This is a genomic window from Mesorhizobium sp. B2-5-13 (assembly GCF_006440535.1).
Taxonomy (GTDB): domain Bacteria; phylum Pseudomonadota; class Alphaproteobacteria; order Rhizobiales; family Rhizobiaceae; genus Mesorhizobium; species Mesorhizobium salmacidum.
Genome location: NZ_VFUI01000005.1, coordinates 222,144 through 277,601, shown reverse-complemented (window position 1 = coordinate 277,601; position 55,458 = coordinate 222,144). Strand labels below are relative to the sequence as shown.

Sequence of the window (55,458 nt, the reverse complement as noted above, 5' to 3'; positions counted from 1 at the left end):
TTCCACGTTGTCACCGTTGCGGCGAGGTGCATCCTGGCCGCGGGGGGCGGATTCATTAGATAAACAACATTTGCAAACCGCTGGGGTGGGAGTGGCAATGTGAGCGTGCAGGCATCAAGAAAGCAATTAGATCGCCGACAAGTTCTCAATTCCTTGAAAGCATTCAGACGGGGAGACTTCTCGGTCCGCATCGATAATGTTTATGAGGGTATAGACCCGACATCGCCGAGACCTTCAACCAGATCGTCGAACTGAACGATCAGGTGACACGCGAGTTCGAACGCCTGAGCAGGGTGGTGGGCAAGGATGGCCGGATCGGCGAGCGCGGCCATGTTCGCAATGCTACTGGCAGTTGGGAATCCAGCGTCCGGTCAGTCAACGACCTCATCGAAGACATGGTCCAGCCCACGGCGGAAGTGGCCCGCGTCATCGGCGCCGTTGCGAAGGGCGACCTGTCTCAAACGATGATGGTCGAAATCGATGGCCGACCGCTGCGTGGCGAGTTCCTGCGCATTGGCAAGATTGTCAACACTATGGTCGGGCAACTGGCCTCTTTTGCATCGGAGGTGACGCGTGTCGCGCGCGAGGTAGGCACTGAGGGAAAGTTGGGTGGACAGGCCCGTGTGAAGGGCGTGGCTGGCACATGGAAGGACCTGACCGACAACGTCAACGCTATGGCCACCAATCTCACTGGGCAGGTGCGCAACATTGCCGAAGTGACCACAGCAGTCGCCTCCGGTGATTTGTCAAAGAAGATCACGGTCGATGTCAAAGGCGAAATCCTCGAACTCAAGAAAACCATCAACACGATGGCGCCCAGTTTGTGGGGTTCTAGAAGCTTTTCGAACTTTCTGCCTCGCGTATTCCCGCGAAGCTTTGGCATGGAGGCCCTAACCCGCTGCGACGACTTTCTCTACGTCGCGTTGTTGCAACGGTCATCAGCAGCGAGCTTTCGGAAAATCGGCATGGGCGCAGAAACCAGCCCACGCAACGTACACCGATAACATGCGTTCTATTGGCAGAGCAGTCGCCGATCTGAGGATCAGCTTCATGCGCAGACAAAGCCGGAGGCGATTGGGATGACTAAGTTCAGAGAAGCCCTCGAGCGCGGCAAGACAGCCTACCACCAGCAAGAGCAGGATGCGAATGTCCCAGTGACGGACTTTGCCACCAAAGCCAGTGCTTGGCTAAACGATGTCGTTGTTGCCTCGTTAGAAGCGGCCAAGGCCGAGGTGGCGGGCGAGATGACGATCGATATAGACACGGCACCGCGGCGCCGTGGCAGAGTGTTAACGCCCGCTGTTCGGTTCCAAATCTTCCGAAAACCAGGATTGAAAAAGACGGCCAGAAGGGCATTCACCGTCAACGTTCAGCTAAGTGGAGAGGTGTCGGTTTCTTCACCGGGTATGGTGGCCGAGGCTGTTGGAAATCTGGGGGATAGGTCTGGGGAGAGGTTTCGCAATCTCGTCGTCAAGCTGATCGAAGACGTCGCTAGGGGCGTGTGACGGGGGAATACCCATGAAGGGCGTGCCGCTGCAGTGAGAACCATTAGCCCCGAGTTCGTCGCAGATTCGTTCCCTGGCGACCGGAGCCGATTTGGAAAGCTTTGAGGTAGTACGTACCCGGCGCATTGGGTCACGATTTCGAAGGAATGTCCGCCTCACCGTAGCGGCAGTTCGCGCCGCCTCAGAGACCAAGGCTCGGTAGGCGCCGTTCGAGAGTTTCATCAATCCGGCGCGGTCACAGATCTAAAGCGCGCCCGCTGAGGGAACCGTTTCTAGAGGCGCTCCACATTCAGAATAAATTCGTACTGTCTAGGGCGCTGTCGATTAAGGACACTGCGGATCGGTTGTGGCCTCCCGACCGAAGCCGACCGCGACGATCTCCGGCTCTACCTCCTCTTCCAAAAATTCTCCATGGACAGGTAGGTGAATGACGCTGTCCAGCTCAACAGCACCAGGCCGGTGAGTGCCTCTGAAGAGGCAATCAGTCGCATCGGTCCCTCGGCCCTGATGTCACCGACTCCCAGCGTTGTATAGTTGGTGATGGAGAAATACAGGAAGTCGATCCAGCCATCGGAGATTTTTCCGACGATTTCGCCTAACAGGCCGCAGCTATGAAGGCCCCAGAAGACGAAACCGTAGAACGTAATCTCGACAGTATGCGCGGCAAGCGCTCCAAAAATAACGATCAGCAATCGTCCTCGGCTCGGAAATCCGCCGATCTCGGCTGACCGGGCCGAGCTCGCGACCATTTTGAAAGCCTCATAGTGGACGAGAACGCACGCGATTGCCAGAACGAGCGATACGAGACTGACTGCGATGACGTTCATTATGGGTGCACCGTTTGAGGAAGGCTTCGTGTTGATCGCCCAAATCGGTGCCTGTGTGAAGGTCTGGTTTTCTGCGGCGCGGCTGATTGGCTCGTCCGGCTCGCCCCCAGGCCGCGGACAAGCGTTTGCCCGCAACGGTATTTCTTGCCGGCGTCGATACGATCGAGATCCATGGCAACGAATTCGCTTCAATGGAATTGACGCGCCAGAGAGCGCTCAACTTTGGCCTGGACGGCAGGCAGAGGAAGGATAAGTAGCGCAATGTCGTGTAGGGAATGAAGACAGATCCTCAAAGTGAACTTCAGCGGCATGAGATGCCTTGGCAGCTGCTTCGGCAGGTGTTGGTGGGTTGCCGAGCTTCATGCCGGTGGTCTTGCGCGAGGCTAGGGCGGCCTTGGTCCCGAGATCAGCCGCCGCTCCTTCTCGGCAAGCGCTGCGTAGAGGTGCCGCATGAACGGGTCGGCATCTGCGCCAAGTTCAGCCACGATGAACGGAACACGTTGCACCCTAAGCCCAGGGATGAAGGCAACGTTGCGCGACAATCGATCGAGCTTAGCAACAATGACCGGGCATTTGGCCCGGCGCGCGAGGGCGAGGGCCGCTGCCAGTTGAGGCCGGTGGTCGAGAGCATCCGAGCCTTTGCCCGTTTCGATCTCGGTAAACTCATCGACGATCGCAATGCCGTCGGCTTCCGTGCAGCGAGCCACGGCGGCACGCTGCGCCTCGATGCTAAGGCCTGACCGGCCCTGCCTATGAGTTGACAACCGATAGTACGCGACGGCGCTCGACATGGCTCAAACGTCCTGGGTGCCCTCGACAGCATGCGAGGCCATTGCCGGTGATGCTTTTCTGCTCGGTCAGTCCGATCGCCCACCGCTGCGCGCAGCTGGACAGTGTCTCGATAGGAGCGTGGGTCATTGCGGTCCTGGCATTCGGGTGGGCAGGTGGACCCTAACTTGGTCAAGCGATCTCTCTCAAGCGCACTTTGACGGTAGCTCAGGTGGATTGGCTCGGAAGCATTCTTTCTCACAAGGAACTTTCGGCCAACTCTCCCCGCGTTGCTCTTGGACCCAAAAAGCTCTTGGCCGACGGAACATCGCAGGTTCCATGAAGTTGGAGCAGCACGGAGGAACGTGCCATGAACAGTGTCATCTATCTTATCGGCCTCGTCGTTGTCGTGCTCGCGGTCCTCTCCTTCCTCGGTTTTCACTAGGTGACCCATGCAACGTAATGACGGCCAGGGCCGTAACCCCGCTGATTTCGACAAGGCGACAAGTGACGTTTCCGACAGACTTGCCCGGGAAAAAGAGCGCGCAAGCGAGTTGCTTCACGATGCCCGCGACGAACTGACCCGCAAGGCTGGCGACTACGCGACAGAAGCAACGCAGGTTGTTTCGGACAAGGCGCAGGAGACGCAGCGCGACATTGCATCGAGCTTGGCGGCGTTGGGCGGCGCGCTACGCGCGGCCAGCGATCACCTGGCCAACAATGATGAAAGGACTGCATCGAAATTTGCCTTGGACGCCGCCGGCGGCCTGGAGCGGCTTTCCTCCTCATTGAAACAAAAACCGTTCGGCCAGGTGCTTGAGGATGTGCAGTCCTTCGGCCGGCAAAACCCCGGTGCCCTGCTCGCTGGCTCCGTATTGGCTGGATTGGCGCTTGGACGGTTCATCAAAGCTTCCCCACCGACGAGCCCCGAAGCACCTCGGAGTGCCCCGCGAGAAGCCAACTCGCAGACCGTTCGAGCTGCTGATTGGTCGGCTGACAGGTCCCGAGCCTCCCGAGGCTATGGCAATGCCGATGACGCCCTGACTACGCAGGATGCGGAGCAAGACAGATGAACACTCAGGACAATCCCAGCCTCGCGACCCTAGTGACCGACTTGGCCCAGAACGTCACCACGCTGGTGCAAACCGAAGCCAGGCTTCTGCGGGCGGAGCTTTCAGAAAAGCTTACCAAAACGGGCGCTGGCGCCGCTGAGGTGCTGGGCGGAGCAATCTGCCTGCTCGCGGCTCTGATCGTACTGCTGCAAGCACTGGTCATCGCATTGACTCGGGCAGGGTTGGGCGCCGGGTGGTCCTCCCTGTTGGTCGGCGCGGTGGTAGCAATTCTTGGCGTCATCCTGCTGCGCACCGGGATGGCAAGCATGGCGCCTTCCGAACTGACTCCTGACCGGACGCAGGAACAGCTCAGGCGCGACGCGAATGTAATCAAGGAACAAGTGAGATGACCGACAAATCCGCAGCCGAACTTGAACGCGAGGCGGAGGCCGCGCGCGCCAGGGTAGTGGAAACCGCCGAATCCATTCGAGGCAAGATGACACCGGGGCAATTGCTGGACGAATTCACCGGCATCTTCTCCGGGGGAGAAAGTTCGGCCATGCTCGACAACCTGAGAACACAGGTCAGGGACAATCCCTTGCCCGTGACTATGGTGGGCGCAGGTCTGGCTTGGCTGATGCTGGGCAGCGGTCCGTCGAACGGCAGGCGCGACCCCCCGGCCGCGTATGCGGCGCCTACTCCCCCCAGCGGGCGTGACGAGGCGGAGGGCGGCGGCCTGGGCAGCACGCTCTCCGAAACCGCTGAAGCGCTCTCGTCGGCCGCAAGCAGCGTTGGCGCCACAATATCAGGAGCAGCAAGCGGGGCCGCCGAAGGACTGGCGAGCAACGCTGCCAGTGCAGGATCGACGGCTGGCGGGATGGCTGCGAAAGCCAGCCGCTCGGCACAGGAGCTATTGAATGATCAGCCCTTGGCTGTTGCGGCGGTCGGTCTCGCCATCGGCGCCGCGATAGGCGCCATGCTGCCCCATACCGCGATGGAGGATGAGCAACTGGGCGGATATCGCGAGAAGCTTCGCCAGACCTCGGAGAGCATACTCGAGCAAGGCGTCGATCAGGCCAAGCAGGTTGCCGCAGACGCCTATGAGACGATCAAGCAGGAAGCTGGACGGCAGGACACACAAGCAGGCACGGTGGCCGACCAGATTGGTGAAATCGTCAAGTCTGCGGCTGACACGACAGAGCAGTCCGTACGCGAAAGGGTCTCTCGTCCTCCAGAGCAAAAATCCTAGGTGTGTAGTCCCCAACTGTGATGGTGTAAAAACAGAGCTGGAGCCATCGGCGGTATTCTGGTCGGCGAACGTTAGGACAGCTTTTTCAACATTGGCCGATAGCTGCCCAACTAACCTTCGCCTGGGGTCGAGCCGGTTGCACAGCCTGCTCCAAGGGAGCAGCAAATTCGGCGCATAGCGGAGCACGCTGTGCAGCGGATCGGCAACGGTGGACCGAAGCGAAGCGGCAAGTCTCAACCTCCTTGTAAATCCTAGGGCCTGCCATTCAGTCCGCCCATTTCCGGATGTTTCACCCTTCAGAATAACCCGGACGTAGTTAGCACCGAGTAGTTGGCAATACTTGACCGAAACAGCGGCGGCAGTCTGGCGGCGCCAACCACCACTTCATCGCGGGCAGACGGGCTCACGGCAAGGTCCGTACGTGCTCGATGGCCTGGCGTAGACGTCGCATTCCCGCCTCGCTCTCGGCCTTGTTGCAGGCGGCATAGCCAAGCACCAGGCCATTGCCGGAGGATGACCAGTAATATTTCGACAGCGGCGATGCGTTGACACCGAGTTTGTCGGCACAATGCACGACCGCCCGGTCGTCACAACGTTCGTGAAGCGAGGCAACGACCTGGATACCGGCTTCCGCCGCCGAAAGAGTGATGTGATCGGCCAGTTCGGTCTCGCACAATTCGTAGAAAAACTTGCGTCGCTCGGCGTAAATGCGGCGCATGCGCTTGAGGTGGCGGCTCATGTGACCTTCATCGATGAAATCGGCTAGCGCCGCCTGAAGCACCAGGGGTGCGAATTGCCCGGTGGTGCTCAGCGCATGCGGAATGCCCTTGCACAAGGCGGCGGGCAAGACCATGAACCCCAGCCTGAGCGCCGGAAACAGCAACTTGGCAAAGGTGCCGACATAGATGACCCGGTCAGCGTAATCCATGCTCTGTATGGCGGGGACCGGCCTTCCCTGAAATCTGTACTCGCCGTCGAAATCATCTTCGATGATCCAGGAATTGTTGCGCTCGGCGATTTCGAATAGCCGCAGCCGCTGGTCCATGCGCATCGTGATCCCCAGAGGATGCTGGCAGGCGGGCGTCACGTAGATCAGGCGCGGTGAAACCTCGGGCTGGTTCATCTGCCAGCCGTCGCGGTCAACGACAAGCGGCACAATATTGGCGCCGGCGACCGTGAAAGTCGCCTTGGCCGCGTAATAGCCCGGTTCCTCCAGCCAGACCGTGTCGCCCGGATCGAGCAGCAGACGCGCCAGCAGATCGAACGCCGCCTGCGCTCCCGTCGTCACGACGATCTGTTCGGGAGAACACCGCACCCCCCTGGCCGAGATCAGATAGCCGGCAATCGCTTCCTTGAGCGCCGGCAGGCCGGTCACATGATAGGTACCGAACAACATGTCGGCGCCAAACGTTGCCCGGCGTGCGAGCAGCCTGCCCCAGACGCCAAACGGGAAGTTTTGCGGGTCCGGCATGCCCGGATGAAAGGCAAAGCGTCCCGGCGATCCGTGATGGAAGGGTTGCTGCATCAGGCTCTCGCCGCGCCTGGAAAGCGGGCGCTGGATTGCCGTGGCCATGGGTTTGCTGCCTAGATCGGTCGAGTTCACGGGCAGGTCGATGACCACCGGGCGCGCGCCCTGCCGGCTTGCGAGATAGCCTTCCGTCGCCAACTGGTCATACGCACCGACGATAGTGTTGCGGGCGAGGCCCAGATCCTCAGCCAGAGCCCGCGTCGATGGCAATTCCGATCCCGGCGCCAGACGACGCCCACGGATCATGGCGGCAATCTGCCGATAGAGCTGGCGATGGATCGGTTCATCGATTGTCCGATCGATAATCAGCGCGTCCATCGGAAAGGCTTGGCGCCTTCGCCTTGATATCTGCATCGGAAAGGCCTCGCGGCAAGAGAGCTGATCGAGCTTAAGCGAGCGCCGCGCCAATTGAAACTGGCACCTTCACTTCCCGTCAAACTGGCTCTCGCGATGGAGACAGATCGGCGCTTAGATGAAAAGAGACAGGAAGCGACGGGCCGGACAGACCACACGCGGAACGCCTTCACCGACCTGATTGGGTTCAGATGAGGCGCCGCCAGCAACGGCATGGCCTGTCCGATGAGGAGCGATGATGGCTGTCCGCATAGGCATAAATCCGATCACATGGAGCAACGACGACGTGCCCGAGCTGGGCGGGGATACACCACTCGAGGTCTGCCTTTCCGAAACGGCCGAAGCCGGCTATGCGGGAACGGAGCTCGGCGGCAAGTTCCCGCGTGCCAGCAAGGCGCTGGCTGCAGTTCTCGCGGCCTATGATCTTAAGCTGGTCTCCGGCTGGTACGATGGCCGGATCTGCGAAAAGGAGGTCGAAGAGGAGTTCGACGCCATCCTGCCGCATCTGACGCTGCTGCGCGACCTCGGCGCCAAGCACGTCGTCTACGCCGATACCTCGCGCGGCCGCCATGGCGCCATTCACGATCCGATCTCGCAGCGTCCCAAGCTTGCCGACGGCGAGTGGAAGTCCTACGGCAACAAGATCACGCGACTGGCCGAACGGTTCGCGGATTTCGGCATCGGCATGGCCTTTCACCACCACATGGGAACCATCATCGAGACCGATCACGAGATCGGCAGGCTGATGGCCAGTTCAGGGCAAGCCGTTGGCCTCCTCTATGACACCGGCCATTGCCTGTTTTCCGGCGGAGATCCCGAGACGTTGCTGCGGCGGCATGTGGGCCGCGTCGTCCACGTGCACTGCAAGGATGTGCGCCCGGATGTGCTGAAGCGCGCTCGCGCCCTGGATATGAGCTTCATGGGCGCGGTGATGGAAGGCATCTTCACCGTGCCGGGAGATGGGTCCATTGACTATTTGACGCTTTTGCGGCTGCTCGCCGACAATGGCTATGCCGGCTGGCTGGTGGTCGAGGCCGAACAGGATCCTGGCAAGGCTCATCCGCTTACCTATGCGACGATGGGCTATCGCAACCTGCGCGACCTGGCCCTCGAGGCCGGTTTCGAGGTCAAGGAACGGGAGAACTGATACCCTTCGGGGCGCTAGGGAGCGGCAATGAGTTCTGTCCTGTACCAAGGTGTGGTCAAGAACTACGGCGCGCTGAACGTCTTGCGCTCGCTTGACCTTGCCGTCCCCGACCACATGTTCCTGGCCCTGCTCGGTCCTTCGGGTTGCGGTAAGACGACGGCGTTGCGCATCCTTGCCGGTCTCGACATGCCGAGCGCCGGCAAACTTTTCATCGGCGAGCGCGAGGTCACCCGGCTGCAGCCGCGCGACCGCGACATCGCCATGGTGTTCCAGAGCTATGCGCTCTATCCTCAGATGACGGTTGGCGAGAACATCGGCTATCCCTTGTGGATCCGCAGCATGCCGGACGGCGAGCGTCGCGCCAAGATCGGCGAGGTCGCAGCGGTTCTCGAGATCGGCCACCTGCTCGATCGCCGGCCGCGCCAGCTCTCGGGCGGCCAGAGGCAACGGGTGGCGCTTGCGCGTGCCATCGTCCGCGATCCGGCGGCCTTCCTCATGGACGAGCCGCTGTCGAACCTGGACGCAAGGTTGCGCCTGACCATGCGCGGCGAGATCAAGCGGCTTTGTCAGCGGCTCGGCGCAACCACCCTCTATGTCACCCACGACCAGGTCGAGGCTTTGACCATGGCGGACTTCGTCGCGGTGATGCACGCCGGTGAGCTGCAGCAGATGGCGCCGCCGGGAGATATCTACGATCGCCCAGCCAACCGTTTCGTGGCCACCTTCGTCGGCAATCCGCCGATGAACATCCTTCCGGTCGCGCTTGCCGAACAAGGCATCGCGATCGGTGGAACGCTGGTTCCGATCCCCGCTGCCCGACTGGCGGCATGCCGTGTGGCGCAAGTGGTCGAGATCGGGCTGCGGCCGGAAGACATGAGCGTTTCGGCACCGGGCGCGCCCAACGCGCTGCCTGGTGAAATTTATGTTGTCGAACCCATGGGCAACGAGACGTTGGTCAATGTTCGCATCGGCGGCGGCAATGTCTCGGTCCGCGCTGGCCGCGACTTCAGGGGCGCGGTGGGCGCCAATATCGCGGTCACTTTTGATGTGTCGAACGCATGCTTCTTCAATTCGGCCGGCCTCACGGCCGTCCACAGGGTCAACAGTGATGGAGAGTGAAATGACGCAGTCCAGCAGAAGCAGACTTACTCGCCGCTCCGTACTCAAGGGAGGACTTGGCTTGGCGCTTGCCAGCACCGCCCTTACCGTACTCGGCCTGCCTGTCCCGGCCAGGGCGGCCGGCAAGAAGGTGATCATCGGCGCTTTCGCCGATGGCGGCCTGACGCCGTTCAAACAGAAGATCATCCCGCTGGCCAAGGATGCCGGCTTCGACATCGAATTCCTCGAGGATGAATATGGCGTGACGCTGGAGAAGTGGTTCGCCGACGCCAAGAACAGCGCCGGCCAGTACGACCTCTATCTTCTCGACGATCCATGGGTGCCGCAGTTCGGCGCCGCCAATGTGCTCGAGGATCTTGGAGCGGCCGGCATCGACGGCGGCGACAAGGACTGGATTGGCTCGATGATCGACATGGGCTACTGGCCGCCGCAGAAGGGCGCACGCGTGAAAGGCTTCGAAACCGCCACGCCGACGCTGATCTGCGTGCCGTTCGTCGGCGATCTGCAGACCCTGACTTACCGCAACGACGTCTACACGAGCGGTGCGCCGAAAACCTGGGACGAGGTCATCGCCAAGGGCAAGGAAGGCGTGGCGGCGGGCAAGATCAAATATCCGGTCGTGTTCCGCGGCGTTTCCGGCAATCCGATCGTGACCAGCTGGTACCCGGTCTTCCTGTCATTTGGTGGCTCCTTCTTCGACGACAAGTGGAACCCGGTCTTCAACTCCGCCGAAGGCAAGGCCTCGGCAGAATTCTTCGTCGGCACCATGAAGCAAAACGCGCCGAGCGGCGTCGTCGAGTTCGACTCGGACCAGGAAGGTGCGGCGATCCTCGGCGGCGAAGCAGGCGCGATCATCCAGTATTCCGGCAATGCGCTGAAGGCCGACGATCCGACACAGACCAAGGTGGCTGGCAAGCTCGATTTCGGCGTCGTGCCGAAGCACACTGCGGCGATCGCCCAGATGGGCATCTTCATCGCCGGCATTCCGAAATCGGCGCCCAACAAGGCCAATTCGGTCGAATTCCTGAAGTGGTATGTCAGCGCCGACATCCAGGCCAAGCTGTCGGAAGCAGGTTCCATTCCGGTCAAGCGCAGCGCCTTCGGCATTGCCAAGCCCGGCAACCGGCTGATCCCGGTCGCTCTGCAGCAGCTCGACGCCGGCGCCCTGCCGAGGCCGCGCACGCCAGACTGGGCCAAGGTCGAGGAACTGCTCGGCATCGAACTCAACAAGGCGCTGCAGGCTGGCTCGGGTGGCGGGGCCGCATTGGACAATGCCGCCAAGCAGGTCAAGGACTACCTGTCTTCGGTCGGCTACTATTGATGGGAAACGGCGGGACGCAGAGCCGCAAATATCGTCTGCAGGGGGCGGGGCTCGACCTCGCCCTCCCTTATCTCATGCTGGCGCCAGGCCTGCTGATCGTGCTTGGCGTGCTCGTCTATCCCTTGTGGGACGGTCTGCGCGCCAGCACCAAGGTCTATCGCTACGGCTCGGTCGTCGCCGATGTCGGCACGCATAACTACATCCAGCTGTGGAGCGACCCGCAGTTTTTGAACTCGCTCTGGGTGACGGTCGAATTCGTCGCCCTGTCGGTCACCTTCGAGGCGATCCTGGGCTTTGCCCTGGCGCTATTTTGCCTGCGGGAATTTCGCGGCATCCGCTTGCTCAGAACCATTCTGATCATCCCGATGGTGATCACGCCGGTCGTCGTCGCCATCGTCTTCCGGCTGATCTACGCCAGCGACGCCGGTATGCTGACGGCAATCTCCGAGTGGACGGGCGGCGGCCAGGTGCAGATCCTCGGCAGCCCCGTCAAGGCCTTCATCGGCCTCGTCGTTCTCGATGTCTGGGAATGGACGCCGCTGATGTTCCTGATCCTGCTGGCCGGCCTGCAGTCGCTACCGCACGAACCCTTCGAGGCCGCCCGGGTCGACGGCGCCGGCAACTGGCGCGTGTTTGCCGACCTGACCTTTCCGATGATGCGGCCCGTGCTGGCGATCGCCATCGTGCTTCGAACGATCGACGCCTTCGGCACGTTCGACCAGGTATTCGTGCTCACCCGGGGCGGACCGGGCGAGGCGACGCGGTTGGTCTCGATCTACGGCTATGACACCGCCTTCAAATTCCAGCAGACGGGCTATGCGGCGGCACTGTTCGTCACCATCGGTCTCGTCGTGCTTGCCCTGGCCTTCAGCGCCGTGCGGCTTTTGCGCAGGGTCGACGCATCATGAACAGTCGTCTGGCCCGCATCGGAGTAATGAGCGCGGTGCTGACTATCGTGCTCTTGCCCATCTACTGGCTCGTCTCGACCTCGCTGAAGTCCAATCGCGAGATCACCCAGGAAGGCACGCTCTATCCGCATGTTCCGACTCTGGACAATTACATTAGGCTGTTCACGGAGAAGCAGTTTGGCGCCTATCTGACCAACTCGCTGGTGGTGACATTCTTCTCCGTGGCGATCGCCCTGGTCGCCGGCGCCATGGGGGCCTATGCGATCGCCCGCTTTCGCCTGCCTTTCGCCATGGAGCGCAAGGTCGGATTGTTCCTGCTGACGCTGCGCATCGTGCCGCCGGTCGTCATCCTGATCCCGGTCTATCTGCTGATGCTCAAGCTCGGCCTGCTCGACAGCTGGTTGGGTTTGATCGCCACCTACACCGCCTTCAACATCACCTTCTGCGTCTGGATGATGGAGAGCTTCTTTCGCGAAATCCCCGTGGATCTCGAGGAAGCCGCCATGGTCGATGGCGATTCCCGTTTCGGTGCGTTCCGGCGCATCACCCTGCCGCTGGCAGCACCCGGCCTCGCGGCGACCGCCATCTTTGCCGTGCTTGTCACTTTCAACGAATTCCTGTTCGCGCTGGCGCTGACGGCCACGCCCCGGGCGATGACGATGCCGCGCGGCACCGCCACGCTGATCGGCCGCATCGACACCGACTGGGCCTCAATGTCGGCGGCCGGCGTCATCGGCGCGCTGCCGATCGTCTTCTTCGCGCTTCTGGTGCAGCGCCATCTGGTTCGCGGGCTGACCATGGGAGCCGTGAAATGACGACCCGGCTGGGCAGCCACTCACCTCAATCAAGTCGCCGTCCCGGCCACGTTCAAGGCCGCGCGACACCACGCGGCCTTTCAGGGAAATCAAACCCATGATCGATGTCTGTCTATTCGGAGCGGGCCTTATCGGCCAGGTGCATGCAGCCAACCTGGCGCGCCATCCCCGGGTGCGCCTGCGCTACATCGTCGATCCGAACACCGAGGCCGCTGCGAAGGTCTCTGCCCTGACAGGAGCTGAAATCGCCGACACCCAGACCGTGATGAATGACCCATCGGTTCGCATGGTGTTCATTGCTTCGGCAACGAGAACGCATGCGGACCTGGCCATGGCCGCGGCCGCCAGAGGCAAGGCGATCTTCTGTGAAAAGCCAATCGATCTTGATCTCAAGCGCACGGATCAATGTCTGGCGGCTGTCGAGAAGGCAGGTGTGCCCTTTCAGATCGGATTCAACCGTCGGTTCGACCCGAGTTTTCGGGCGCTGAAGGCCCGCCTTGCGCAAGGCGAGATCGGCGCCATTGAACAGGTCATCATCACCAGCCGGGATCCGGAACCGGAAACCGAGGAAGCGCTGGCAGGGGGAGGGGGCGTCTTCCGGGAAATGACCATCCACGACTTCGACATGGCACGAAACCTGTTGGGCGAGGAGCCGGTGGAGCTCTTCGCGACCGGGTCGTCACTTGTCGCGCCGCAATATGCCAAGCTGGGGGACTACGATACCGCGATGTTCGTGCTGCGCACGGCGTCCGGCCGGCAATGTCACATCAACAACAGCGTCAGGGCCGCCTACGGCTATGACCAGCGCATCGAGGTGCATGGCGCGGATGGGATGCTGCGGGCCGGCAACAGGGAGCCGACATCGGTCGAAATATCAGGCGCAAAGGCGATATCGCGCGACAAACCATATTACTTTTTCGTTGAGCGCTATGCCGAGTCCTATGCCGCCGAGATCGATCATTTCATTATCTGCGTCGAAACAGGGCGACGGCCCGACGTCTCGGCAAGCGACGGCCGGAAAGCGATGATCCTGTGCGAGGCCGCGCTTGCCTCCGCTAGGTCGGGCAGGTTCGAGACCGTCAGGTTTTAGTGCAATCGAACGAGGAGCTTCCAGATGAAGATCGGGATGATTACGGACAGTCTCGGCGACCTCTCATTCGACGAGATGTTGCGCGCTTCGGCCGAGCTTGGACTGCAGACATTGGAGTTCGCCTGCGGCAACTGGTCGTCCGCGCCCCATATCGACCTGCAGGCCATGCTGGCGAGCGCTGCCACGCGCAAGGACTTCGTTGCCAAGGTCCAGGATCACGGGCTGACGATTGCGGCGCTCAATTGCTCGGGCAATCCACTGCACCCGGGGCCGCAGGGCAAGGTCCACCATAGCGTGACACAGGACACCATCCGGCTGGCCGGCCTGATGGAGATTGATCGTGTAGTCATGATGTCGGGCCTGCCGGGCGGGCCGGGTGACGCCAACCCGAACTGGATCATCACCGATTGGCCGCCGGAATGCCTCAAGATCCAGCGCTATCAGTGGGAAGAGCGGATAATTCCCTACTGGCGCGACCTCGTCGCGTTTTCAAACAACCTCGGCATCCACAAACTATGCCTGGAACTGCATGGCCATCAGTCCGTGTACAATGTCCAGACATTGTTCAAGCTGCGTGACGCTGTCGGAGAAACGGTCGGCGCCAACTATGACCCTAGTCATCCGCTGTGGATGGGGGCGGACCCGATTGCCGCCATCCGCACGCTCGGCTCGGCCATCTACTATGTCCACGCCAAGGATACCCGAATCGAGCCAATCACCGCGGCCATCGACGGCACGCTCGATCCGCGCCCACCAAACCTCTATGCCGAACGGGCCTGGAATTACATCACACTCGGATACGGTCACGGTGAGACCTGGTGGCGGCAGTTCTGTACCGCGCTCAAGCAGGTTGGCTACGACGATGTCTTGTCAATCGAGCACGAGGACATGATGCTGACCCCGATGGAAGGTATGCGAAAATCGGTTGCGCTCCTGCGCAATGTCGCAATCAACCTTTCATAAAGCGGGAACTTGCCTATGTTCGGGCACGGAAGCGGCCTCCTACTGACTAGTTCTCGGCGTGGCTGAAGACGACAGTACCGCTGTCCTTGCGAACTTCAACGCATATGACGCCGTCGTCAACCCTTCGGTCTGGAACATGGCGATTGCGTGATCTTTGGCCGTCTTTTCAGCGTCAAAGGTCACCTTGTCAAAAACGCCCTGCCGTCCGTACCAGATCACTGTGAACGCCATTTCCGGCTCCTCGGAATGAAGCGCCTGCCACAGAGGTCAACACGGTGTGTAGCAATGGCCTAGTCGCCGTCGCAGCTTGGAGGCTTGGCGCCGTCCAACCAACATTGTCAACCAGCGCGTTACTCGCGCTGGCGCTCATTTGGAAGTGGACCCGACATCATGCGTAGGGCGGCGCGATCGTCCTTTGGGCCGCGCTGGCCAGATTGATACGGCCCTGACGCAGCCCTGGAGCAAGATCCTGCAGAAGGGTCGCGGGACACAATCGAGCGCGAACTCGACCGGACAGAGGTCAGGGATGGCTCCGATTGGGCAGAGCGCTCCCGAAGATGTCTGCAAAGACAGGTAGCGGAAGCGGCGGAGTTGCCCAAGCGAGGCTCGCCCTGACGGGTTTCCAGAACCTGGCCTAGGCAGGAAACACGTCGCGCGATCCTGATGGACCTCGCACGCGGCCATCCGGCTCGCGTCGCCTGGCGCCGCGACCTGTTCAGGCGGCCCCGGCTGCTGAAGTACGACCCGCGCGGGCCGCTTGCCGGGCGGCGGCGAGGCCGCCCGGGAAGCCGGTGCGATCGCTGTAATCGCGCGGTTTGACGTGGCCGCGAGAATGACGTGTGGTTACGCCTTGCGCGCCGACGAGGTCGAGCAATGCCACGCCGCCGACTATGGCAAGTGCAAGGCCCACATTGCCGCGCTTCGGATTTTCATGCCGAAACGCGGGCAATAGCGTTGCGATGTCCAGTACATCACCCGCTACCCGGCTCCACATCCCCGCCGGCTTGTCCACCGAAAGCGAGAGTATGCCGCTGCTGATTTCCCGAGTCCCATAAGCCCGAATCAGGCTTTCCTTCCCACTCATACCGAGCGCGCCGGCAACCCTGTCTGCCGCTACGAGTTCGAAGACGCCCAGCGCTATACTGAGCCAGCCTAGCTTGCGCGCGAGGCTGTCGGCCGCGCCGATCACGCTCGGGCCGATCTTCAGCACTTTGGGATCGCCAGGCAATCTGCTGATGTTGGTGAGTTTTGCAACCAAGTTCATGACGTTTTTCCTACGGTTTCAGTACCACCTTGATGCAACTGTCCTGCTTGTTGCGGAACACCCGGTACATGTCGGGCCCCTGGTCGAGCCCCACGGTGTGGGTAATGACGAAAGACGGGTCGATTTGACCCTCCTCGATGCGGCGCAGCAGATCGTCCGTCCAGCGGTTCACATGCGTCTGTCCCATGCGGAAGGTGAGCCCCTTGTTCATTGCCTGCCCCATCGGAATTTTGTCCAGCAGACCGCTATAGACACCCGGGATCGAGATCACGCCGGCCGGCCGGCAGACGTAGATCATTTCGCGCAGAACGTGCGGCCGGTCGTTTTCACTCAGCACCATCTGCTTTGCGCGGTCGTAAACGGTGTCCGGCTGGGCGAGCGAAACGTGGCTTTCCATGCCAATGCAGTCGATGCACTTCTCCGGACCCTTGCCGCTGGTGAGCTCGTTCAGCCGTTCGACGACACTCTCCTCAGCGAAGTTGACGGGTATGGCGCCGCCTGCCGCGGCCATCGAAAGCCGTTCCGGCAGGTAATCTATGGCTACGACCTGCCCCGCACCGAGCAGTAGCGCGCTGCGGATCGCCATCTGCCCGACAGGGCCGCAGCCCCACACGGCAACCGTATCGGTGGGCTCTATGTCGCACTGGGCAGCTGCCTGCCATCCCGTGGGGAGGATATCCCCGAGGAAAAGCGCCTGCTCGTCGGTCAGAGTGTCGGGCACCTTGATGTGCGTCGTGTCGGCAAACGGCACCCGCACATACTCGGCCTGTCCGCCGGGATAGCCGCCGGTCAGATGGGTGTAGCCGAACAATCCCGCCGTCGCGTGCCCGAACACCTTCTCGGCAAGGTTCTTCTTGCGATTCGTGCGTTCGCAAACGGAGAAATTCTGCCGCTTGCACTGGTCGCACTGACCGCAAATGATGGTGAAGGGTACGACGATGCGGTCCCCCTTTTTGAGAGCGCCGTTGACCCCCGAGCCTATCTCGACGACTTCTCCCATCATCTCGTGACCCATGATGTCGCCGGGCAGCATGGCCGGCACAAAGTTGTGGTACAGATGGAGATCGGAGCCGCAGATCGCACAACTCGTCACCTTGACGATCGCGTCGCGTTCATCCTCAATCTCGGGATCGGAAACCTCGTCGCAGCGTATGTCTTCCTTGCCGTGCCAGACCAACGCTCGCATAGGTCGCTCCTCTATTCGCCAGGTCCTTATGGCGGCCTCACGCCTCTCCGAAGCGAGCCGCTGCAGTTCGGTTGGTCGACTGTGCCCGCTGCCGTCCAACCTCGACGGTCGTTCTATGTTCCGGGACAAGGACGAATCTTTCGCTTGTGCCGGCCGGAGACCGGCGCCTGCGCCAAATCATCGCCTAGTGTTCCCGTTGGGCCGCTTGCAGTCAGCTGGCAGGCTCATGGCGGCTTTAGACTGCGGTGGCGAAGCCTGGGATAATAATCTGGATTTCCACCGGGGAGCCCAGCTTCGGCCCGACCATGATCAATTCAATTGTCCAGAAGCAGCTTCAGGGTGTGATCCTGCGGGAGTGGAGGGTTTAAAGTTCAACAAAAGCGTTCCCGGCACACCTGACCTCCCGACGCCAAGGATGCCTAAAGTCGCGCGTTACTGTAACGGTCCCGTTTTCGAATAGGGAGCCTCGGGGGCTGGCCTGAAACAAAAGTTGTGCCGATTGAAGTATGGCCGTTACTCTATTTCATTAAGCCGGCAGCGCGAAGAGCGTCTTCGATAATCTGACCAGGGCCGGCGTCCGGGCCGCTCGGCGGCTGGAACGGCGGGTGCGCGACCGCCAAAGGGGAGTGTCGCGCCGATCTCGTCGATGGATGGGCGTCTGGCGACTGGCCCTCAGTGCCGGCTAGTCCCCAAAACCGGGAGATAAGCGAAGTGGATGATATGCCGGTGTCGATCATAAAAGGTCCGCCGTCACTCAAGCCGTCTGCCGAGTCCACAGGTGTCCCGTGCGCCATACCTGGGATGAGGTAGGATTCGATGACTTCCTGATTCGTAGCATCCCTCCAAACGTCGCGGCGATAGCCCTGCCGCTCCGCGGTGTCGGCTTGAGCTTCGCTTTGTCCATGAAGTGCAAGCCATTGCCGGACGAGTTGGTCGGAATTGACGGGACTGACCGTCGTGTCGGCGCTTCCATGCCAGACGGAGAGCTTCGGCCACGGTCCGGAGTGACCGGACGCCTGCTTGACTGCCGACGCCAACTGCTTCGCGGTTGGGCCGCCATGACCTCGCATACGGTCGAATGCCTGCGGCAAGGTAGTGGCGCTGCCATAGGGTAGACCAGCTATGATGGCCCCGCCCGCAAAGACTTCCGGATAAGTGGCCAGCATCGCGGCGGCCATTGCCCCGCCAGCGGAAAGTCCGGTGACGAAGATCCCAGTCCGGTCCACATCGTTTGCGATGACTACGGCCTCTATCATTTGCCGGATCGAAAGTGCCTCACCCGAGCCTCTTCGGGTGTCGTCTGGGGCGAACCAGTTGAAACAAAGATTGGCATTGTTGCTACGCTGCTGTTCTGGATAGAGCACGGCAAAGCCCTTGCGATCTGCCATCCTCGACCAGCCCGCGCCGCGGTCATAGGACACAGCCGACTGCGTGCAGCCATGGAGAGCAACGACCAGAGGTGCATCCGCTGCCAGGTCCTTGGGGCGGTATGTCCAGCCCCGCAACCGTCCTGGGTTGGACCCGAACGCCTGAAGTTCGGAAAATCGATCCCTTCCGACGTCACCGGCCACGAACGAGTTGCTTTGCTTTCGCCGAGCAGCCAAGCGTGCGACGGTATCGGTGAGACTTCTCATGTCGGCATCCTTTTGCGTGAAATCCAAAGCAGATCAAACACCGGAACGCCGCCTTTCCAAGTTGGTTGCTGCGCTGCAGCATAAATACCTGCCTCTGCGAACAGGTTTTCTCCTGCGCATCCATTCTGGCGAACACACCTCGCCTTGGGGCCGGAGCGGGCGGGGTAATGACGGCACATTCAGGTCATGTGCAACCATCCTCGGCTCGCCGCATGCGAAGAGAGCGGTCCGGGGGGCTGGTGACCTTGTCCTCTGAGGCGCTGCGAACGGATCGCGGCTACTACTCTGCCAACGAGAAGATGCATCACTATCCGGCGAGGCAGCGCGACTATCGGATTTCCTCGCGCTTCGACCAGTCGCTGCCGATCCTGGTGTCGGCCCGGGCGCCATCCCAATCGAGGATCAGCTGGGTGCGGAACCCGTCATACTTGATCGCGTGGATCCAGTCGTCGCCCGATCAAGAGCACGGCGGAACAAACGACAATCGGCCCTCGCCGGCATGCTGAGAGCCGCTTCCGTTCCGTTAGCGCGCGCTGAAATACTTCGGGAACCTTCCGCACGGTCCGCTGTTCGTCGGCAAGGAGGTCCATGAAGTGCGAAACCTGACGGCAGAGCAGTCGCGAGCAGCAAGAGCGCTATTGAACTGGTCGCGAGTGCGGCTTGGCGCCAAGTGCAATCTTAGCGAAGCGACGATCAGCGAATTTGAGAACGGGGTAAGGAAACCGCATCCCCGCACTGTCGCCGCCTTGCTCCTGGCTTTCGAAGGAGCCGGAATTGTCTTTCCCGCCGAAGGGGGCCCATTACTAGCGCGCTCTGAAGGGCAGACTAGTCGCCGGACCGGCAATAGAACGTGGCGCCGCCGGCAGACAAATCGCGCGGCGGAATGAAGAAAACTCCACATATCGATGAGGGAAAAGTGAGGGTGAACCTTGGCATTTTTAAAGGAAGGGACCGCCACGGAAGCGCTCATGCCGTCCGACAAACGTAAGCGAAGGTTCGCTTTTCGCCCTTGGTCTCCGTGACACGCACCCAGCTTTCCTCCTGGCGCCTGACAGGCTGGCCGATGTGTGCCCCTGCCGCTTTGAAGGGAAGCTGTGCGATGACCATGCTCGAAGACACAGCCGATCCGGCGGCCATGATCTCACCCGATACTGCGGCACCTCGCGCCCCCTTGCCACCAACCGCCAGTCAATTAGCTGTAGCTAAAAGAGTTCCGGAACTGCATACTGCATGCGCGACGCAACAAAGCTACCACTTTGCAACCTCATCGGAATGCAGCGACGATGACGAAGTATCAGGTCGAAGAGATCTACAGCAATACAGTCGTGTCGTCTGGCACTGTCGTGGAGAGCGATCCTATGAAAGCCGCCGAGGCCGCCGCCGGACAACAAAGAGTGTCGCCAAGAGCACTGCAGGATCATTGGTTCCGGGTGGTCGATGAAGAGAAAGCCACCGCGTATGAGTACAGCTTGGTCGGACCTGACGAACGTCCAGACCTCTTGGAATGGAGTGAGCACTCCGACTTCGGTCCTCCGATTCATGGCAAGGTGCACGGACTTGAGCTCACCAACGAGGGCGATCACTTCTACAACTGTCCCGCATGCGGTCAGCCCGTCGATCAGCGCGATTTGGGCCAAGTCTTCTGGCATGAAGTGCCCGGCCATGAGCCGCTGGAGCGAAGCCCGAGGCGAAGGTGATCCAGTTTCCTAAACGGAAATGAGACGCCGCCGGCCGGGCCAGCCGCGAGCGCCAATCACCGGACGCTTCGCGTACCCGCATCTTGCCCCAACGCAATTGGCCCGCGCCCTGGCAGAAAGGCGCGGGCCGGCCAAACCTACCCGCTTGGCCAGCAGCAAAGGGACTCGGCTGCGTTCGCCCGAACTTGTCGCGCGTCCGGCTGTTCCCGTCCGGAAAGATAAAAGCTTTCCGCAGCAGCCACGCGCATCATGCACCGCACTGGCGGGCCGAATTCTCCTTTAAGTATTCTACTTCTTTCCATGCACCCATGTAAGTCGAATGCTTGCTGCGACCGATACTGCGAGTGGTACGGTGGTGTCGAATTGGAGGCCTTGTAAATGTCGACCCAGAACACGAACCGCTACGAAAAGAACTCGACCAGGGCCTTGTATCGGAATCTCAAGCGCGCCGGGACTTTTCTTAAGAGGGCGGGGCGTTTCGCTGCGGTCTCGCCGCTGGCTGTAACTCTCCTGCTCGGCACAAGCTTGAATTCCAAGGCGATTGCCAAATCAGGCGGATCACGTCCTGGCAACGGATGAGGGGACAAGGACCACACCCACTCTGGCCCTCCCGGTTGACTCCACATTCAAGCCCAGCGGCGGGTCTCACGGGGATCGAGGTCAGGCGATCCCAAGTAGGCCCCCTGCTGCCAACCCCTAGTCAATCATCAGCTTTAGCTAAAACAGTTCCGGAACTCTTACCATGGCGGGATGTTGCTTGCCCCATGGCAAAGCCTTCACACCTTGGGCCGCCCTCAAGTGCAAGCCGCACGAGCCCTCCGACGAGGGCGACCATTTCTATAGTGCAAGATCTGCGGACAGCCGGTCGACATCACGATTTGCATCAGGCGATGTGGCACGAGCAGCCGAGGCATGAGCGGCTGAAGCCCGAAGTAGTCAAAGACCCATGAACCGAAAAGCGCAGTGTACGGCTACTCAGTCAAACCGGGACCAAAACGCACTATAGCATCGAGGATCGTGCGGTAGAGGCTGTCGACATCCTCATCGATCTCTACCCGCTTGATACCGATCGCCTTGGCATCGGCGATCAGCTTGTGTGTGAGTTCATCAATCGAGATGACGTCCGCCGTAGCGTTCTCAGGGACGTTGTTCGCGATCCATTGTTTTAGGAACTTGATGCCGCGCGTGCTCATTCCGACACAAGTCGCGCGGGGATATTAGGTTCCGCTGGTGCCCCACGCGCGCCGGCGGTCTTCGGGTCCCGTGCTATCGTTGCCGGCTCGCTTGTCGATCGCCGCCTGCAAACGTGCCGCGGCCACAAGGATGCTATCCGATGTTGGCTGAACGGGATCATGCTGGATCGTAGCTGGACTAACATTGTTATCCGAAATGTCCCCGCTCGCCGGCGACCGGAATCAAAGCGGGATATTTACGATCTCCACTGGTTGGATCGCGCATTGCGACTGCTTTCCAACCTCATCTCCCCCAAATTGTTCGCGCTGTAACAGTTATCGTGACCTTACGGCTGCCAGGGGTTTTGATGCTACCGCAGATGTCGCGAATAGCCAAGGGAACGGTCGCTACTCTTCCTCGCCACAGGCGCCGTTCGAGAGATTGATCAATGCGGCGCGGTCACAGATCTCAAGCCACGCTGGTCTAATGGAACCGTTTCGGGCGGATGCGCATTGATGGTCCAGTTCAACGGAGGGCAGCGCAGTGTCCATCATCGGCAGCATCACCGGCATTTTCTCCTCGAACGAGGAGGCCACGAAAAAGGCGCCTGCTAAGAAGGCAGCGACGAAGAAAGCAGCGACTGCGAAGGCGAGCACGGCCAAGAAGACTGGAGCTGCCCCAGCTATGGCAGCCCACTCAAAGGACTCCGCGGCCAGGGGTAGATCTGGTCAGCCCAAATCGGCCACCAAGAAAAAAGCGGCTGCCCATTGAGTTCAAAGGAACCCCGCTCGGCGGGGTTTCTTGTGATGGCTTGGGAGCTGAATGGAAAAGACATTCGCAAGGATCGCTAACGCTGTCGCTCGCGGGGCAGGTCGTCCGATCACCTTCATCCTTTGCATGGCTTTGATCGCGGTCTGGGGCTTTTCGGGACCTTTCCTCGGTTTTTCGGAAACCTGGCAGCTCATCATCAACACCTCGACGACGATCATCACCTTCCTGATGGTTTTCCTTATCCAGAATACGCAGAATCGAGATGGGGCAGCGGTACAGGCAAAGCTTGACGAACTGGTGCGCGTGAGTGCGGGCAAGAACAGCTTCATCGGGATAGATCATTTAACGGCGGCCGAGGTCGAAGAGATCCGGTCTACCTGCGAGGCCGCAGTTGCCCGCTCCCAATCCTCGGAACCGGCAGGCAAGAGGGACAAGGAAGAGAAATGTCGCCAACCGCAAGCTCAAAACACCTGAGGGGCACCGAAGAGAAACGGCACTAGAGCCGCTCCCCATTCACGGGTTGAATAAATTCCTGCTGGCGAGCCCGATATCTTTGCAGATCGAGGCGGGCGAACTTGAGCTCGCAGAACATATTCAGGCCGTTCTCCGATCGACAACGTGGACTGGATGATCACCGGCAGGCGGAGGTCAGCTACTGAATGGCTGGTATGCGCCCCTCATCTCAGCCGCACAGATCGGCTTTGCCACTCCTTGGCAGCAGACATCGCCACCGAATACCGGACGCCCTGAAGTCCGGCCAAAATTTTGATGCGGACTCAGGCACTCAAACGCCGTTCCCGGAGCACCTAGCCACACAGCTTTGGGTCTGCCCTTCTTGGAATTCACGCCTGGAATTCAGCTGAAATCGCATGCGTGACCAGCTTTCGGTCAATTCGGCAATCACCCGTTCAGATCTCAACCGAAGTCAAAGATCGAGTAAAACTGAGCCTTGAGCGCGGCTGCAACAGGCCAGGACAAAGCCCGCTGACTTTTCTTCGGACGTAAGTCCGCCAAGATCCTGCATCGCAACTTCGCCCGAGAGCTTGGCAATCCGGCACGCACCGCAAATTCCCTGCTGACAGCCGGTCGGAACATAGACACCACAGTTGCGCGCCGCCTCCAGCAGGGTCTCTCCGGGTGCGCAACGATGCTCCAATCCGGAACGGGCGAAATGGACCGAGGACGAAACCGCAGAGGCCACATCCGGAGCAGCACCGCCCAGGGCGCCCCCGAAGCTCTCCTCATGATAACCCCGGGGGTCAACGCCTGCCTGGCCAAGACCGTCTCGCAGCGCCTTCATGTACTGTTCGGGGCCGCAGGCGTAGACCGTGCGCTCGCGAAGATCGGGGACCAGGCGCAGGAGCAAGGGGCCGTCCATGCGGCCCGTCGGTCCTGCCCAGGAGGGATCTGCCCTGGAACAGACGCATGTCACGCTCAGGTTGCGGAATCGGGCAGCGAGCGCATCGAGTTCCGACCTGAAAATGAGATCTCGCGGCGACCGGGCACTGTAAATGAGGCACAGGTCCAGATCGGAAGCTCTGTCCGTCAGGGTTCGCAGCATAGACATAAGAGGCGTGATCCCGCTGCCGCCCGCAAGAAAGAGAGGCTTTTCGCCTGGCAAGCCGTCAAGTTTGAACGAGCCCCGCGGGCCTTCAATCTTGATTTCGTCGCCCGCCCGCAGATTCTCGTGGATCCAATTGGAAACGAGCCCGCCTGGTGTCCGCTTGACCGTAATGTGCAGGTCGAGCGGACGTGTTGGTGGCGACGAAACGGAATAGGACCGGGCCACCACAACGCCATCGATCGCGAGGTGAAGGACCACGTATTGCCCCGCATTGAAGCAGAACATGCAATCTGAGGCGGCCGAGAACACAAAGGTCTTCACGTCGTGCGTCTCGTCGATGACCGCACGGCAGAGCATTGCCTGTGGCGATGCGTCGGCCCATTGCCGCTGCCGCATCGGTGCGAAAAAATCGGAAGCCGGAAACGAAGTATGTGCGTTCATGTTTGGCTCTCAATGACGCGCCAAACATGGCAGCCGCAGGCTGTCCGGAACAGTGGGTTGAGCCCAGCTTTTTAATCGGGAATTTCGATCTACGTCTCGAGCGACATCACCGCCAGCTGCAGCGCACGAAGCCCTTTGCGGATGATCGGCTCATGCTTGCGCCGGGCGAGCATGGCCGTATGGACGGGCTGGTAGAGCGTCGGTGCGCCGTCGACCAGGAAGGACGGGCACTCGGCGGTAAACCTGCGGGCATCGTCGTTGCGCATGTAACAACTCCCCCCGGTTCGCCGCAGCATGGCTTCGGCCAGGCTCTCGGATCCCATGGAAAGGCGGGAAATTGCCAACGAAGGGATCAGCTCGGAATGGGTTTTCTCAAGGACGACGGTGTAGCCCGGCCGAATGTAGCTGTCGGGATCGACCTCCGACATCGTCCTGGCAAAGGTCGAGACCATCACATACTCCTCGACCATAAGGTGCTCATAAGCAATTTCGGGAAGATAGCGGGGGGCGTAGAGCACGGCTATGTCCAGATTTCCCATGCTGAGATCGGTCACCATCTGGTTGGAGTAGTCGGATTCCACATGGATCGAGGCTTTGGGAAGGGCTTGACAGAGCGCCTCCACCCACCCAGGCAGCACTGAGCGTGTCATGCCAACCTGCGCGGCCACGCGAAGGGTTCCTTCGAACCGGTTGAACGCGCGCACGTCGTGACGCGCCTGCGACCAGGTCGACAGCATCGCCCGCGCGTAGGCTTCGAAACGTCGTCCCGCCGCGGTCGGTTCAGCGCCGGCGCGACCACGATGGAAGAGCTCCGATCCTACCGCGCTTTCGAGGCTCTTGATCCGGCTGCTTACCGTCGACTGCGTAATGTTGAGCCGGTCGGCAGTCCGGTTGAAGTTCCGGGACTCGATGATGTCCAGGAACGTCTCAATGTGGTCCAGCTGCACGGACAAACCCCCCAATCGAAAAACCCGATCATTACCCAGAGATCATTGGCTTGATCCGGCAATTGTCAAGGCGGAAGCTAGGCGAGCTAAACGGCAAGTAAAGCCGCGGTCTGGAGAGGGAGCGAAAGCTAGAGTGTTTATCGTCGACTGCGATTGTCACAACTACTGGTCCAGCGCCACGGTATTGGAACCGTATCTTTCCGGGATCTGGAAGGACATGTTCATCGAGGGCGAGAAGACCGGCCCCAGGGGGTCCTTCCCGCATGGCCATCGCCCCTGGTTCCATCCGCAGGATTTCTCCCGGAAGGATGTGCGACCCGAGACCGAAGCCGACAACTACCGGATCATGAAGGAAAAACACCTCGACAAATACAATGTCGGTGTGGCGATCCTCACCGGGGACGAGCCTATAGAAGCCTCGACTCTCGCAAACCCATATTACGCCAGTGCGCTGGTCAGTGCCTACAATGACTATCAGATCGCCGAGTGGTTGCCGAAAGACAACCGCTTCATGGGTTCCATCATCATTGCGCCTCAGGATCCGAAGCTGGCGGCCGCCGAGATCCGTCGGCTCGGCACTCACCCCCGCATGGTCCAGGTTCTAGCCTCCCAAGGCTCCGTGAAGCCGTATGGTGATCCCTTCTACCACCCGATCTACGAAGCCTGTGCGGAGATGGGATTGCCGTTTGCCATTCACCTGGGCGGCCACGGTGGTGTCAACTGGAACGCCGTCGCGCCTGCCCCCACGACCTTCTTCTGGGAAACGCACGCCATCCTGCACATGTCGGCGATCAGTCACGTCGCCAGCATGATCGCTCACGGGGTCTTCGAGAAATGGCCAGAACTCTACTTCGTCGTAGTCGAATGCGGCGTCGCCTGGGTGCCGACCGTGCTGTGGCGCCTCGACGCCGACTACAAGGCGCTGCGCAAGGAAACACCATGGCTGAAGATGCTGCCATCGGAGTACTGCCGCCGTAACATACGCTTCTCCACACAGCCGCTGGAGCAGCCGGCCAACGTGCAGCATCTCTGGTCCATCCTGGAAGCCATGGACGGCGAGAACACGCTGATGTTTGCGTCGGACTATCCGCATTGGGACTATGACGACGCCAACACGCTGCACATCCCGCCAGCCTGGAGAGCGAAGGTGATGGGTCAGAATGCGCTGGACGTCTACAAGCGCATTCCTGCCATCCTAACCGCGAATGCTGCCTGACGGAGCAGAACATGGCCGAGAAAACCTACATATGCCGCGTCGACGAGATCAAGGCCGGGACACCCGTCATTGCCAAGGTCCGGAGCCTTTCGGTGGGCGTGTTCCGCATCGGAGAGAGCTTCCATGCGCTGCTCAACATCTGTCCGCATCGCGGCGCGCCGCTCTGTGAGGGGCCACAATGCGGGACGACCGCGCCTGTCGAGGAAGCCCGCTTCATCTATCACCGGGAAAACGAGATCGTGCGCTGCGCCTGGCATGGCTGGGAGTTCGACATCAAGACGGGTTCGGCGCTGGTCGATCCCACTGTGCGTGCGCGGACGTTTCCCGTCATGGTGGAGGACGGCAACATCTATGTGACCGCCTGATCTGGCAGACGGGAGGCAAATCGACGAAGGACCAGAACGGCGGAGAAGGAGCACTTACGCATCGCGTGCTTGACGACGGTTGAAAAAAGAACGCGGAAAATCCGCAATGGGAGAACGGCAATGTCGGAATCAGAGTACAAACTGCGCATCGCGAAAGGTCTTATCGGGAGCGGCAAGGTTTCGCGGCGTGACTTCATCCATCTAGGCTTAGCGGCAGGCCTGACCGTCGTCGCCGCAGATCAGCTCTTTGTCACTGCGGCACGAGCAGAACCGCAGCAAGGCGGCTTCGCAAAGCTCGGCATGGCGCATGGAGCGACGACAGATTCTATTGATCCGGCTGGGTATCCCGACACTTTCTCCCAAACCGCCTTTTCAGGCGCTATGTCTAACAGCCTGACGGAGGTGGATGCGAAGGGCGGCATACAGCCGGACCTGGCAGAAAGCTTCGAATCTTCCAATGGCGCCAAGACGTGGGTCTTCAACCTACGCAAGGGCGCGACCTTCCACAATGGCAAGAGCGTGACGGCAGACGACGTCGTGACCTCTATGCGGTATCACATGGGCGCCGACACCAAATCTGCGGCGAAGCCTCTGCTTGCGTCTGTGAAGGACATTAAGGCGGACGGGCCAGAAACGGTTGTATTCACACTCGACAGCGGCAACGCCGATTTCCCCTACATTATGAGCGATTATCATCTCGTGATCATGCCGAGCGTTGACGGGAAAGCGGATTGGGCATCAGGGGCCCGAACCGGCGCATTCGTGCTCGAGAATTTTCAGCCTGGCGTCTCGGCCAAGCTCAAGCGCAATCCGAATTATTTCAAGAACGGCAAGCCTTACCTGGATGAGGTGGAGTTCGTCGCCATTACGGATTTGGCCGCACGCATGGCTGCGCTCTCGACCGGGGAAGTGGATTACATTGGCCGCGCCGACCTGAAAACACTCGGCATGTTGAAGCGCAATCCCAAAATCGACATCATCGAGATCACCGGCTACGGGCATTATACTTTGCCGATGAATGTCACCATGGCGCCTTTCGACAATCCGGATGTGCGCATGGCAATGAAATGGGCCATCAACCGACAAGAGATCGCCGACAAGATCTTCCTTGGACATGCTACCGTTGCCAATGACGATCCAATCGCGCCGGCGATCAAGTTTTACAAGAACCCGGAGCCGCAGCACAGTTTCGATCCCGACAAGGCGCGCCATTATCTGAAGAAGGCGGGGCCGGATAAGCTGAAGGTCGATCTCTCGGTCGCAGATGCGGCTTTCGCAGGTGCAGTAGACGCGGCCGCACTCATTCGCGAGACGGCCGCACAGTGCGGCATCGAGGTCAATGTCGTGCGCGAAGCGGAGGACGCCTATTGGGACAACGTCTGGCTCAAGAAGCCCTGGTGCGCTTCCTATTGGAGCGGTCGCGCCACCGCCGACTGGATGTTCACGCAAGCCTTCGCAGCCGAATCCAGCTGGAACGAGTCGTTCTGGAAGAATCCACGCTTCAACGAATTGCTTGTCCAAGCCCGAGCCGAGACGGATGACGCCAAGCGCGCCGCCATGTATGCCGAAATGCAGCAGCTGACCCATGATGATGGCGGTACTATCGTGCTGGTGTTCAACAACTTTGTCAGCGCCAAATCCAAGAAACTCGCCCATGGCGATGTGGCGCCAAATTGGGAAAATGACGGACTGAAGATGGCCGAGCGCTGGTGGATGGCTGTAGCATAGGGTGTTTGCCAAGCGCGCCGCCCGCACCGCGGACGGCGCGCTCTTGGGACTGCGCGCATGCGTGTGAATCCGGTCGCAAAAACGGTTATGCAACGGTTAGGCCTCGGCCTGATCACGTTGTTCGTCGTTTCCATCATCATCTTTTCGGCGATCGCAATGCTGCCTGGCGACTTCGCCAAGGCGACGCTCGGTCAAGCCGCTACCCCCGAAACAGTCGCGGCCCTTCAACACGAGATCGGCCTCGATCGCCCGCCAATCGAGCGCTACTTCAGCTGGATTGGTAAGATGGCACAGGGTGATTTTGGTTCCTCCTTCGCCAGCCGGACCGGCTACCGGCGAACGGTCGCGGAGATCATCGCACCACGTCTCTACAACACCATGTTCCTGGCGGTAATGACCGCGCTGGTCGCGGTGCCGCTGGCGTTGGGGTTGGGTATTCTTGCGGCCCTCTACCGCAACAGTTGGTTCGATCGGCTTGTAAACACGGTGACACTTACGACAATTTCGTTCCCTGAATTCTTCGTCGCCTACATGCTCGCCTTCCTGATCATCTCGCGCGACACGTTCGCCGGCACCGATCTCGCACAGTCTTTACCCGTCTGGCTCGCAGCTTCGATCGACTGGACCTTGAACGTCGTACCTAAGTTCCCGACCCTGGCGAATATCAGCGACCAGACTCCGTTTTGGGAGCATGTCTGGCGTGCGGCTCTGCCGTCCATCACGCTTACACTCGTCATCGTCGCTCACATGATGCGAATGACGCGCGCGGCGATCATCAACATGCTTTCAAGCCCCTATATCGACATGGCTCGGTTGAAGGGAATGACGCCAATGGTGGTCGTGCTCCGGCACGCTTTGCCAAACGCCTGGGCCCCGATCGTGACGGTTGTCGCCTTCAATCTTGCCTACCTCATCGTCGGCGTCGTGGTCGTAGAGGTAGTGTTCGTCTACCCCGGCGTCGGCCAACTGATGGTCGATGCCGTGAAATCGAGGGACGTACCAGTCGTGCAAGCCTGCGCCCTTGTCTTCGCCGCCACCTACATCCTGCTCAATCTGATCGCCGATATCATTTCGATCGCCACCAATCCGAGGCTTTTGCACCCAAGATGACAAGTGCGGAGCCCCTCATCCAGACCACGAGAGCGCCCAGGGTAAGGCGCACACGCCGATCTCGGATGAGGATAGCGCTGAAGAAGGCGCCGCTCAGTGCCTGGTTCGGCATGGTTGTAACCCTCTGCTACGTTCTGGTCGCTCTATTTGCGCCTCTCATCGCTCCTTATCGAGAGACGCAGGTCTTTAGCGAGGCATTCGCCCCGTGGAGCCACGAGTTTATGTTCGGGACTGACCAGCTCGGTCGCGACATGCTCACTCGACTCATCTACGGGGCTCGCAACACGATCGGCATCGCCGTCACCACAACTATCATATCCTTTGCAGCGGGTGTGACGCTCGGCCTGCTGGCGGCAATGTACCGGGGGTGGCCAGACCAGATATTGTCACGTGCGGTGGACGTGTTGATGTCGATCCCAAGCCTGATTTTTGCGCTGATGCTGCTTTCGATATTCGGCTCTTCGATAACCAGTCTCGTCTTGATCATCGCATTGCTGGATTCCACACGCGTGTTTCGTCTGGCGCGCGCCGTTGGCCTGAACGTAGTGGTTATGGAGTATGTCGAGGTCGCGCAATTGCGCGGCGAAGGTCCCGCATGGATTCTCCGCAAGGAAATCCTGCCCAACATCCTGCCGCCGCTCATCGCGGAATTTGGCCTGCGATTCTGCTTTGTGTTTCTGACCATCGCGGCATTGTCGTTCCTGGGCGTCGGCATACAGCCGCCATCGGCTGACTGGGGGTCGATGGTGCGGGAAAACGCAACACTGATCACCTATGGCGATGTCACGCCGCTGCTGCCGGCCGGCGCCATTGCCCTCCTGACGGTAGCGGTGAACTTCGTCGTGGACTGGTTGCTACATTCAACCAGCGGACTTCGTGATGAAAAGTAGCAGTGCCACGGCGCGCGAAAAGGGAACAGATCTTCTCAAGGTCCGGGACCTCCACGTTGAAGGCTTCTCGGACGAGCGCTGGCACCCGATTGTTCGGGGCGTCGATCTCTCGCTTAAACGCGGAGAAGTGCTTGGCCTGATCGGCGAATCCGGCGCCGGGAAGTCGACCATCGGCCTTGCGGCAATGGGTTATGCCAAGCCGGGGTGCCGTATTAGCCAGGGCTCGGTGCTGTTCGACGGTGCCGATCTTTTGTCAATGAGCGAAGCCCGCCGTCGGCGGCTCCGGGGCTCCCGCATCGCCTATGTGGCGCAAAGCGCAGCCGCCTGGTTCAACCCGGCTCACCGGCTCCTCGATCAAACCGTGGAAACGGCAGTTGCGCACGGGATCGCCAGCAGAGACAAGGCCAATCGCGACGCTATTGAGCTTTATCGACGCCTCCAGCTTCCAGAACCTGAGACCATCGGCTTCCGGTATCCGCATCAGGTGTCCGGTGGTCAGTTGCAGCGAGCCATGACGGCCATGGCCATGGCTTGCCGGCCCGACCTGATCGTGTTCGATGAGCCGACCACTGCGCTCGATGTGACGACGCAAGTGGAGGTCCTGGCCTCGATCCGCAGGATTGTCGAGGAATTCAACACAGCAGCGATCTATGTGACGCACGATCTGGCGGTGGTGGCGCAGATGGCGGACCGGATTATGGTCTTGCAACACGGACAGACTGTTGAGGAAGCCGATACGCGACAGATGCTTACGGCTCCTACCCAAGAATACACTCGGACCCTCTGGGCCGTGCGCAAGCTCGCGAAGCCGGAGATTCGGACCCAGGATCATCTACTGACCATCGACAACGTCACCGCGGCCTACTCTGGAAGGGTTAAGGTGCTCCTTGATGTGTCCATCAAGGTTCCGCGCGGCCGGACGGTAGCAGTCGTGGGCGAATCAGGGTCGGGGAAATCGACGCTCGCGCGCGTCGTTACCGGTTTGCTGCCTGCGATGTCCGGATCGATGTCATTTGATGGCAAGCCGCTTGCCCTCTTCTTGAAAGGACGTTCGAAAGACCTGCTGCGCCGCATCCAAATGGTCTATCAGTCGCCGGACAGCGCCCTTAACCCTCGCCAGACTGTGGAGGAGATAATTTCGCGTCCGCTCGAGTTCTACTTAGGCTTGAAGGGGCAGCAGCGCGACCAGCGGGTCGGCGAGCTCATGCACATGATCGAGATGGACGAAAGCTTCCTCGACAGACTGCCCGGTGAATTGTCCGGTGGCCAGAAGCAGCGGATCTGCATAGCCCGCGCGCTCGCTGCCAATCCGGAGCTCATCATTTGTGACGAGGTCACCTCGGCACTGGATCAGATTGTGCAGGAAGAAATCTTGAAGCTCCTGATGCGCCTGCAGCACGAACTCGGCATCAGCTATATCTTCATTACCCACGATATCGCGACGGTAAGAGCGATTGCTGACGAGGTCGTGGTTATGCACAAAGGGCAGGTGGTGGAGCAGGGTTTGAAAACCGAGATACTGACGCCACCCCACGCAGCCTACACCGAACTGCTTCTCTCCTCGGTGCCGCAGATGGATCCGGACTGGCTCACGGGCCTGCTTGCTCGACGGGACCCAATTTTCAAATAGCAATAGAAGCGGTACCGGCATTCGCCGACTATCTTCCGGTTCTCTGTTAGCCGAAACTCAGGGGCCATCTTCGAGCTAAGGGTTGTCGCGCCAACGGTCCCCTTCGACGCCCTTAGGAACGCGTGGTCCCGTCTTCCGTTGACTGCGATGCCATCCACCTTGATACGCAGAACGGAGTACGATCCGGACAGACGGATCCTCTCTGTATGGCTAATGACCAACGACAAGCGTTATGATTTCGAGGATGTACCGCCCGAAACCTTTGATGCATTTCGATCCGCCTTCGCCAAGGGGCGGTACTTCAACAGCCACATCCGCAACCATTTCCGTTACCGCCGAAGCGACAGCTAACAGGCTTCAAGCGTATCCTATCTAGGGGGCGGCTTGCCACGCCTGCCTTCCATCAGTGACCGTCCGCAAGGCCCCCATGTTCGTCATCAGAGGGGAGGTGGGTCCAACCAGGCCGGAGCCAACAACCTCGCAGGATGTTCGGCAAACGCGAATTGCGAGCCTGCGGTGGGCGGTCAGGGCGGCGCGCTAAATAGCTAATGATCCACTTGCAGTGTCTCTAGCTCGCCAGATCCACCATGCGGGATCATACGAAGGATGTGGGTTGGCTAATCATCCAGTAAGCCATTGGTTTATGCGACCAGCATTCTTCCACTTCGTTGCTGTTGTGGGGAGGCGGCCTCATGTCGGCTTGTCCACCAGGGGTGTGCTCCTCGTAGGGGCCTTATAGGCGTTCACCAGCCTGACGACAGCGGCATCGACCGTGACGGGAGTCCCGAGGTTCACGGTTACACGGTTTTCCTGGATGTGGGTGACGTTGCCGATCAACTCGATGTGCTGTCCCTTCTGCAGCTTCGTTGTTTGGTCCACGACCGAGTGGGGTTGCCCATAGGAGGGTATGGAAACGCTCACCCGGTCCTCAGTGACACGCTTGCGCACTGTCGCGGTGATTACGACCTCGTCGCCGATGTTGATGCCCTTTGCCATTCCCATGATTCTGGGGCGGCCAACGGCTTCGTCAAGCGAGCGGTAATGTGTCACGGCGCAGAGGAACAAACGACCGCGCGGCCATGCCTGGAAGGCATGGCGCCTCCTATCATTTGAATTGCAGCTGAGAACCGAGGATCTGCGTACCGGCATGTATGAAGGCTGCCCACCGCAGCCGATCGGGCTTGGCGCTGCCACGTTCACTGCGCCCTTTTGGGTGGCGGAGTGGGGTGCGAAGTACGGGTGCCAACAACTCCTCCGCCGTCGCTGGAACCTTTTTCAGCGGCGCGGATTCCTCTGCATGACAAAAACCCCTGAAGTTGCCCCACCCCTTCTCGCCGAGACCAGCCCCGACCGACCTGTCAATTGCGAGGTCGCTCTGGAAACTGCCTTCGCGGCCCTTGTCGCCACCTCCACCGCCCAGGGGTGGACTCCGGAAGAGACGGCGGAGACGCTGTACAAGCTCGCTGTTGAGCATCTCGAACAGCTCAAGGCCACAGCGGCCTAATCGCTCCGGCCCCCGTCGGACCTGTCATCCCGGCTCGGCCGCCGAACCTCAACGGTAAGCAAATGCCAGCATTGTCGTGCCCCATCCGATAACAGGCAGGACAGACGAAACAACGTTACGGTACCGGCAAGCCTGTCCGAAAATCGGGTGTCACCGGAAGCGAGCGCTTATGAGCGGTGCTGAAATACGCATCAAGGATACGCCTTCGCGCCGCCTCGTTGATTTCCTTACCTTCGAGGAAATCGTCGATCTGATCATATGTGATCCCATATGCATCTTCGTCAGGACGAAGTGGGACAAGGTTCTCCAAATCTGCGGTCGGCACCTTGTTGACAAGTTCGGACGGAGCGCCCAGATGCGCTGCCAGGGCGCGCACCCTGCGTTTGTTTAGCCCGGAAAGGGGAAGGACGTCAGCGGCGCCGTCGCCGAATTTGGTGAAGAAGCCCATCATTGCCTCGGCCGCATGATCGGTGCCTATGACCAGTCCTCGGCTGCCAGCAGCGAGCGCGAATTGGGCAATCATGCGCTGACGGGCCTTGATGTTGCCCAGCACGAAATCCTCCCGATGGGCATCCCCGAGTTCCACGCCAGCCACCTTGATCGAGTCAAGCATTGCGTCGGCCGCCGGTTTGATGTCGAGTCTGTGCACTTCGTCCGCCCCAATGGTGTCGAGTGCTCGCTGTGCGTCCCTCTCGTCGGCCTGTGTGCCGTACGGCAGCCGGACAGCATGAAACTTGGCATCGTATCCTGAGCTCCGCAGTTCGGTTACCGCTCGTTGAGCCAGAAGTGCGGCCGCGAGCGAATCCACCCCGCCGCTGATGCCCAGCACATACGTGCTGAGGCCGGCTGCACGCAGGTAGGTGCCAAGAAAGTCGCTGCGCCGGCGCGCCTCCAATGCGGCATCGAAATCCGGAGCGACGCCCAAGGCGCTGATGATCGCTTCTTGTTCTGTCATGTCGAGATATGCTCCTGTCCTCCCTTGATTCATGGCAGTCGTTGGTGCCCCCGATTCAGGTTTGGCAACCCGGTCTCGTTCTGCGTGGGAAACCGGAAAATGTTTCAATAACCGAGCCCATGCCGTCAGACCAGGGCGGTCGCTCATCACCTTGGCCGAAGCGGAATTCTGGTCCTTCTAACCGTGTATCGCATCCGACCACTTAAGGGGCATCGCACCGCGTCCACGCCCAACCTCGATCGAGACGCTTGCGTGCTGTGGATCAAGCTCGCGACGGTGAAATGCGAGAGCCCTTCATTCAGGAGACCCACGGGCCTGATTGGCCCGCCATCGTCACGCAAAGCGAGACCAGGCGCTTTGCGTTGGTTGTCGCGATCCGGGCCGAGCGTCCCACAGCAGAGGCGCCGCCCAGTTCGCTTGATCTCCCTTGCATTGCGCCAATCCGGGCGCTAAATACTGAACCACATGGTTCAGTATTTTAGAGTCCCTCTCGATACCTCGTTCGCCGCGCTCTCGGACTCCACCCGACGCGGCGTTCTCGAGCAGCTCGGACGTGCGGACGCTTCGATCACGGAGCTTGCCGAGAAATTCCACATGACCCTAACCGGCATGAAGAAGCATGTGGGCGTGCTGGAGCAGGCGGGGCTGGTTGTCACGAAGAAGGTTGGGCGCGTGCGGACCTGCAAGCTCGGCCTTGGCGGACTGGAGCAGGAGGCGGCATGGATCGAGAGATACCGGCAACTCTGGGACGCACGCTTCGACGCGTTGGACAAGGTGGTCGAGGAATTGAAACGCAAGGAGAAAGTCGATGGACAAAAGAAGAAACAGTGAGCCTACCCCCTCGAACAACCCCACGACGGTGGAACGGACGTCGGAGCGTGAGTTGGTCGTCACACGGAGCTTCAACGGTCCGGCGCGCGTCGTGTTTGAGGCCTGGACCAAACCCGAGCTGTTCAAGCAATGGTGGGTGCCGAAGTCGACGGGCATGGTGCTGCGTTCCTGCGAGATGGACGTTCGTGTAGGGGGCGGGTACCGTTTGGTGTTCGGACATGATGCCTCGAATACTGACGAGTTCTTCGGCAGGTATATCGAGGTGACACCGTACTCTCGCCTTGTTTGGAGCAATGACGAAGGCGGTGACGAGGGATCCCTCACCACGGTAACCTTCGAGGAAAAGGGGGGCAAGACACTGCTAGTCGTCAATGAGCTCTATCCTTCGAAGGAAGCTCTCGACGCCGCCGGCACCGGGGCAGCTGATGCGATGGGCGAGGCATTCGACCAACTGGACAAGCTTCTCGTCACGCTGCACGGCAGCGCCGGCCGTTCATGAAGTCTTAGATCTCGCGCTCGGCCGCATAGCCTGTCACCTGCGGTGTCCCCTAGCTCAGGGAGCGTCGAGGTCGAGCGCTTCACCGGGCATTTGGCTCGGTGCGCCTGGGCGAGGGGGCTGCCAGTTGAGGGCGGCGGCCGAGGACATTGAGGCCGTCGATGACTTACTGAGGCCGAGCCGGCACAGGATGCTCTCGACCTTCAGCGAAGCGGCCAAGCGCAGCCCCCCGCTTGATGCCAAGGCCTGACCGACCTCCACCATTAGGTTGGCGCTAGACATCACTCAAATGAACCGCGGCGACACGAGATTGCATGGAAGACCTACGCGCAAGAACGATGCCTCGGCCAACGTGGACAGAGATCCCGACGAATGGGTGAGCGGTGATGACCCGATGACCGCCAGTGGCAACCGCCATAGCGGTTCGCGTCCCGGGTGAGCGGCGCGTTCGATCACCCGGAGCGTTGCCGGGAAAACTTTCTACGATTCCGCTCGGAGGTGTCGTTGTTGTCCACCACGGGATTGAGCTCAGACGCAAAACTCACTCGCATGTTGCAGATCAGTCCCGATTTAAGGAACTTCAGAGTGACACGTCCTGAGGTGCGGGACGCGAATACACGCTCGAGGAGCTGCGTGCCGAAGCCCTTTCGCTCGACAGGTTCCACAGCCGGACCTCCCCGTTCGCGCCATTCTAGATCCAGCCAGCGATGCTGTTTTTGACCGAGAAGCTTCCACTGAATCGACACCGTGCCTGTATCGTTCGACAGCGCTCCATACTTTAGCGCATTCGTCGTAAGCTCATGAAAAGCAAGAGCGGCTGAAAGAGCGACGTTCGGTGGAAGCCAAACAGACTCGCCACTGATCTTGAAGCGCTCGATCGGAGCGTGTGAGCGGATTGATGTGGCAATCAGATCCTTGACGTCGGCGCCACTCCAGTTCTGCTGCGTCAGCAGGTCGTTAGCCTTGGCCAGCGAGACGAGACGGCTGGAGAGCGTGCGTCCTGCTTCGGGCAAACTTGTGGCGTTGCGGAGTGTCTGGGTGGCAATGGACTGAACCACAGCAAGGATATTCTTCACGCGATGGTTCAGCTCGTTGGTCAACAGTTTCAGGTGCTCCTCACCGCGTTTGCGGTCCGTGATGTCGAGACTGATTTGTACGGCGCCTATAATGTCGCCGGCCGGGTCGCGAATTGGACGTGCGCTGGAAAGTAGAAAGCGCTCGACCCCTGATGGCAGCGTGTAGGCGAACTCTTCATGATCGGTCAGCTGCCCGCGCATGGCGCGGCTAAGTGGGCGGTCTTCGCGGCTCACTATGTGGCCGTCCTTGACGGCCACGGTGTCGATGACGAGCTCGGGCCTGCCGAAGGATTTGTGCGCATCCGTCGGCAGGCCCATGAGTTCGGCCGCGAAGCGGTTGCGGATCACCTGAAGGGCTTTCGGATCATAAGTAAACCAGACCGCCGCCGGCGCTGTCTCCAACACCGCCTCCAACTCATACCGCCGTTCGGCGATCGCACGCTCTGCGTCCACCATCGCCTGGGCGATGGTGGCGAACTCCGTAACGGAAGTCGACAGGGGTTCGACGCTGCGGCCATGACCGAGCGCCTCGGCCCGTGTCGCCAGTTCAGCGGTGGCCTGTGTAAATCTCTTGCCGACGACATATCCGAGAGCAACGGAAACAAGGAGCGACAGGAGACCTATCGCGCAAATCGCCACAAGCGAGCGCCAAAGCGGCGCCTGCGCCGCTGAAAGAGGCACGTTTGCGGTGTAGAACCAATCAGAGTACGGGGATCTGTAGTAGCCGGCCAGCAGCGTCACCCCTTCGAAGTTGTGGGATGTAAAGGAACCGGAGCGCCCAACGATCTTTGCCACGTATTCGGGCAATCCGCGCTTTCCGGTCCATTCGTCGTGCAACTTGGAACGTGCCACGTAGTTTCCGTCGCGATCTCCCACGCCCACAGTCCATCCTTCCGGTACGGCCGGCATCAAAACATCGCGGATCCGGGCAGTCGGTACAGAAAGCGAAAGAAGCAGGTCCTCCCCCTTCGGGGCGGGCACCCGGATGGCAACAGCAACGCGGTATTCGCCTGACCCCTTGCCGGTGAAAACATCGCTGACGAAAACACCTGAGCGGTTGAGTTTCTCGCGGTCAACAGCAGCTATCGGTTCCACGGACGGTAAAGCGGCGCCGTAGCCGATTTCGGTGTTCATCAGCTGATTGCGGCCAAGATCGCGCAGGACAATCGTCCGGTCCGTCCCATGGACAAGATCGAGCGCCTCGCGGTGGAAGGCTCGCAGATCGCCATTCGCGAGCGCGGCGGATTTGGAAAGGCCGTCGAGAATGGTTTGGAGATTTGCGAGCTCGCCTTCTACAACGAGCGACACCTGTCGAGCCGTTTGCACGGCATCCTGTTCAAAACGATATCGTTCATGCAGGGCATACTGGCCTAGTAAATAGCCGGCAAACAGCCAAACCGGGACAACCGCGGCGGCGATCAAACCAAGCAGGTGCGATCGAACTGATCGACGAGGCAAGTCCATATCCCGTGCCGCCTCAGGAACCCTCAACCATAGTCAGCGGGCCAGGAACAGCAAGCGTTAGTTCAAGCGAATATAGTGCCGTTGGACCCCTGGTCCGGCGAAGCGGGCGCTGTCGTCTCGCTTGCCGGCTTGCGCGGGCCCATCAAGGTCGAGCCCGGAACCGGTCCGCCTTTGCTCTTCATTTCCGCAAGCTTTGGATTGCGGCAGCAGGGTTGTCGCTGCCGAAGCAGCCATCGTGCAAACCAGAAGGACGATGGCGTTCAGGTGCGAGCACAATGCTAGGCAGAGACCGCCATGGACATGCAGCCTCTCTTTATCGCGAGACTGTGACGTTGGGCACTTCAGCTACGATCCTTACCCCTTGATCGGACCACTCGCGGTGTAACGACCCCTGAAGCTGTCGCTGTATTGTAGCTTCGGTCATGAGTGTCCCGAAACCCTTTCGCCGAGGCGTGGGTGGGGGCGGTCCGCCGGTCTCCTGCCACTCGAGGATAAAACCATTATTCTGGGGTCTGGCTTGCCATTTTATTTGTAGCTGACCCGTCTCTTTCGAAAGCGAGCCGTGGGAAGCGGCGTTGACTGCTAGTTCATGAATGAACAGCGCCAAGGGCTGAACAGAATGCGCTGCAAGCATGACATCCGGACCATCCAGCAGAGCGCGAGACGCTCCGTACGGCTCAATCTGAGACGAGATTGTTTCCTGCAATGGAATCTCGTGCCAGCCCCGCTGCGACAACAAGCCATGCGCCCTAGCCAGGGCCTGTATGCGCCTTTGGACCGAGGCGGCATATAGCGCGGGGTCGTCAGATCTCGTCAAGCGTACGATGCTGTCGACAAGGGCAAGTACATTGTTGGCTCGATGGTCCACCTCCAAAAGCAACCGATGCTCTGACGCTTCTAGGCTCTCGATCCTGCGAAAATCTGTGCGGTCTATCTGAGATGCGAAATGGTAAACCAGACGGCCATCGTCGTCATGGATTGGACTGATGTGCAGCAGATTCCAGAACGCCGATCCATCTTTCCGGTAGTTCAGCAACTCGACGTTGATCTCACGCTCCTCCTGCAATCCTGCTCGGATCTCGGCGATGGCCGCAGGGGATGTCGCTGCGCCTTGAAGAAACCGGCAATTGCGTCCAAGCACCTCACTTGCCCCATAGCGCGTGAGGTTCAGAAAAGCCTGGTTCGCTAGTACGATAGGAAAATCTTCCTGGGTGGCGTCAGTCACCACCATCGGCATTCTCGTCCGTTGTAGGGCTATCGTAGCCAGTTCCTTTACATCAGGCATAGCCCGATCGGTAACGGCGACCGGTTCATCACCGTGGAGACCGGATGTGCCTTCGCTGTCCATCGATGTTTCCCTGAGCTGACATGAGCTCAACGTCGATGGAACTAAAACGTTTCCCTTGGAAATGGTCAGTACACCTCACCGTCCTTCAAAGCTTCGGTCGCTGTTCGAAGGCAAAAGGTGCAATCAACTGCGGGAGAATGGCGTTTATCACCCGCCGCCATTCGGGAAGGTGTGCAATGAGGTTAGCGCATCGGGGTGGGGTGGCACGGCGCCGGCACGTGGCTATTCCTGCTCCTCTGGAACATTTCAGATGCCGCACACGTTGGTTCTGATCAACCGAGGAGAAGGACCATGCACAAGGACGAAGTCAAGGGCTCAGCAAAGAAGCTGCGCGGCGAGGTAAAGGACAAGGTCGGAAAGGCAACGGGCGACGACAAGCTTCGCGCTGATGGGGCCGCCGACAAGGCCGAAGGCAGCCTGCAAAAGGGGGTTGGCAAGGCAAAGGACGCAATTCGGGACGCCTTGAAGGATTGAACGCCGAGCTTGACGACGCGGCGATGCTGCGAGGGTTCAGGTTGCTGGGCTAACCCAAATAGGAAAGGATGCCGCTTTCAGTCTTCATCAGGCCATTGAACTGCCTGTAGCACCTTTCTGCTAATCTGGACGAACTACAGCCCTCTGTTCAGGCTTGGAGAGTTCACGGAATAAATTTCGATCTATTCATACGGCCGACATCCATCTCGATTCCCGTTACGCTCGCTCGCGCTCAGAAATTCTGAGGTCGCCGAGCTCGTCGGTGATGCCAGCCGACAGGCATTCGCTCCAATAGTGGACCTTTGCCTAGCGGCGCGTGTCGATGCTCTGGTCATTGCCGGAGATCTTTACAATGGCGACCAGACCTCGATTGTTCCCGACCTCATCCACCAGGGGGACAAGATCTAAAAAAGCCCGGCTACAAGATGTGAGACCACCATGCCCTGGAACCGTTACGAACTTACAAAATTCGCGGCCAGCGACGATCTGCATATTTGGTTGGGGTATATTATTGCAGCCACCGACTAAAGCGCGCGCTATTCGCCGGCGCACGCCAGAACCGGCCAGTCAGCTAAGCATGGCCTTTGACGATCCATACGACTTGGCGCGCTTTCGTGCCGCCCAGGAGCCGGTCTTCGAAGCCGCCCTGGCCGAGCTGCGCGCTGGCCGCAAGCATTCCCACTGGATGTGGTTTGTTTTCCCGCAGCTGCGTGGACTCGGACACTCGCCGAACGCGCAGTACTATGGCATCTCGTCCAAGGATGAAGCGCGGGCGTATCTGGCCGATGCCGTTCTTGGCGAACGCCTGCATCATGCGACAGCCGCGGCTCTTGGTGTAAACGGCCGCTCAGCACACGAAATCTTCGGCTCTCCAGACGATGTGAAGTTCTGCTCATCAATGACGCTGTTTGGCGAAACCGCCGGCGTCGACGGCTCAATCTTCCGCGAGGCACTAGACCGCTTCTTCGGCGGCGAGCGCGACCAGCGCACGCTGGACCTGCTCTGAAACAGCTCGACGCATGCGACGGTCACGGCGATTCCTGGCAGGCAGCGTGGTTGCCGGCCAAGGCTGCAATCGTCGATGCCCTGCTGCGAGACGTGCCCGCGAAGACGTTTCGACGGCCGCCGCCTTGGGCCCGGGCTAGAGACCCCTAGCACAGCTCTCCACCCCAGCAACGCCGTTAGGAGCAAGAGAGCCGGCTATTTCTGACGAAGTCGAATCTCTGCCTCTTGTGCTCGGACCGCGCCAGCCGGTGAGGAGCGCCCTTGGGGGTCCTCATAGAGCTTATTGACCGCTTCATCCTGGTGGATTTCCACGCGCCGTGAAAGCCTCCTTTGATTCAGCAGAGCATAGATGATTATCAAGGCGAGGATGACAGGTCCGACGATACTCAGCGTCCAAATGGTGCCCGGTCCACTCATATAAATTCTCCTTCGCGGCCAAACACCGAGCGCGGGAGAAGGTTCCCCGATTGCTGCGGCTAAGCGCACCTCCTGAGTTCGACAACTTGGACACCGAGCCGGAACGCCTGACCATCCGCATATGAGCGGGCGTACTCTTCAGCTTCGAAGGGCAACGTGAGGGAGCTGCCATAGGCGGTCACACGCACCGACCATTTCCTCTCCCGGATGATTTCAACGGCATGCTGCTCGTGCGGAGCCATGCTTTCCTCCCAGAACTTACGTTGAGGCAGCATCTATAGCGTCGCAAAATTCGTTTGAATGCAAATAATCCGACATGTGGCGTGTCGGAATGCCGAACCGTGCCGGAGCGTTTAGGCCGTTGTAGCCTTTAGCTGTTCGAGATGCTCAATAGCGAGCTTGTGGAGCGTCTCGGCCGTCTCTCCAGTGTCCATCCTTGGGCAATGGACGTAGCCACATCAGTCGTTCCTGCGTCTAACAAGTCTTGGCCGCCTCTTGAAGCTGAAGGTCATACTGGGATGGCGAGATGCAGTGCGACCGTCCGCGATCTGGCTGTCGGGTATCCCGCGCTGGCCTGTCTCCTCGATGGCAATCAATCGGGCGTGGGGATTTGCCACGACTGAGACTTCGTCGTTCACCAGGCGCCGCTACCGCAACCTACATAGCAACAAAGGCCTGCGCTTCGTCCGTCAGCGATACCGAGTTGCGAGTTGGGCGCCGCGACCGGCATCGAACAGGGCGCGATTTGCGTCCGCGACAGCGGAGAGCCTGCCCCCTTCCTCCAAGGCCGGAATGCAGACCGTGTCACCCTGCCGGAGGCCAGCCAAGGATGCCTTGACGACGTCGGCCGGCTCCATCACCGGCACATTGGGCCTGAGGACCGGCTTGCCGTCGATGTCATGGAATTCTGTCCTGACGACTGCGGGACAAAGCGCCTGGACGCGAATACCTTTGCCCTGGAGTTCAGCCGCCAGAAGCTCGCTGAAGGTGGTGACGAAGGCTTTCGTTGCGGCATAAACCGAGCGCTTCGGCAGGAACGGGAAGTTCAGGCTTCCGCTGAAGCTGAGCAGGGAAGAGACATTGACGATGGCGCCTTCGCCGCGCGCAATCATCGCAGGAAGTGCCGCATGCGACAAACGCATGACCGCAGTTATCTGCACGGCGACCTCTTCCTCGGCGCGGTCGATCGAGAGGTCGACGAACGGCATGTAGGTCTGGAAACCGGCGTTGTTGACGAGCAGCGATACGTCCCCGGACCGGATCCGCTGTTCCACCTTGTCGAGGCCTTTCGACAGCGCCAGATCGGCGACGATGATTTCCGCGGAGGCGCCGCCGGCCTCAATCTCGCGGGCTACCGACTCGAGCCGGTCGCGCCGCCGGGCGACGAGCACGACGTCGTACCCGTCGCTGGCCAGGCGCTCGGCAAAAGCTTTGCCGATTCCGGAGGATGCGCCGGTAATGACAGCGACGCCCAAAGAACCACCAGTGGAATTGTTCACGTCGTCCTCCCAATGTATCGTGACGAGAATTGATCTCCTGTTGTCCAAGATATCGCCTGCGGCCGGTTTTGTACTCACCAAATCTCGTCCAGCGCCCAGTGCGGTGCTGCTCCTTGGAGGCAAAAAGGCGCTTTCGAGTGCGGCCATGCCGAAAACGGACCGAACGCTTTCGGCCCGTTCTCGCTGACAGCCCAGCAGGTTTGCGCCCATGCCGAGCCATACGGTCGAAGGCATCGCGCACCACCTCCAGGTAGGGGAGCCGCCGCCCTGGTGAAGCTCCCATGGCGTTCCGCCGCCTCGAAGGGGGTACGGTTGGGACACTGTCGGCGAGCGCTCAGGGATGGCTGCGTATCTCCTGGGCGATCACAGCAAGCTTCGCGCTTGTTGCCAAGGGCGGGCCTTGATTGCGGTCACCTCATGGCGGAGGAAGCGCCGACGACTCAGCGAAGGAACTGCTCCAGTTTCTCGCAAGAGCCGAAGCATAATCACCGTTTCCCTTTAGCCTCGGTCCAAATCCCTGGCTACAAATGTCTACGGAAAACTCGGCTTCAGTTTGCGCCAGCGTTGGGTGCCGGCTCCTCAGTGAAGATTGCGTCGGTTGTCCGTCCAATGGAGATCAACTCTTAGTATCCCCGGCGCGTCCTGTCGGGTCGACAGCCTCTGCCACTGCTTCTTTCTTGGCTCTTGGAAGCACGGTCATCAGGAGGATGAATGCAGAGAGGATGAGGCAGACCGCATTGGTGATGATGATGGGCCATTCGTCTTTCATCAGGCCAAAGGTCAGCCATAGCGCAAAACCCAAGACAGTCAGCACGTACATCGGCGCCGAGATACTGTTAGTGTCGCGCGTTCTGATGATTTTCCAGGCCTGCGGCGTAAAGCTGGTCATCGAACATATGGCTGCGAGATATCCGACGATCGTGACAATTTCCATCGAAAGTCCAATCTTAGGAACGTCCGGCTCAGAGCTTATTCGCCTGCGCGAGACTCGAAACGCGGACGACGCCGTGCTGGCTTCCCAACGTGAGCGTGGAATCCGTGCTCTGCGCTTGAGACACACCCGAAATCTGTTGGTCGCTGGTGTCGTATGTCGTGGTCGTCGATGACTGGGGACGTTTTAGGGAAACACCGCGTAGCGCAGACCATTCTGAGATCCGTCAGATGAAGGATCACCAAGCTCCTGGAGCCACCATGACCCGGCGTGGCGCGATCATCAGCCCGGTCCTGCGGGGGTGCTCGCAGGTGCCTCGACAGTTCACCCGCAATGGCATTGAGCTTTGCTTTAAGGCTGTCGTTGAACATGTCGCCGACCATGGTCATGCCGGAAGACCATTGCGACGTCCCGCCGAAGTCGGCATGGCTGAAGTGGGCCATGGTTCCGCCACCGCGGCGCAAGGCTTGAAAGACCGCCCTCACGTCGGAAACGCCGTGTTCGCGTGCAAGCCTGGCGGTTAAATCAGCGTCTTCCCCGGCGCTTGCGATCGAATGTTCACCTCAGTTTTGTCCCCGACAAAACTGCACTCGGCGGTCTTGGTTCCAGAGGGTGGGGTGGCCGCTCTCGAAAGGGCGGCAATACTCCGGCGCAGTCTTTCCCAAAAGAGGAACTGGGCCGCTGTCACAAGGAACTTAAGGGTGAGGCCGGCATTGAGAGTGTTCTGAAGTCAGGTTTCTCAAACAGGAAATATTAGCATGGCCAAGACCGCTAGACAGTCGTCGGGCAAGCCCGCGACGATCCATGATCAAAAGCTGACGCGCGGTAATGGAGGGGAGCTTCACCAGGTCGCGGAAGGGGATACCGATACCCCCATCCTGACTACCGCGCAAGGCGGTCCCGTGGCTGATGACCAGAACACATTGAAGATCGGCGAGCGCGGACCGGCGCTCATCGAAGACTTCCATTTCCGGGAGAAAATCTTCCACTTCGACCACGAGCGAATTCCCGAGCGCGTCGTCCATGCGAGAGGCTATGGCGCCCACGGCTTTTTCGAGACCTACGAGTCGCTGTCCGCCTACACGCGCGCCGACATCTTTCAGCGCGCCGGAGAAAAGACGCCGGTTTTCGTGCGCTTCTCGACTGTCGCCGGATCGAAAGGTTCGTTCGATCTCGCGCGCGACGTTCGCGGGTTCGCGGTCAAATTCTATACGCAGGAGGGCAATTGGGATTTGGTCGGCAACAACATTCCGGTGTTCTTCATCCAAGACGCTATCAAGTTTCCGGATGTCATCCATTCCGTGAAGCCGGAGCCCGATCGCGCCTTTCCGCAGGCCCAGTCGGCCCATGACAATTTCTGGGACTTCATAAGCCTCACGCCGGAATCGATGCACATGATCATGTGGGTCATGTCCGATCGTGCCATCCCGCGCTCCTTCCGGTTCATGCAGGGCTTTGGGGTCCACACCTTCAGGTTGGTCAATGCGAAGGACGAATCCACCTTCGTCAAATTTATCTGGAAGCCAAAGCTCGGCATGCAGTCGGTGGTTTGGAACGAAGCCGTCAAGATCAACGGCGCCGACCCGGATTTCCACCGGCGCGACCTGTGGAATGCGATCCAGTCCGGTGATTTCCCGGAATGGGAGCTCAACCTTCAGCTATTCGACCAGGAGTTTGCCGACAGTTTTGACTTTGACGTTCTCGACCCGACCAAGATCATTCCGGAGGAAATCCTGCGTCCGATTCCGGTCGGTCGCCTAGTGCTCGACCGTATGCCTGATAACTTCTTCGCTGAGACCGAGCAGGTCGCGTTCATGACGCAGAACGTGCCGCCGGGCATCGACTTCTCCAACGACCCCCTACTACAGGGCCGCAACTTCTCCTATCTCGACACACAGCTCAAGCGGCTGGGCAGTCCGAACTTCACGCACATCCCGATCAACGCGCCCAAATGCCCGTTCCATCATTTCCAGCAGGACGGCCACATGGCCATGCGCAACCCGGTTGGACGCGTGAACTACCAGCCGAATTCGTTTGGCGAAGGACCGCGCGAATCTCGCGAGCGCGGGTTCAGGTCGTTCGCCGACGCGGAACAGGGCCAGAAAGTCCGACTACGCGCCGAGAGCTTCGCGGACCACTACAGCCAGGCGCGCCAGTTCTTCAACAGCCAGACCGCCCCGGAGCAGCGTCATGTCGCCATGGCCCTCACCTTCGAGCTCAGCAAGGTCGAGACGGTCGCTATCCGCGAGCGCATGGTCGCGCATCTTCTAAATATCGATGAGGGACTTGCCGAAACCGTTGCCGATAAACTCGGCATGAAGGACCTTCCTCAGCCTGCGGACGCCGCTGTTGCGCCCCGCGATCTCGAACCGTCGCCGGCGCTCAGCATCATCGAGAACGGGCCGGAGAGTTTCGCTGGCCGCAAGGTCGGAGTGCTCGTCGGTCCCGGCGCCGATGCCTCGCTGCTGAAGAAGTTGCAGTCGGCGATCGAGAAAGAAGGCGCCGTCATGGAGGTTGTCGCGCCAAAGGTCGGCGGCGTCGAAGCCGCCGACGGAAGCTGGATAGCGGCGAAGCACATGATCGACGGCGGGCCTTCAGTCCTGTTCGACGCGGTTGCGCTCCTCCTCTCTGAAGAGGGAGCTGAGCGCTTGACTGGTGAGGCTGCTGCGCGGGATTTCGTTGCCGACGCTTTCGCCCACTGCAAGTTCATCGCTTTCACTTCGGGGAGCATTCCGTTGTTGCAGAGGGCCGGCGTCGATCCGGAAGCCGACGAGGGCCTGATTGGGCTCTATGATCCGAAGGCTGTCGCCAAGTTCATCGCATCCTGCCGCAAGCTTCGGCTCTGGAGCCGCGAAATGGCGGTCAAGCTATAGCAGGCTCGACACATCCAAAAAGGAGTTCCGCAGTGCAAATTGTTCGAACCGATGTCTCGCGCGCGACCTCGCCAACCGGAGAGCCCATCCTGCGTGTTGTCTTTTGGGGTGAAGGCGGAGACTGTGTCACGGTCGACATGGCGAGTATCGAAGCTGGCAACGACGACGCGGCTCTCGATCGGGCGCGGGCTATCTTGGTGCAGACAGCCACTTTCGGCATTGCGGCTAAAGGACTAGGACGCAGCGGCAACTTCGATGACGTTGCCTTTACCGCGGCCGGCAATGGCCACGGCGATGTCTACATCTTCGAGTGCCGTGACGGTGATGGCAGTCGGCAGGTTCCGCCGTCGAGAATGCCGAGCTACGGGGCCGCCGCCTAGCGTTTCCCAAGCGAGTGCTTTGGATCTAAGCCAACCTCTGCTTCACGCTTGTTGTACGAGCGCGCGCAAAAAGCGGTGTGGCGGCCGCGAAAACATTCTTTCGGCACAATGGCCTGAGATCGCTTTGGTAGCACTGTTCCGATTTGGCGCGTGGGGCATGATCTGGTCGGGTCATACCAGCCTACAATGAAGAGCACGGCCTCGGCGCGGCGAACCAGGCGCCTCGCCACGGCGGGGAGGTACAGTCTCTTGTCAGCTACCTTATGGATGCCAACCTCTGGTTTGAATCTTTCCAACTACAGCGGTAATGGTCCTCTCGTCGATTTTTCTACGGCACAAAGGCTCGCCGGAATCGAAGCCTGCTGGCGCGGCAAACGCCGAGCCGGGGGCGGGAGCGTCGCCTCACCGGAAATCGTTAATCGTCCGAGATCAGCCGATAGTGAAAACGGTCCCGGATATTGTCATTGAAGAATCGGCCTTGGCGAAGGCGTTTCGGAATGCGGTGTAGACCTCCACAGGAACCCTCGTAGTCATGGCGCTTGCCACTCGCAGCGAACCACACGGAGAAAACCTCGCTCTCGGGATCGTATTCGCTCTTGCGGATCGACGTCGAAGGCCGGGCGTCGACCTAGACGAGCGCCATCGGCATGTAGCGGATGATAACCTTGTCCTGCCGAAATCTTCGTTCGAGTTCCGCGCGGCGGTCGTGCCAGTCCGCCAGATCGATTTCTTCCGTCATCACCTCGAAGATAACGATGTCGTCTCTTTCAGATTCCGCGCCTTGCCGCCACAGGCCCTCCGCAGGCGCCTGAAGAAAAGCCGTAACGCCTTTAAATCGGCTCGCCAGTTCCTCCTTGACCCGATCGAAATCTTCCCGCGGAAAAGGCTGGCCGCCGTTGTCGGCTCGGGGAAGCAAGATCTGGATAAGGTGCATGCGGCCACTCGCTGAATGGCAGTCAACGCTTACGAAGTCGACGCGTTCCTTTGTGCAAGAGGTAGGCTAGGACTTGGGCGCTACGCCTAGTTCATCAGGCCCGGCGCGCGCAGGGCGACTCCATTCGGCTCCGCGCCAGATTCTCTAACGTCGCCGCGCCAGCCGGGGTGCGTCTCGACCCACAATGGCGCAGCTGGACGCTTGTTGGTGGCCACGCAAATCAGTCGAACTTCGACCTCTCGCCGGAAATATTCCCGTTTGAGCAAAAGGGAGGCCCCCGCTCTCGATAAGATACGCGAGAGGCAGTGCCAGTTCGCCTCGAGGAATGCCCCAGAGCAAAGCCGCCATCTGCAGGCCCCGCGCCGCCCACCAGGCTTTGTCGATATCGAAGAAGGGCGCCCAAGCCGAAATCGATCTCGTTACGGCGCGATTGAAGGCGGCTGAGGCGCACTATCGCGAAAACTATGGGAAAGGAACAAGGTATGACTGAAAACATCACCGCCGAAGTAAGCAGCGGCAATGTGTTTGCGGATTTGGGCTTTGACAATCCCGAAGAGGAATTGCTCAAGGCCAAGCTGGCTCGTGAGATCCGCGCCATTATCAAGCGTCGGCGCCTGACCCAGGCGAAATCGGCTCAATTGCTTGGCATGAAACAGCCAGACGTATCAGCGATCGTCACCGGCCGTACGGGGAAGTTTTCAATCGATCGCCTTGTTCGGTGCCTGGGCCGGCTCGATTACAAAGTTGATGTGGTCGTTCGACACAAGCCGCGTAAATCCGTACGAACGGCAGCAGAAGCGGCCTAACTATCGGCAGAAACTTGGAGTCCGGCTCTCGATAAGATCTCCCTCGTCAGAGATTTCCATTTCCTCTTCCTCCAGGCCTATTTCGGTGGAGACGAATCCGGCACCTTGGGCGGCCCCATCGCGACCAAAACGAATTAGCCGTTCGCGACCGAGAGCTGCGAGGTTACACTTCCCCAGATGTCTTAAAGGAGACTTGGTCGGCGTCTCGCCGCGATCGACCTGGCGCTCTGTTTCCGTCGCCCAGCACCGTGCGTCGTCGCGGCGCAGGAAGGTCTCGCTGACGTAGCGATCTTTGCGACGGACTTGGACACGCCAGGAGCCGGACGAGAGTTTTGTGTAGGTGGCCATTTTTTGTGTGCGCTCCATGTGCACTGAGAGATCGAAACGTGGCGAAAAGGGTCGTATTCTGGCGTAAATTCGTGTGCACTCGGCAGGTTCTGGCCGCGGCTATTCGCGTAACGTTAGCGAGATTGCGAGGATCAGGAGCGTGTTCGACGGCAGGATTTCGATACCCGCCATGCCCGGCCGGCACCAGTCCACGGGAGGCGCCAGAGTGGCACAATGTGTCATGACGGGCTTCGCCAGCCCGCTGCGCCCCCAACAGGGCACAGTGGAAAACCTGTGAGCGTCGGGTTGTGTCGGGCCAAGAGCCTACACCAGGCCGAGCTTGCAGGGCGGTGCAAATCGCTTTATAGAGCGCGCGGCCGATTGAGGGCGGCCACCCGTTTTCAAAGGTCGCCCCATGTCCGATAACTTCTCGCGTCTAACCGCCTTTCTCGCCGTTGTGCTAGCCCTCCTTTGTGCTGGTTTCCAGTTCCACAACGGCCACGCCATTCCCACGCTCTACTTCATGGTCGGCGCAATCCTGGTGACGGCGTTCACTCACCTGAACGTTCGCAGAGGACTGATTTAGCGATCATGCGATAATTTCGCGCCAGTTGCCTTTTCAGTGAAAACGCTTTGAGCGTAACATCCAACGGGATCGGTGCGCTGGCTGGTAGGCGATGCAGGGATTGACCCTGCGACCACTGCATAAGAAGCGTGGTCCTGGCTTTGTCCTGGCCCGTTGCAGCCGCGCGCAAGGCGCTGTTTCACTCGATCTTTGGCAACCGATGCTGAAGGCCCGTCTACGCTAGGGCCTTTTCTGCAAGGATCGCCGCAGCGGTTTGCTCGTCCGTGATCAAAACATCGACGACACCGAGACGCAGCACCGCGCGCAGCACCGGAACCTTGTCGAGGCCACCGGAGGGCAAGATGACGGTGTCGATGTCGCGCAGGCTTTCAGGAGCGAGGCCTATCACACGATGGTTGAGCGGGTGATTGACGAGCTGTCCATCGGCATCGATCCAGTGGCCGCAAATATCGCCGACGGCGCCTGCCTGGTGCAGCGATATGAGATCGTCCTCGCCTATCAGCCCGATCCGAAATGGTGGCGTCCTTGTGCACCGCACCGACCGAGACGAAAGCGGCATCGACGTCGCGGGCATGGCTGAAGGCGTCCTCCAGGATCGACTGGCGCATCAGCAGATCGCGCGTGGCCTCGGTATCGGTGAACACCGGTGCGGCGATGTAGAAACAGTCCGCGTCGTAAAGCGCAGCGAGCCGCGACGCCATCTCATAGATGCTGATCGCCGACCCGCGCGTCAGTCCGCCGAGCAAGGAAACGACGGACATCCCTTTGACCGGACGTACGGTCACCGACCGGAGGCTGAGTTGGAGCGTGCGACCCCATCCCACGCCCACCGATATCCCGTCGCGGATCCTGAGCGACAGGGCTTGCCCGGCGGCGGCTGCGATGACTTGGGGTAGCAGAGCAGGATCGGGCGGTGTCGGAACCACGATTGGATCCGAGACGCCGTAGCTATGACGCAACCGGTTCTCCAGCTCAATGCAGTTCGCCACCTTCGAATTGATGCGGATCTGAACTATCCCCCGCTCGCGGGCCTGCGCCAGCATTCGGTTGACGCGAAGGCGAGTTAGGCCAAGGGACTTGGCGATTTGGGCTTGCGTGAGGTCTCCGACATAAGCCAGCCAGGCGGCGCGGACGAGGAGCCCTTCCTCACGATCGGTCGAGACGGAGCTGGTTACGGCGTGGCGGCCATCACGTTTTAGACTTGCCGCGGGGCTACCCAGCGACCCCGCCTCGTACTACCATTGCGCTTTCGCTGGACATTAGGGGCCGCACCCATTTCATTGCGGTTGCACGTGAGGATGAATTGGACATCTTCGAGCGGCTTGAGGCTTTGATAGACATGCCCAACACGGCAGCGGTGAAGCAGGCGCGCGAACTGCTAAGACAGCTAGAGGAAAGGTCAGACGGTGCAACCGACACGATCGACCAATTTCTGCTTGATCTAATGACGTTGGACTTTGTCGTTGAGTCTTGCCACCCGCGTTTCGATGCTCCCGCGCGGAAACTGGCGCGAATTAGGCTGACAATGCTCAAGATGTTATGCGGAGCTCCCGCCTAACAGAGCCCCGCTGCGTCTCCGGCGTTCCCGACGGGGTCGGCCGCGTCCGGATCAATTCATTGGTGGCACGCGCAGCAGCCCGCCACCTCGAGCATTGGGCTTTGGCTCACGGCGCGAGATCATCAGGCCACGCTGACGCAGTCCCGCAGCGCTGCGTATCGCATCTCACAATCCCGAATCTCGCCTTGAACAGGCGTTAGTGCTGAAGAAAAGGCACCGCGTGGAGTCAGCTTCACTGCCCCCGACGAGGACTACTGTTGTGCGAGGACTGTCCGCCTCCCCGTTGGCTGCCGTGTTCCAGGGAATACGCATGAGTGAACTCGGCCCCGAGAAGAAATATCAATGACGCGTAGTAGATCCACAGCAGCACGACGATCAGCGCACTGGCCGCACCGAACGAAGACGCCACGCCACTGCTCCCAATGTAAAGGCCGATTAAGCTCTTGCCGATGGTGAACAGTGCAGAGGTGACAAATGCCCCGAACCATACATCGCGCCACTGCAACTCCCTATCCGGTAGGACTTTGTAGATCGCTGCGAATAACAGCGCGATAAGGAAGAAGGAGAACAGGATGTTCAGCCCTTCAACGATGACTGATCCGAAGGGCAGCAGCTGGTTGATCCAGCCACTGAGGGCGCTAATTGCTGCGCTCGCCGCCAGCGAGACGAGCAACAAAAAGCCGAGTGCAATGACCAATCCCAAGCTGGCCGTCCGCGCCCGGATCAGCCGAGCAATCGAGCTTCCTCCGGTTTGGCCTCCAAATTATGTTCAATGCCGATTGCATTTCGCCAAATACACCGGATGCCGCAAGAAGCAACGTGCACAGGCCAACTAAGGTCGCGATCATTCCCGACTTCGGATTTGAGGCGCTTTGCAGCGCACTTTGTAGCACCTCGGCGCTTTGGGGTCCCATCAATCCAGAAAGCTGACCGGCTATTGCAGTGCGTGCGGCGTCGTGTCCAAACACCAGGCCCGCTACGGCCACGACCAGCAACAAAACAGGTCCAAGTGACGTGACCGCAAAGAACGCCATGGCTGCACCGTGACTGAGAGCGCCGTCGGCAATGAAGCCCGCCACGCTGGCCTTCGCAATGCGCCACGCCTCAAGCATGGATTTCCTCGACGGAAGGTATCAACTTTCCCGGACAAAGTTCATGCCTGATGTCCCGAAGGGGCAAACTTGCGACAAAGGGAAGCGTTCCACACCAGTGAGAAAGTCCCGCGCGGGGTTCGGTCCCAAGCTCCATCGCGACACGGGTTTTTTCCGGGTCTATGTCTAATCGCTCAAGGCCGCCTAGGCTTTTTTGGCTTGCCGGCGCGAGGCTTCTGGCCAGCACCTTCTTCCCGAGACTGCTTAGAGTTGGCGAGCCGTTGGCGGACCGCATTTTCCGTACTTTCGGCCGCGGACCTGACGACCTCGCGGACCTTGTCGGTCAGCGTGCCTTCGCGCGACGCCTGCCGCGCAGCTTCGGTGACCGCCTGATAGCCTTCGGCTGCGATCCTCTTAACCTCAGCAGTGCCCTCTTCGAGCTTAGCTGCGGCAACGTCCCGAAGCTTGTCGGGGTAGCCACCCAACTCCCGCCCTCGATTGACCTATGCTGGTTGGTCCAAGCACTCCGGAAGTGCCCCGGGTCCCAACCGATGGCCTCTTTGTTGGGCTGCTGGAACATGTGTCAGAGACCAATGTTCGGGAGCCGGCCCGCTTTATTCCCGGGCGGTCGTCCCATGTGACTGCCCGCTGGCTATGGCCGGCGGGCATATGGGAACTTGATATTCGTCGGCAGGTTCGAAAAGCGGCAGCTCCCGTGCTGCCGGTCAGGTCCCCGAGACCTGGCCGGGCCGCTTCCCTCGCCAGTGAGGCGGGCCCTGTGCGATCGGCAAAGGCGGCGGCCCTGGAACCTGAACGACTGTCGCTGGTTGGTAGATTGGTGGCAGTGGCTCTCCAGGGCTCGCCGCCGGTTGAGGTCCGGGCCTCAACTGCCCGCGCTTCTGCCGAGGGGCGCGGGCGACCATTTTAGGGGACCGATATGCCGCGCAAGGTTGACAAGCTAAGGCACGAACGGGCTGACCGCGTATCTCGCGTCGTCATCGATGCGGAGCGCAAAGCCCGTGAAGCCAAGACAGCTCGTCTGAGGGCCGATCGGCTGGGACAGCGTTCCGTCAAGCCTGCCAATGTCGACCCGACGAAGTCACGCTAGGTGGAGGTGGAGGCGGCCGACGCAGTGCCTGAGTCTACCGCGCCGGCCATGGCGGCTCGGAGGTCCGCCGCGCGCTGACAAGATAGGACGAGGGTCACACGGTCAAGTAGAGCCCATGGATTAGGCGTGGCTGTCTTGGGAGGCGACGCAGATGAGCCGCGCTCGGCCTCGACACTGTCGCGCTTGTTCCTAAGAAGGGCAGGGCAAAACAGAACAAGGCCGACTGCGATGCCTATTTTGCCTTCGCGCCGCCCTTGTGGACTATGGCAAGCTTCGGAACCTGGGCTTCGTGGATGATTCTAAGAGCTTCGTCTCTGGTGATGCCGACCTTGCGGGCGTAGTACTCGGCTTCTCGCGCCCGCTCGCGATCGACTGGACGTTCCGTCGCCTGGTTGTTCGCCTTCTGCTTTGCCTTCTGTCCCATGAGGCGAATTATAGCACACCATGGACCCAGGCTAAACCGCGCGGCGGCCCGTTCGCTTGCCTAGCAGGAGTAGCGCTTAGACGCCACTGTCTGGCAGGTACCTGGTTCATCCGTTCGAATGACGCCCGTCGGCAGTCACAACGCTGGTTGGCCCAATCTGGCGGCAGGAAAGACTGGCAAGGTGGCTCCTGATGTGAGCGGACCGCGTCATCGGCAACAGGCTGGCGATCACGCACGATTCCTTTCGATAATGCTTGGGATGAGGCGCCCGGGTGTGACGCTGGCATTCCAGGTGCTCAAGGGGCAGGGACTGATTCAAGCCCGGCGGGGAGAGGTCACAAATACGGGATCGAGCGGGGCTGTTGGCGATAGCGGGCGTGGTTACGGTCACGAAGCCGCCGACCGGTCACTGAGATAGCTCCCGCCTGAAATCCGGTCCGGACCAAAGCGCTGGGGCTTTTCCGAGCCTAAGGGTTCATTTGCGCCTGGCTTGGCTGCTAGCCGATCCAGCAGCTTGCGGGACTCTTCGATAACGCGGCGAGTGTCTTCAATGTTCAAGCGAAGATCGTCAATCTGTGCCGCCGCCCATCGCTGGTACATACGAGCGCTTACATTGCGTAAGGCTTCAGGTTCCCACGGCTCCATCACTATCAGACCCGTTGCGTAATAGTTCGAACGTGACTTTTACCACAAAGAGCGGTTTGCTGGTACCCTCATGTACATGCAAGGCGACCTCTCGGAAGGTGCCGTCCGGCATTTTGTCCTTTGCTATTTCCAGCAGCGCCCTTGCTGCCTCATCTTCAGCGGATACCAGGCTCGGAAGGTCGGTGCCTTCGGTGTCCGGGTAGGCGGTTCCGTTATCGGTTAGATCGAAATAATAAAGCACCATTGGAGTCGAACAAAAAGGCGTACCCTTTGTTCCTTCGACCCTAAGCTCCACCGCGCGGTGGTTAGCGCCTTACTTCCTGATGATCCAATCCAACCAACGCAGGCTCGACACGCTCGGACCCGGTAAACTCGTGAACCAGGTACTGAGCGACGGCGCGCCATTGAGACCTTGGCGTCTTCACTTCCACGACCAAATCCTCAAAGACCTTGCGGACGATGTC

Annotated in this window: 55 protein-coding genes and 5 pseudogenes (1 of these 60 cut by a window edge); 35 read left to right on the top strand and 25 right to left on the bottom strand. The window is 60.0% G+C overall.

The genetic code is table 11. The annotated features are described in order from the left end of the window. Positions 1–105: 105 nt before the first annotated feature. Positions 106–812: pseudogene (locus FJ434_RS11720) on the top strand (HAMP domain-containing protein); the annotation flags it as partial. Positions 813–1,079: 267 nt separating this feature from the next. Further along, positions 1,080–1,505: a hypothetical protein gene (locus FJ434_RS11715; protein ID WP_140747029.1), complete on the top strand. Its 426-nt coding sequence runs from the start codon at positions 1,080–1,082 to the stop codon at positions 1,503–1,505. A 386-nt stretch (positions 1,506–1,891) separates the two neighbouring features. Here the strand turns inward: FJ434_RS11715 and FJ434_RS11710 are convergent, their stop codons facing one another. Next, complete coding sequence (locus FJ434_RS11710) at positions 1,892–2,332, bottom strand: ion channel (RefSeq protein WP_140714524.1); 441 nt, start codon at positions 2,330–2,332, stop codon at positions 1,892–1,894. Between the two features lie 383 nt (positions 2,333–2,715). Beyond that, a complete protein-coding gene (locus FJ434_RS11705) occupies positions 2,716–3,123 on the bottom strand; it encodes a recombinase family protein (protein WP_348640966.1) in 408 nt (135 codons plus the stop codon). 429 nt (positions 3,124–3,552) lie between these two features. On the opposite strand from FJ434_RS11705, the gene FJ434_RS11700 reads away from it, so the two are divergent. The 3 genes from FJ434_RS11700 to FJ434_RS11690 are packed head-to-tail and all read left to right on the top strand — an operon-like array spanning position 3,553 to position 5,401. Further along, a complete protein-coding gene (locus FJ434_RS11700) occupies positions 3,553–4,173 on the top strand; it encodes a hypothetical protein (protein ID WP_140508150.1) in 621 nt (206 codons plus the stop codon). Continuing rightward, positions 4,170–4,562, top strand: a complete 393-nt coding sequence (locus tag FJ434_RS11695) for a phage holin family protein (RefSeq protein ID WP_140508152.1) — start codon at positions 4,170–4,172, stop codon at positions 4,560–4,562. Before FJ434_RS11700 ends, FJ434_RS11695 begins: the two co-directional genes overlap by 4 nt. After that, entirely contained in the window at positions 4,559–5,401 is an 843-nt protein-coding gene (locus tag FJ434_RS11690) for a DUF3618 domain-containing protein (protein WP_140714526.1), read from the top strand. The genes FJ434_RS11695 and FJ434_RS11690 overlap by 4 nt, the downstream gene beginning before the upstream one ends. 403 nt (positions 5,402–5,804) lie before the next feature. On the opposite strand, the gene FJ434_RS11685 is transcribed toward FJ434_RS11690, so the two are convergent. Next, complete coding sequence (locus FJ434_RS11685; protein WP_246675988.1) at positions 5,805–7,247, bottom strand: PLP-dependent aminotransferase family protein; 1,443 nt, start codon at positions 7,245–7,247, stop codon at positions 5,805–5,807. Positions 7,248–7,521: 274 nt separating this feature from the next. Between FJ434_RS11685 and iolE the strand changes: the two genes are divergently transcribed. From iolE to FJ434_RS11650, 7 genes are all read left to right on the top strand, one after another. Continuing rightward, a complete protein-coding gene (iolE, locus tag FJ434_RS11680; protein ID WP_140747023.1) occupies positions 7,522–8,430 on the top strand; it encodes a myo-inosose-2 dehydratase in 909 nt (302 codons plus the stop codon). A gap of 27 nt (positions 8,431–8,457) precedes the next feature. Continuing rightward, the gene (locus FJ434_RS11675; RefSeq protein ID WP_140747020.1) at positions 8,458–9,549 is read left to right on the top strand and encodes an ABC transporter ATP-binding protein; all 1,092 of its coding nucleotides are present in this window, start codon (positions 8,458–8,460) and stop codon (positions 9,547–9,549) included. 61 nt (positions 9,550–9,610) lie between these two features. Further along, complete coding sequence (locus FJ434_RS11670) at positions 9,611–10,870, top strand: extracellular solute-binding protein (protein WP_181165891.1); 1,260 nt, start codon at positions 9,611–9,613, stop codon at positions 10,868–10,870. Then, a complete protein-coding gene (locus tag FJ434_RS11665; protein ID WP_140747018.1) occupies positions 10,870–11,778 on the top strand; it encodes a sugar ABC transporter permease in 909 nt (302 codons plus the stop codon). Before FJ434_RS11670 ends, FJ434_RS11665 begins: the two co-directional genes overlap by 1 nt. Further along, complete coding sequence (locus FJ434_RS11660) at positions 11,775–12,593, top strand: carbohydrate ABC transporter permease (protein WP_140508165.1); 819 nt, start codon at positions 11,775–11,777, stop codon at positions 12,591–12,593. The genes FJ434_RS11665 and FJ434_RS11660 overlap by 4 nt, the downstream gene beginning before the upstream one ends. 97 nt (positions 12,594–12,690) lie before the next feature. Beyond that, positions 12,691–13,683 (top strand): inositol 2-dehydrogenase, encoded by a 993-nt coding sequence (gene iolG, locus FJ434_RS11655; protein WP_140747015.1) that lies wholly within the window; start codon positions 12,691–12,693, stop codon positions 13,681–13,683. A gap of 24 nt (positions 13,684–13,707) precedes the next feature. Next, positions 13,708–14,646 (top strand): sugar phosphate isomerase/epimerase, encoded by a 939-nt coding sequence (locus FJ434_RS11650; RefSeq protein WP_140508169.1) that lies wholly within the window; start codon positions 13,708–13,710, stop codon positions 14,644–14,646. A 39-nt stretch (positions 14,647–14,685) separates the two neighbouring features. On the opposite strand, the gene FJ434_RS11645 is transcribed toward FJ434_RS11650, so the two are convergent. From FJ434_RS11645 to FJ434_RS11630, 4 genes are all read right to left on the bottom strand, one after another. Next, positions 14,686–14,877 (bottom strand): hypothetical protein, encoded by a 192-nt coding sequence (locus FJ434_RS11645; protein ID WP_140508170.1) that lies wholly within the window; start codon positions 14,875–14,877, stop codon positions 14,686–14,688. A 484-nt stretch (positions 14,878–15,361) separates the two neighbouring features. Continuing rightward, complete coding sequence (locus tag FJ434_RS11640) at positions 15,362–15,910, bottom strand: hypothetical protein (protein WP_140747012.1); 549 nt, start codon at positions 15,908–15,910, stop codon at positions 15,362–15,364. Between the two features lie 10 nt (positions 15,911–15,920). Continuing rightward, entirely contained in the window at positions 15,921–17,096 is a 1,176-nt protein-coding gene (locus tag FJ434_RS11635) for a zinc-dependent alcohol dehydrogenase (protein WP_140714600.1), read from the bottom strand. Between the two features lie 518 nt (positions 17,097–17,614). Continuing rightward, positions 17,615–18,730: a PHB depolymerase family esterase gene (locus tag FJ434_RS11630; protein ID WP_140747009.1), complete on the bottom strand. Its 1,116-nt coding sequence runs from the start codon at positions 18,728–18,730 to the stop codon at positions 17,615–17,617. A gap of 593 nt (positions 18,731–19,323) precedes the next feature. Between FJ434_RS11630 and FJ434_RS11620 the strand changes: the two genes are divergently transcribed. From FJ434_RS11620 to FJ434_RS30605, 3 genes and pseudogenes are all read left to right on the top strand, one after another. After that, a complete protein-coding gene (locus FJ434_RS11620) occupies positions 19,324–19,617 on the top strand; it encodes a helix-turn-helix transcriptional regulator (protein ID WP_281405578.1) in 294 nt (97 codons plus the stop codon). A 396-nt stretch (positions 19,618–20,013) separates the two neighbouring features. Beyond that, positions 20,014–20,427 (top strand): hypothetical protein, encoded by a 414-nt coding sequence (locus FJ434_RS30185; protein ID WP_246675989.1) that lies wholly within the window; start codon positions 20,014–20,016, stop codon positions 20,425–20,427. Between the two features lie 362 nt (positions 20,428–20,789). Further along, positions 20,790–20,985: pseudogene (locus tag FJ434_RS30605) on the top strand (hypothetical protein); the annotation flags it as partial. A 413-nt stretch (positions 20,986–21,398) separates the two neighbouring features. On the opposite strand, the gene FJ434_RS11605 reads toward FJ434_RS30605, so the two are convergent. Together FJ434_RS11605 and FJ434_RS29760 are read right to left on the bottom strand one after the other, a co-directional pair. Further along, positions 21,399–21,620 carry a DUF768 domain-containing protein gene (locus tag FJ434_RS11605; RefSeq protein ID WP_140747003.1) on the bottom strand — a complete coding sequence of 74 codons (222 nt, stop codon included), beginning with the start codon at positions 21,618–21,620 and terminating at the stop codon, positions 21,399–21,401. A gap of 387 nt (positions 21,621–22,007) precedes the next feature. Next, positions 22,008–22,262: a hypothetical protein gene (locus FJ434_RS29760; RefSeq protein WP_181165890.1), complete on the bottom strand. Its 255-nt coding sequence runs from the start codon at positions 22,260–22,262 to the stop codon at positions 22,008–22,010. Positions 22,263–22,422: 160 nt separating this feature from the next. Here FJ434_RS29760 and FJ434_RS11595 point away from each other — a divergent pair, with 160 nt between their 5' ends. Further along, positions 22,423–22,845 carry a low affinity iron permease family protein gene (locus tag FJ434_RS11595; RefSeq protein ID WP_140510061.1) on the top strand — a complete coding sequence of 141 codons (423 nt, stop codon included), beginning with the start codon at positions 22,423–22,425 and terminating at the stop codon, positions 22,843–22,845. Between the two features lie 451 nt (positions 22,846–23,296). On the opposite strand, the gene FJ434_RS11590 is transcribed toward FJ434_RS11595, so the two are convergent. Both FJ434_RS11590 and FJ434_RS11585 read right to left on the bottom strand, forming a co-directional pair. Then, positions 23,297–24,376 carry a hybrid-cluster NAD(P)-dependent oxidoreductase gene (locus FJ434_RS11590; protein ID WP_140510063.1) on the bottom strand — a complete coding sequence of 360 codons (1,080 nt, stop codon included), beginning with the start codon at positions 24,374–24,376 and terminating at the stop codon, positions 23,297–23,299. Positions 24,377–24,465: 89 nt separating this feature from the next. Beyond that, entirely contained in the window at positions 24,466–25,323 is an 858-nt protein-coding gene (locus FJ434_RS11585; RefSeq protein WP_140510065.1) for a LysR family transcriptional regulator, read from the bottom strand. A 133-nt stretch (positions 25,324–25,456) separates the two neighbouring features. Between FJ434_RS11585 and FJ434_RS11580 the strand changes: the two genes are divergently transcribed. From FJ434_RS11580 to FJ434_RS11550, 7 genes are all read left to right on the top strand, one after another. Further along, positions 25,457–26,539, top strand: a complete 1,083-nt coding sequence (locus tag FJ434_RS11580; RefSeq protein WP_140747001.1) for an amidohydrolase family protein — start codon at positions 25,457–25,459, stop codon at positions 26,537–26,539. Positions 26,540–26,550: 11 nt separating this feature from the next. Then, positions 26,551–26,904 (top strand): Rieske (2Fe-2S) protein, encoded by a 354-nt coding sequence (locus FJ434_RS11575; RefSeq protein ID WP_140510069.1) that lies wholly within the window; start codon positions 26,551–26,553, stop codon positions 26,902–26,904. Positions 26,905–27,024: 120 nt separating this feature from the next. Then, positions 27,025–28,632, top strand: coding sequence for an ABC transporter substrate-binding protein (locus FJ434_RS11570; protein WP_140746998.1), 1,608 nt, complete (start codon positions 27,025–27,027; stop codon positions 28,630–28,632). A gap of 63 nt (positions 28,633–28,695) precedes the next feature. Further along, positions 28,696–29,742 carry an ABC transporter permease gene (locus tag FJ434_RS11565; RefSeq protein ID WP_140510073.1) on the top strand — a complete coding sequence of 349 codons (1,047 nt, stop codon included), beginning with the start codon at positions 28,696–28,698 and terminating at the stop codon, positions 29,740–29,742. A gap of 65 nt (positions 29,743–29,807) precedes the next feature. After that, positions 29,808–30,632 (top strand): ABC transporter permease, encoded by an 825-nt coding sequence (locus FJ434_RS11560; RefSeq protein ID WP_246672792.1) that lies wholly within the window; start codon positions 29,808–29,810, stop codon positions 30,630–30,632. Continuing rightward, on the top strand, positions 30,622–32,262 hold the full coding sequence (locus FJ434_RS11555; RefSeq protein ID WP_140714608.1) for an ABC transporter ATP-binding protein: 1,641 nt from the start codon (positions 30,622–30,624) through the stop codon (positions 32,260–32,262). Before FJ434_RS11560 ends, FJ434_RS11555 begins: the two co-directional genes overlap by 11 nt. 147 nt (positions 32,263–32,409) lie before the next feature. Beyond that, positions 32,410–32,613, top strand: a complete 204-nt coding sequence (locus tag FJ434_RS11550; protein ID WP_140746995.1) for a KTSC domain-containing protein — start codon at positions 32,410–32,412, stop codon at positions 32,611–32,613. A gap of 339 nt (positions 32,614–32,952) precedes the next feature. Here the strand turns inward: FJ434_RS11550 and FJ434_RS11545 are convergent, their stop codons facing one another. Continuing rightward, on the bottom strand, positions 32,953–33,258 hold the full coding sequence (locus FJ434_RS11545) for a hypothetical protein (protein WP_140510079.1): 306 nt from the start codon (positions 33,256–33,258) through the stop codon (positions 32,953–32,955). A 301-nt stretch (positions 33,259–33,559) separates the two neighbouring features. Between FJ434_RS11545 and FJ434_RS11540 the strand changes: the two genes are divergently transcribed. Continuing rightward, a complete protein-coding gene (locus FJ434_RS11540) occupies positions 33,560–33,766 on the top strand; it encodes a hypothetical protein (protein WP_140510081.1) in 207 nt (68 codons plus the stop codon). A 115-nt stretch (positions 33,767–33,881) separates the two neighbouring features. Here the strand turns inward: FJ434_RS11540 and nadE are convergent, their stop codons facing one another. Further along, positions 33,882–34,721, bottom strand: coding sequence for an ammonia-dependent NAD(+) synthetase (nadE, locus tag FJ434_RS11535; RefSeq protein ID WP_140746992.1), 840 nt, complete (start codon positions 34,719–34,721; stop codon positions 33,882–33,884). 465 nt (positions 34,722–35,186) lie between these two features. Here nadE and FJ434_RS11530 point away from each other — a divergent pair, with 465 nt between their 5' ends. Continuing rightward, positions 35,187–35,552, top strand: coding sequence for a metalloregulator ArsR/SmtB family transcription factor (locus tag FJ434_RS11530; RefSeq protein WP_140746989.1), 366 nt, complete (start codon positions 35,187–35,189; stop codon positions 35,550–35,552). Further along, positions 35,530–36,051 carry an SRPBCC domain-containing protein gene (locus FJ434_RS11525; protein WP_140510087.1) on the top strand — a complete coding sequence of 174 codons (522 nt, stop codon included), beginning with the start codon at positions 35,530–35,532 and terminating at the stop codon, positions 36,049–36,051. The genes FJ434_RS11530 and FJ434_RS11525 overlap by 23 nt, the downstream gene beginning before the upstream one ends. A gap of 449 nt (positions 36,052–36,500) precedes the next feature. Here the strand turns inward: FJ434_RS11525 and FJ434_RS11515 are convergent, their stop codons facing one another. Next, positions 36,501–38,588, bottom strand: a complete 2,088-nt coding sequence (locus tag FJ434_RS11515) for an HWE histidine kinase domain-containing protein (protein ID WP_140746983.1) — start codon at positions 38,586–38,588, stop codon at positions 36,501–36,503. 313 nt (positions 38,589–38,901) lie between these two features. Then, positions 38,902–39,936: a PAS domain-containing protein gene (locus tag FJ434_RS11510; protein ID WP_140746980.1), complete on the bottom strand. Its 1,035-nt coding sequence runs from the start codon at positions 39,934–39,936 to the stop codon at positions 38,902–38,904. A gap of 291 nt (positions 39,937–40,227) precedes the next feature. Between FJ434_RS11510 and FJ434_RS11505 the strand changes: the two genes are divergently transcribed. From FJ434_RS11505 to FJ434_RS11495, 3 genes and pseudogenes are all read left to right on the top strand, one after another. Beyond that, the gene (locus tag FJ434_RS11505; RefSeq protein WP_027143691.1) at positions 40,228–40,410 is read left to right on the top strand and encodes a CsbD family protein; all 183 of its coding nucleotides are present in this window, start codon (positions 40,228–40,230) and stop codon (positions 40,408–40,410) included. 154 nt (positions 40,411–40,564) lie between these two features. Continuing rightward, positions 40,565–40,782, top strand: a pseudogene (locus FJ434_RS30180) (DNA repair exonuclease); the annotation flags it as partial. A 205-nt stretch (positions 40,783–40,987) separates the two neighbouring features. Beyond that, entirely contained in the window at positions 40,988–41,416 is a 429-nt protein-coding gene (locus FJ434_RS11495) for a DUF1810 domain-containing protein (protein WP_140746977.1), read from the top strand. A gap of 1,105 nt (positions 41,417–42,521) precedes the next feature. Here the strand turns inward: FJ434_RS11495 and FJ434_RS11485 are convergent. Together FJ434_RS11485 and FJ434_RS11480 are read right to left on the bottom strand one after the other, a co-directional pair. Continuing rightward, positions 42,522–43,565, bottom strand: coding sequence for an SDR family oxidoreductase (locus FJ434_RS11485; RefSeq protein WP_140746974.1), 1,044 nt, complete (start codon positions 43,563–43,565; stop codon positions 42,522–42,524). 382 nt (positions 43,566–43,947) lie between these two features. Next, positions 43,948–44,265 (bottom strand): SemiSWEET transporter, encoded by a 318-nt coding sequence (locus FJ434_RS11480; RefSeq protein WP_027146084.1) that lies wholly within the window; start codon positions 44,263–44,265, stop codon positions 43,948–43,950. A 755-nt stretch (positions 44,266–45,020) separates the two neighbouring features. Between FJ434_RS11480 and FJ434_RS11470 the strand changes: the two genes are divergently transcribed. The 5 genes from FJ434_RS11470 (at position 45,021) to FJ434_RS11440 (ending at position 49,255) form a co-directional block, all read left to right on the top strand. Next, positions 45,021–47,135 (top strand): catalase, encoded by a 2,115-nt coding sequence (locus FJ434_RS11470; protein WP_140746971.1) that lies wholly within the window; start codon positions 45,021–45,023, stop codon positions 47,133–47,135. 32 nt (positions 47,136–47,167) lie between these two features. Next, complete coding sequence (locus tag FJ434_RS11465) at positions 47,168–47,515, top strand: hypothetical protein (protein WP_140746968.1); 348 nt, start codon at positions 47,168–47,170, stop codon at positions 47,513–47,515. Between the two features lie 307 nt (positions 47,516–47,822). Next, a complete protein-coding gene (locus FJ434_RS30600) occupies positions 47,823–48,023 on the top strand; it encodes a hypothetical protein (protein ID WP_348640965.1) in 201 nt (66 codons plus the stop codon). Positions 48,024–48,047: 24 nt separating this feature from the next. Further along, the gene (locus FJ434_RS30595) at positions 48,048–48,464 is read left to right on the top strand and encodes a hypothetical protein (protein ID WP_181165888.1); all 417 of its coding nucleotides are present in this window, start codon (positions 48,048–48,050) and stop codon (positions 48,462–48,464) included. Positions 48,465–48,931: 467 nt separating this feature from the next. Continuing rightward, positions 48,932–49,255: a helix-turn-helix transcriptional regulator gene (locus FJ434_RS11440; RefSeq protein ID WP_140714627.1), complete on the top strand. Its 324-nt coding sequence runs from the start codon at positions 48,932–48,934 to the stop codon at positions 49,253–49,255. On the opposite strand, the gene FJ434_RS11435 is transcribed toward FJ434_RS11440, so the two are convergent. The 6 genes and pseudogenes from FJ434_RS11435 to FJ434_RS11410 all read right to left on the bottom strand — a co-directional run bounded on the left by FJ434_RS11435 (position 49,256) and on the right by FJ434_RS11410 (position 54,349). Beyond that, positions 49,256–49,603, bottom strand: coding sequence for a hypothetical protein (locus tag FJ434_RS11435; RefSeq protein ID WP_181165887.1), 348 nt, complete (start codon positions 49,601–49,603; stop codon positions 49,256–49,258). 779 nt (positions 49,604–50,382) lie between these two features. Next, a pseudogene (locus tag FJ434_RS30170) lies at positions 50,383–51,211 on the bottom strand (sugar-binding transcriptional regulator). Between the two features lie 747 nt (positions 51,212–51,958). Continuing rightward, entirely contained in the window at positions 51,959–52,429 is a 471-nt protein-coding gene (locus tag FJ434_RS30590) for a YhjD/YihY/BrkB family envelope integrity protein (protein ID WP_348640964.1), read from the bottom strand. Next, on the bottom strand, positions 52,365–52,838 hold the full coding sequence (locus FJ434_RS30585) for a YhjD/YihY/BrkB family envelope integrity protein (RefSeq protein WP_348640963.1): 474 nt from the start codon (positions 52,836–52,838) through the stop codon (positions 52,365–52,367). The genes FJ434_RS30590 and FJ434_RS30585 overlap by 65 nt, the downstream gene beginning before the upstream one ends. Before the next feature lie 173 nt (positions 52,839–53,011). Continuing rightward, complete coding sequence (locus tag FJ434_RS11415; protein ID WP_140714649.1) at positions 53,012–53,302, bottom strand: hypothetical protein; 291 nt, start codon at positions 53,300–53,302, stop codon at positions 53,012–53,014. An 855-nt stretch (positions 53,303–54,157) separates the two neighbouring features. Next, on the bottom strand, positions 54,158–54,349 hold the full coding sequence (locus tag FJ434_RS11410; protein ID WP_140510713.1) for a hypothetical protein: 192 nt from the start codon (positions 54,347–54,349) through the stop codon (positions 54,158–54,160). 164 nt (positions 54,350–54,513) lie between these two features. Here FJ434_RS11410 and FJ434_RS30165 point away from each other — a divergent pair. Further along, positions 54,514–54,686: pseudogene (locus FJ434_RS30165) on the top strand (helix-turn-helix domain-containing protein); the annotation flags it as partial. 288 nt (positions 54,687–54,974) lie between these two features. Here the strand turns inward: FJ434_RS30165 and FJ434_RS11400 are convergent. Beyond that, entirely contained in the window at positions 54,975–55,238 is a 264-nt protein-coding gene (locus FJ434_RS11400; protein WP_140746962.1) for a hypothetical protein, read from the bottom strand. Between the two features lie 61 nt (positions 55,239–55,299). Then, positions 55,300–55,458: the end of a hypothetical protein gene (locus tag FJ434_RS11395; protein ID WP_140746959.1), read on the bottom strand. The gene runs 219 nt beyond the window's last position; 159 of the gene's 378 nt are visible here — the last part of the coding sequence; the start codon falls outside the window, past its right edge; it ends in the stop codon at positions 55,300–55,302.

What these genes read in the sequence shown, in the direction of transcription:
- FJ434_RS11715 (WP_140747029.1), top strand. Translation starts at nt 1,080, where the DNA reads ATGACTAAGTTCAGAGAAGCCCTCGAGCGCGGCAAGACAGCCTACCAC.
- FJ434_RS11710 (WP_140714524.1), bottom strand. Translation starts at nt 2,332, where the DNA reads ATGAACGTCATCGCAGTCAGTCTCGTATCGCTCGTTCTGGCAATCGCG.
- FJ434_RS11705 (WP_348640966.1), bottom strand. Translation starts at nt 3,123, where the DNA reads ATGTCGAGCGCCGTCGCGTACTATCGGTTGTCAACTCATAGGCAGGGC.
- FJ434_RS11700 (WP_140508150.1), top strand. Translation starts at nt 3,553, where the DNA reads ATGCAACGTAATGACGGCCAGGGCCGTAACCCCGCTGATTTCGACAAG.
- FJ434_RS11695 (WP_140508152.1), top strand. Translation starts at nt 4,170, where the DNA reads ATGAACACTCAGGACAATCCCAGCCTCGCGACCCTAGTGACCGACTTG.
- FJ434_RS11690 (WP_140714526.1), top strand. Translation starts at nt 4,559, where the DNA reads ATGACCGACAAATCCGCAGCCGAACTTGAACGCGAGGCGGAGGCCGCG.
- FJ434_RS11685 (WP_246675988.1), bottom strand. Translation starts at nt 7,247, where the DNA reads ATGGACGCGCTGATTATCGATCGGACAATCGATGAACCGATCCATCGC.
- iolE (WP_140747023.1), top strand. Translation starts at nt 7,522, where the DNA reads ATGGCTGTCCGCATAGGCATAAATCCGATCACATGGAGCAACGACGAC.
- FJ434_RS11675 (WP_140747020.1), top strand. Translation starts at nt 8,458, where the DNA reads ATGAGTTCTGTCCTGTACCAAGGTGTGGTCAAGAACTACGGCGCGCTG.
- FJ434_RS11665 (WP_140747018.1), top strand. Translation starts at nt 10,870, where the DNA reads ATGGGAAACGGCGGGACGCAGAGCCGCAAATATCGTCTGCAGGGGGCG.
- FJ434_RS11660 (WP_140508165.1), top strand. Translation starts at nt 11,775, where the DNA reads ATGAACAGTCGTCTGGCCCGCATCGGAGTAATGAGCGCGGTGCTGACT.
- iolG (WP_140747015.1), top strand. Translation starts at nt 12,691, where the DNA reads ATGATCGATGTCTGTCTATTCGGAGCGGGCCTTATCGGCCAGGTGCAT.
- FJ434_RS11650 (WP_140508169.1), top strand. Translation starts at nt 13,708, where the DNA reads ATGAAGATCGGGATGATTACGGACAGTCTCGGCGACCTCTCATTCGAC.
- FJ434_RS11645 (WP_140508170.1), bottom strand. Translation starts at nt 14,877, where the DNA reads ATGGCGTTCACAGTGATCTGGTACGGACGGCAGGGCGTTTTTGACAAG.
- FJ434_RS11640 (WP_140747012.1), bottom strand. Translation starts at nt 15,910, where the DNA reads ATGAACTTGGTTGCAAAACTCACCAACATCAGCAGATTGCCTGGCGAT.
- FJ434_RS11635 (WP_140714600.1), bottom strand. Translation starts at nt 17,096, where the DNA reads ATGCGAGCGTTGGTCTGGCACGGCAAGGAAGACATACGCTGCGACGAG.
- FJ434_RS11630 (WP_140747009.1), bottom strand. Translation starts at nt 18,730, where the DNA reads ATGAGAAGTCTCACCGATACCGTCGCACGCTTGGCTGCTCGGCGAAAG.
- FJ434_RS30185 (WP_246675989.1), top strand. Translation starts at nt 20,014, where the DNA reads ATGACGAAGTATCAGGTCGAAGAGATCTACAGCAATACAGTCGTGTCG.
- FJ434_RS11605 (WP_140747003.1), bottom strand. Translation starts at nt 21,620, where the DNA reads ATGAGCACGCGCGGCATCAAGTTCCTAAAACAATGGATCGCGAACAAC.
- FJ434_RS11595 (WP_140510061.1), top strand. Translation starts at nt 22,423, where the DNA reads ATGGAAAAGACATTCGCAAGGATCGCTAACGCTGTCGCTCGCGGGGCA.
- FJ434_RS11590 (WP_140510063.1), bottom strand. Translation starts at nt 24,376, where the DNA reads ATGAACGCACATACTTCGTTTCCGGCTTCCGATTTTTTCGCACCGATG.
- FJ434_RS11575 (WP_140510069.1), top strand. Translation starts at nt 26,551, where the DNA reads ATGGCCGAGAAAACCTACATATGCCGCGTCGACGAGATCAAGGCCGGG.
- FJ434_RS11570 (WP_140746998.1), top strand. Translation starts at nt 27,025, where the DNA reads ATGTCGGAATCAGAGTACAAACTGCGCATCGCGAAAGGTCTTATCGGG.
- FJ434_RS11560 (WP_246672792.1), top strand. Translation starts at nt 29,808, where the DNA reads ATGAGGATAGCGCTGAAGAAGGCGCCGCTCAGTGCCTGGTTCGGCATG.
- FJ434_RS11555 (WP_140714608.1), top strand. Translation starts at nt 30,622, where the DNA reads ATGAAAAGTAGCAGTGCCACGGCGCGCGAAAAGGGAACAGATCTTCTC.
- FJ434_RS11550 (WP_140746995.1), top strand. Translation starts at nt 32,410, where the DNA reads ATGCCATCCACCTTGATACGCAGAACGGAGTACGATCCGGACAGACGG.
- FJ434_RS11545 (WP_140510079.1), bottom strand. Translation starts at nt 33,258, where the DNA reads ATGGCAAAGGGCATCAACATCGGCGACGAGGTCGTAATCACCGCGACA.
- FJ434_RS11540 (WP_140510081.1), top strand. Translation starts at nt 33,560, where the DNA reads ATGACAAAAACCCCTGAAGTTGCCCCACCCCTTCTCGCCGAGACCAGC.
- nadE (WP_140746992.1), bottom strand. Translation starts at nt 34,721, where the DNA reads ATGACAGAACAAGAAGCGATCATCAGCGCCTTGGGCGTCGCTCCGGAT.
- FJ434_RS11530 (WP_140746989.1), top strand. Translation starts at nt 35,187, where the DNA reads ATGGTTCAGTATTTTAGAGTCCCTCTCGATACCTCGTTCGCCGCGCTC.
- FJ434_RS11525 (WP_140510087.1), top strand. Translation starts at nt 35,530, where the DNA reads ATGGACAAAAGAAGAAACAGTGAGCCTACCCCCTCGAACAACCCCACG.
- FJ434_RS11515 (WP_140746983.1), bottom strand. Translation starts at nt 38,588, where the DNA reads ATGGACTTGCCTCGTCGATCAGTTCGATCGCACCTGCTTGGTTTGATC.
- FJ434_RS11510 (WP_140746980.1), bottom strand. Translation starts at nt 39,936, where the DNA reads ATGGACAGCGAAGGCACATCCGGTCTCCACGGTGATGAACCGGTCGCC.
- FJ434_RS11505 (WP_027143691.1), top strand. Translation starts at nt 40,228, where the DNA reads ATGCACAAGGACGAAGTCAAGGGCTCAGCAAAGAAGCTGCGCGGCGAG.
- FJ434_RS11495 (WP_140746977.1), top strand. Translation starts at nt 40,988, where the DNA reads ATGGCCTTTGACGATCCATACGACTTGGCGCGCTTTCGTGCCGCCCAG.
- FJ434_RS11485 (WP_140746974.1), bottom strand. Translation starts at nt 43,565, where the DNA reads ATGCCTTCGACCGTATGGCTCGGCATGGGCGCAAACCTGCTGGGCTGT.
- FJ434_RS11480 (WP_027146084.1), bottom strand. Translation starts at nt 44,265, where the DNA reads ATGGAAATTGTCACGATCGTCGGATATCTCGCAGCCATATGTTCGATG.
- FJ434_RS11470 (WP_140746971.1), top strand. Translation starts at nt 45,021, where the DNA reads ATGGCCAAGACCGCTAGACAGTCGTCGGGCAAGCCCGCGACGATCCAT.
- FJ434_RS30600 (WP_348640965.1), top strand. Translation starts at nt 47,823, where the DNA reads ATGGTCCTCTCGTCGATTTTTCTACGGCACAAAGGCTCGCCGGAATCG.
- FJ434_RS30595 (WP_181165888.1), top strand. Translation starts at nt 48,048, where the DNA reads ATGGCGCTTGCCACTCGCAGCGAACCACACGGAGAAAACCTCGCTCTC.
- FJ434_RS11440 (WP_140714627.1), top strand. Translation starts at nt 48,932, where the DNA reads ATGACTGAAAACATCACCGCCGAAGTAAGCAGCGGCAATGTGTTTGCG.
- FJ434_RS11435 (WP_181165887.1), bottom strand. Translation starts at nt 49,603, where the DNA reads ATGGCCACCTACACAAAACTCTCGTCCGGCTCCTGGCGTGTCCAAGTC.
- FJ434_RS30585 (WP_348640963.1), bottom strand. Translation starts at nt 52,838, where the DNA reads ATGCTTGAGGCGTGGCGCATTGCGAAGGCCAGCGTGGCGGGCTTCATT.
- FJ434_RS11410 (WP_140510713.1), bottom strand. Translation starts at nt 54,349, where the DNA reads ATGGGACAGAAGGCAAAGCAGAAGGCGAACAACCAGGCGACGGAACGT.
- FJ434_RS11400 (WP_140746962.1), bottom strand. Translation starts at nt 55,238, where the DNA reads ATGGTGCTTTATTATTTCGATCTAACCGATAACGGAACCGCCTACCCG.